Below are 56,985 nucleotides of genomic sequence, written 5' to 3' on the forward strand. Positions count from 1 at the left end.
GGCGTGGTATCGGGCGTCGACTCGGGCCAGGTCGCTGTGCCTCGGGTGGTAGGTGAGGGGCTGGTCGGGCACCTGTTCGCGCCAGATCTGGGCCAGGTCGTAGATGGTGTCGGGGTATTTCTCTTGGCTGACCTTCAGTGGCGGTATGCCGTGTTCGGCGAGTNTGGTCAGGATGTTTCCGATGTCGCGGTGGATGCTGGCGACGGGGATGGGTGATTCGCCGACATCTTCGTGGAGGATTCCGGGTTTGTCGTTGACGATCAGGAGTATTTCGGCTCCGGCGGCTGCTGCGGCGGCGGCTTGGTCGGCTGCGCTGATGTCGTCGTTGCGGGTGACGACGGCGATTGTGCCGTCGGCGTCGAGGTCGGTGTAGTCCTCGGGGGTGCCGGTGCCGGCGTGGACGGGGCGTAGCCATTGGGTGCCGGTGGTGATGGTGCTGCCGGGTTGGACGACGGCGTCGATGGGGAGTAGGCCGAGGGCGCGCAGGCTTAGGACCGGTGCTCCCCTGCGCCATTTCGCCGCCATGGCGAAGGAGGTTTCGGTGGTCTTCTCGGTCGGCAGGACGTACACGTCGTCGTATACCGGCGAGATGAAGTGAGCGTAGTAGATAGGCGCCGCTCCGGTGCCGTAGTCGATGGTGTATTGGAGCAGGCGCTGTCGGTTCTCGGTGCGTTGGGGGGTGGTGGTGTCGAGGAGTCGGGCCTGGCTGGCGTCCAGGTTCACCTCGGTTGGTTTGTCGAGCACGACTTCCGGGGCGGCCAGCAGGGCGAGGCCGAGGGAGTCCGCTCGTTCACCCGGGATTTCTGCCGTCGTTTCCAGCGTGTAGGTCCCCGGTGGCAGACGCAGCGTCCGGTCACCATCGACCGGAATGTACCGGGGGAACCATTCGCCGGCTGCTCGCACAATGACGAAATCTTCAGCGGGGTCGCCGTTGCGGTCGCGGAGTTTGATGGTCAGGCCGTAGCGTTCGTCTTCTTTGAGGAGGCCGAGGGCGGTGCGGGTGATGGTGTCGCCGGTAGTGGGGTCGGTGCCGACGAGGTAGCCGGTGTGTGAGCCGATGGCGATTCCACNGGGGTCGGCGGTTACCGGGACGTCCAGCTGGCCGCCCGCGGGGATGGTCACCGTGGAGTCGGTGAGGGTGAATGCGTCGCTGCCGGTGGTGGTGAGGTCGAGGGTGACCGGGGCGGTGCCGCTGTTGGTGAAGGTGACCGGTTCGGTGACGGGGGTGTCGGTGGGCTGGTGCGGCCATTCGAAGTAGCCGATGAATGCCGAGCCGGCGGCGCGTACGGTGCTGTTCACGGCTGCTGCCACGTCGAGTCGGCCGGTGCCGACCTGGAACGCGGTGTAGCTGTCGCTCAGCGCCTCGGCGCTGCTCATCAGGGCGTCCTTGAGCTGCTGGCCGGTCCAGTCGGGGTGTTGCTGGGCGAGGATGGCGGCCGCTCCGGCCACGTGTGGGGCCGCCATCGAGGTGCCGAGCTTTTCTACGTACATGCCGTCGCCGGTGCTTTGTTGGGAGCGGGCGGCGTTGATGGCGACGCCGGGGGCGGTGAGGTCGGGCTTGAGCCCGCCGCTTCCCGCCAGTGGTCCGACGCTGGAGAACCCGGCAAGTTGGTCCTGTTTGTCCACGGCGCCGACGGTCAGCGCGCTTTCGGCGTTGCCGGGGGTGCCGATGGTCATTCCGTTGTTGCCGGCGGCGATGACGAAGAGCGTGTCGTGCTGCGCGGAGAGGTTCTCCACCGCCAGGGTCATCGGGTCGAGGACATCGGTACGCGCCGCGTTGCCGAGGCTCATGTTGACCACGTCGGCGCCGGATTCGGCGGCCCACTGCATGCCGGCGATGATCCAGGAGTCGTAGCCGACGCCTCCGTTGTTGAGGACTTTGCCGATGATCAGGTCGGCTGCGGGGGCGACGCCGGTGTTGTCGCCGTCGGAGGCGGCACCGGTGCCGGCGATGATCGAGGCGACGTGGGTGCCGTGTCCCCGTGGGTCGGTGGTGTCCTGGTTGGGGACGAAGCTGACGCTGTCCTTGATCAGGTTGGTGAGGTCGGGGTGGGTGTGGTCGATGCCGGTGTCGAGGACGGCGACGGTGACGCCGTCGCCGTCGTAGCCGGCTTTCCAGGCTTCGGGGGCGCCGACCTGGGGGACGCTGTCGGCGAGGGTGGCGTGTACCTGGCCGTCGAGCCAGAGCTTCGCGCCGCCGCTGCTGCTTTCCGCGCGGGTCTGACTGGAGCCGGAATCGGCGGTGAGGGTGGTCCAGAGGGTGCGGGTGTCTTCTTTGTCGGTGGTGAGGGCGTGGCCGTTGATGGCGGGTAGGTCGTGGGTGAGGGTGGCGCCCTTGGGTGCGGTGGTGGTGGTGCGAGCTGTTGTGTCGGGGTAGGTGGCGATGAGGGGTATGTCGGTGGTGTGGGCGTCGTCGTAGCCCATCTCGATCAGGTCGGTGACGTTGAACAGTCGTTGGTCGAGTCGGTCGTTGGCGAGCAGGGGGATGGCTTCGTCGGGGATGACGTGGAGGTCGTCGCCGTGTTGTTGGACGCTGAAGCCGCCGGTGGCGTCGTCGGGTTGGTCGACCTCGGTGAGGGTTTTGCCGTCGGCGAGGGTGCGGACGGTGACGACGTCGCCGGTGACCAGGGTGACGGTGTGCGCCTNCGGGGCGGCGGCGGGTGTGGCGAGGGGAGCGGTTGTCGGGGACAGGCCGGCATTCGCGGCAGCCGGATCGATCGCGGCGGCTGAGGTCGCGATCATCGCGGCGGCCACGGCGGCGGCGATCAGCCGCCGCCGTGATCGGCCAGCAGCAAACGGGCTTGAATGGGAATGCATAGACGTAGTTCTACCCACCGCACCCCGAAAGGTAAACACTCTGTTAGTTGTTGACTACATAGCGGCGTGGTTTGTCAGAGTGGACGATCCCGGTGCCGCTCAGTCGTCGCCACGATCAGAGGTCAAGCAGGATGGTGCGCGGGCCGACGTTCACGCTCTCCACCAGCATCTGGGCCCGGAAGCGCCCGGTCTCCACCTTGGCCCCACGGGCACGCAGCTCCTCGACGACCGTGGTGACCAGGGGTTCGGCCACCTCCGCCGGGGCGGCGGCGGTCCAACTCGGGCGGCGGCCCTTGCGGGCGTCCCCGTAGAGGGTGAACTGGCTGACCACCAGGATCGGGGCACCGAGGTCGGCGGCCGACCGTTCCCCGTCGAGGATCCGCAACTCGTGCACCTTTCGAGCGAGGGTTCGGGCGGTCTGCGTTGTGTCGGAGTGGGTCACCCCGAGCAGCACCAGCAGGCCGTCGCTGATCGCCCCCACCACCACATCGTCAACCGTGACCTGGGCCCGGCCGACCGTCTGCACCACCGCGCGCATCAGACCACCACCCCCCGCATCACTCCACCACCGGCTCGACGAAACCGCGCTCGACCAGGTGGGCCACGATCGGGCCGGCCGCCTCCGCCAGCTCGCCCGGGGCCACGTCGTGCGCGGAGGCGAGCAGGGCGAGCTGATCGCGCAGCGGCAACCGTCCGTCCGCCCCGCCGACCAGGGCCAAAACGATCGGGTCGATCTCCTCGGTCCAGCGCAGGCCGCGCGGCATGGCGAGGATCTGTCGGTTCACCGACCACCCCTCGTCGCTCATGGTGGCCTCCTGCCGCAGCTGGAGGTCGTCGGCGGCCCGGTAACGCGCCGCGAGCAGCCCGTCGGTGTCACGGACCCGGAGCCACTCCTGGCGGTCGAACCACTCTGTGACGCGGTCGCCGAGCGGCGCCTCGACCAGCTGGCGCAGCTCCTCCACCCGGACAACCGGGTCGTCGTGGCCGGAGCGGCGCAGCGAGACGATGCCGAAGCCGATCGCCTCAACCTTGTGCGCGTCGAACCAGTCCAACCACTCGGCCATCCGTTCCGGGCTGGCCGTTTCGCCGACGTCGGAGAGCCACAGATTGACGTACGCCATCGGGTCGGCGACCTCGCGCTGGATCACCCAGGCATCCAGCCCGCTGCCGGTGAACCAGCCGGCGACCCGCTCGGCCCAGTCCTCACCGGCGACGTGCACCCAGTTCGCGAGGTACTGCATGGTGCCGCCCTCGGTGAGCAAGCTGGGGGCGGCGGCGGCCAACTCGGCGCCGATCGCGTCGCCCACCCGCCCGGAGTCGCGATAGACGTGCGTGGTGGTGCCCGGCCCGACAACGAACGGTGGGTTGCTGACCACCAGATCGAAGCGGCGCCCGGCGACCGGGGCGGTCAGGTCGCCGCGAAGCAGTTCCCAGTCCTGCCCGTTGAGGGCGGCGGTGGTCGCGGCGAAGCGCAGCGCCCGCTCGGAGAGGTCGGTGGCCGTGACCCGCCGGGCATGGGTGGAGAGGTGCAGGGCCTGGACGCCGGAGCCGGTGCCCAGGTCGAGTGCGGTCTCGACCGGCTGCCGGACCGTCGCCCCGATCAGGGTCTGGGTGGCGCCGCCGATGCCCAGTACATGCTCGGCCTGCAACGCCCGGCCGGGGTGGGTGCTGGCGGGCGCGTCGGCGAGCACCCACCAGTCATCCCCGTACGGCTCCAGGTCGAGGCCCATCCGTAGGCCGTCGCCGTGCCGCTCGACCAGGCCACCGGCGAGCGCCTCCTTGATCGGCAGCGGCGCGAGCGCGGTGGCGACCGCCTCGTACGGCTCGGTCTGTTCGCAGACGAAGAGCCGGATCAGGGTGGCGAGGGGATCGCGGTCCTCGGTGGCGCGCAGCGCGGCTCGGAAGTCGTTGCGGGCCATGCCGCCGGTCGCCTGCGACCCCAGCCGGCCGGCGATCCCGTTCGAGGTGAAGTTCGCCCGGGTCAGGGCGTTGCGCAGCGCCGCCACGCCGGCGGGGGAGAAGAGCATGTCATCTGGGTCCACGCCGCTATCCTGCCCGCCATCGACATCGTCGTGGGCGGCACCCGCCGGACTTCGGCCGCTGGTGTCAGGCCGAGCGGGGTCTGCGCCCTCACGGCGTCGCCGGGGCTGCTGCGCCTACACGCTGATCAGAGTCGAGGTGACGGTGGTGGGGAAGACGCGGGCGGTGCCCTCGACGGTGACTCCGACCTCGGCGCCTACCGGCACCGTCGGACTGCCGTCGAGGATCCGGGCGGTGACTCGGGTGCCGTCGGCCAGCCGGAGGCCGACCAGCGCGTCGTGCCCGTGGAAGTCGTGCCGCAGTACGGTGGCGGCGACCGTCCCCGGGCCGGTACCCAGGCGGACCTGCTCCGGTCGGACGAGGACGGTCACCGGGCCGGCCGGGGCGCTGTCGGCGATCGGCACGTCCCCCAGACAGGTGCGTGCGGTGCCGCCGTCCAGGACCACCGCCGGCAGCAACACCGCGTCGCCGACGAAACCGGCCACCCACTCGTCGGCTGGCTCCCGGTAGACGGCGGTCGGCGTCCCGGCCTGTACCACCCGACCGGCGCGTAGCACCACCACCCGGTCGGCCACGGACAGCGCCTCACCCTGATCGTGGGTGACCAACACGCCGGTCGCGCCGTCGGCGCGTAGGGCCTCCCGGACGTCGTGTCGCAGTCCGGCCCGGAGTCCGGCATCGAGGGCGCTGAAGGGTTCATCCAACAGCACCACCGACGGGCGGGGCGCGAGCGCCCGGGCCACCGCGACCCGCTGCTGCTGGCCGCCGGAGAGCTGGTGTGGCATCCGGTGGCCGAGCCCGGCAAGGCCCACCAGGGTCAGCACCTCCTCGATCCGGTCGCCTCGGCGGGCGGCGCGACCCAAGCCGTACCCGACGTTGTCGGCGACGCTGAGGTGCGGAAAGAGCGCGCCTTCCTGGGGCACCACGGCAATACGGCGGCGGTGGGCGGGCAGGTGCAGGCCGGAGCCGGCGATCGGGACACCATCGATGTGGATCTCGCCGTCGTCGAGGCGTTCGAACCCGGCGAGGCAGCGCAGCAATGTCGTCTTGCCGCAGCCGGAGGGCCCCAGCACGGCGGTGAGTAGCCCGGACGGCACCGTGAGGTCGACACCGGCGAGCGCGGTCACCGCGCCGTACCGCCGGACCACCCCGGTCAGCGCGACCTCACTCATCCCCGGTCCTCCTTGTCGAGCAGGCCGCTGCGGGAGACCAGCAGCCAGGTGGGCAGCGCCGAGATCGCCACCAGTAACGCCGCGTACGGGGCGGCGGCAGCGTACGCGCCGACCGACGTGGCGGTCCACAGCTCGGTGGCGAGGGTGTCTGTCCCCGTCGGCCGCAGCAGCAGGGTGGCGGGAAGCTCCTTCATGCCGGTCAGGAAGACCAGCGCCGCGCCCGCACCGATACCGGGCAGGACCAGCGGCAGGGTCACCGTACGCAGCACGGTCAGTGGGCCCCGGCCCAGCGAGCGGGCCACCTCCTCCAGCCCCGGTGGGGACTGGGTGGCAGCGCCGGCGACCGCGCCGACCGCGAGGGGGAGGAAGAGGGTCGCGTACGCCAGCGCCAGCAGCCAGCGGGTCTGGTAGAGCGGGTACGCCACGGTGATACCGAAGAAGATCAGCGAGAGCCCGATCACGACCCCGGGCAGCGCGTGGGCGAGGTACACGAGCCGGTCCAGCACCGTGGTCAGCGCGTTGGGCGCGCGGGCGACGAGCAGCCCCAACGGCAGCGCCAGCAGCATGGTCAGCGCGGCGCCACTCAACGAGACGGTCAGCGAGTTGCCGGCGGCGACGGCCACCTCGGCCAGGGCACCTGGGCGGGACACACCGTCGGCGAGCCGTCGGGCCAGGCTCAGCGCGGGCACCCCGAGGGCGAGTGTCGCCACGCCGAGCAGCGCGGCGAGCGCCGGCCAGCGGGCGGCGCCGAGTTGCAGCCGGGCCGGCGGGCGGCGGATGCCGCCGAGTCGTGCGTAGCGGGCGCCCCGCCGCCGGGTGGTGGTCTCGGCGGTGAGCAGCAGCACGGTCAGCGCCACCAGCACGCTGGCGAGTACCAACGCGCCGGTGCGGTCGAACCCCAGGTCGAACGCGACGAAGATGGCTCGGGTGAAGGTGTCGGTGCGCAGGATCGAGACGGCCCCGAAATCGGAGAGCACGTAGAGGGCGACCAGCAGCCCGCCCGCCGCCATGGCGGGACGGATCTGGCGTAGGGTCACCGCGGTGAACGTCTGCCATCCGCTGCGTCCCAGTGACCGGGACACCTCCTCCTGGGCCGGGTCCGCGCCGCGCAGTGCCGCCGCGACCGGCAGGAAGACGTACGGGTAGGAGCAGAGCGTCAGCACCAGCGCGGCCGGCCAGAAGCCTTCCAGCCCGCGTATCTCGGAGAGCCAGGCGAAGGCCGCGATGTACGTGGGGACGGCCAGCGGCAGCGCCGCCAGCACCGCGAAGAACCGCCGGCCGGGCAGCTGGGTGCGGGTGACCAGGAAGGCGGTGCCGACACCGAGCAGGACGCAGGCGGCGGTGACCACCGCTGCGAGGGCGAGGCTGCGGAGGGCGAGCAGCGCGACCCGCTCGGTCCACAACTCGTCGACGACCCGGTCCCAGCCGGCCTCCGCGGTGCGGAGCGCGAGGTAGGTCAGGGGCAGCAGGGCTACGACCACCGCCGCCGTCGACGCCGCCAGCAGCACCGGTCGGGGCGCCAGCCGTCGCACCCGGTTGGGTACGGCGAAGCGGGTCGGCCTGCTGGTGGCCGACCCCGCCGTGGCCGTCGGAGTGCTCAGGGCACCAGCCCGGAGTCGGTGATCATGGCGACGGTGGCCTCAAGGGTGTCCAGGTCGTTGAGGTCGATGGCGGGCACCTTCAGGTCGGCCAGTGGCGGCACGTACGTCGGACCGGGCACGCCCGTCACCACCGGGTACTCGAAGGTCTCCTCGGCGAAGTACCGCTGGGCCTCCGCGCCGAGTAGGAAGTCGACGAACGCCTGGGCGTCGGCGTCCTCGGCGGCCCGGTTGAGCACCCCGACACCGGCGATGTTCACCAGGGCGCCGGTGTCACCGTCGGGGAAGAAGTGCAGCTTGGCCTGCAACGCCTCCGGCGTGCTGCCCTGCTCTTCGGCGATCGCGCCGAGGTAGTAGTGATTGACCAGTCCCATGGGGACCTCGCCGGCGTCGACGGCCTCAACGATCCGGATGTTGTTGTCGAGGATCTGCGCCTCGTTGGCCTTGAGGTCGGAGAGGAATTCCTGCGCCCGCTGGTCGCCGTGCTGTACTCGGATCGCGGTGACGAACGCCTGGAAGGAGGCGTTGGTCGGAGCGAGCGCGACCTTGCCCTTCCACGCCGGACCGGTCAGGTCGAAGACGGAGGTCGGGAGTTGGTCGGCGGGGACCTGGTCGGCGTTGTAGACCAGCACCCGGGAGCGGGCGCTGATGCCGACCCACTGGCCGCTGCGCGCCCGGTAGGTCTCGGTGACCTGGTCGGTGCTGGTCTCCGGCAGCGTGGCGAACATGTCCTGTTTGGCCACGGTGCCGAGGGCGCCGGCGTCCTGGGCGAAGAAGATGTCGGCCGGGGACCGGTCGCCCTCCTCGACGAGCTGCGCCGCCAACTGGGCGGTGGTGGCGTATCGGGGCCGGATCTCGATGCCGGTCTGCTCGGTGAACTTCTCCAGCAGCGGCTTGACGAGCTTCTCGTTCCGTCCGCTGTAAACGGTGATGATCTTGTCGTTGGGCTCGCCGGGGTCGGTGTCATCCGCACCGGACCCGCAGGCGACCAGGCCAACGGAGAGTAGTCCGGTCGCGACGAAAGTCGCAGCGGACCGGCGGAAGAGTGCAGACACGACGAACCTCATTCACACGACAGGTCGGCGGAGACTAACCCGGTGAAGTTAGCACAGGCTAACCTCACAGTGATGTGGCGTGCGGGATGAATCACGGTGGTGGACCGGTCGTGGGCCGCTCGGGCCGGCGGCGGGGGTGATCGGCGAGGCAGGTCAGGGCTGGCAAAGGGCAGGTCAGCGCCCGGCGGCGGCTGACAAGCGGCGGGTCAGCGCCGCCGGGTGAAGCCGACGAAGGCCTGCCACGCCGCCGGCCCGAAGGCCAGCGTCGGCCCGAGCGGGTCCTTGCTGTCGCGGACGCCGACGACACCGGGGAGATTGTCGGCCACCTCTACACAGTCGCCGCCGTTACCGCCGCTCTTCGTGCTCTTGCGCCACTGGGCACCGGTCAGGTCCATGCTGCTGCCGCTTCTCTCAGGAGATCCAGGGAACGCCCACGGGGGAGGGCCTCCCCACGGATGAGTTCCCACCGTCGCTCCAGCGTAACAATGTCCGATGTCTTCTCCAGCAGCTGCGCCCGCGCGGGGCTGTCCACGTGGGCCACCCGCGACCCGTCCGGCATGTCGGCGATGGTGAATGGCCCGTCCAGCCCCGGGTAGCTGGGGGCGTCGAGCGGGACGACGTGCAGCTGCACCTTCGGCGACTCGGCGCAGGCCAGCAGGTGGGCGAGCTGCTCGGCCATGAGAGCCCGGCTGTCGCCGACCCGCCGCCGCAGGACCCCGGCGTCTAGCACGGCGATCAGCAGCGGCCCCTGCTCGCGCTGGAGGATCGCCTGGCGGTTGAGCCGCGCCTCGACCAGATCGTCGGTGTCGGTGGTGAGGATGCCGCCGGCGAGCGTCGCCTCCGCGTACGCCTCGGTCTGGAGCAGCCCCGGCACCCAGGCGAGCTGGAAGGCCCGTAACGCGATCGCCTCGCGTTCGACGTTGACCCAGGGGCGGAACCAGACCGGCTCCCGGCGGCGGCTCACGTCCGGCCAGAGGGTGTCGATGTCTCGGCCCAGCAGCTCCGCGACGGTGGCCCGGTGTCGGGCCTGCGGGATGTGGCCGGGGTTGGCCCACCTCGCGGCGGTCTTTGGATGGACGCCGACCTGACCCGCGAGACTTTCGGCGGTGTGCCCCGCCTCGGTGAGCGCTGCGACAAATGCATGGTTCATGCCGGCTCCTACCTGGAACGAAGGGACTGTCCAAAAAACTAAAGGCAACGCTGTGTGATTGTCCAGCTTCGGATTGGAGGGTGATGACAGGACGGTGCGGCCGGTGCGGACCCGAGCCCGCCGGAGGCACTGTCGGGCCGCCCCGCCGGGGGTGGTGGGGCGGCCCTTCCACGCACCGAGGAGGCAGTCATGCGAGTACGTTGGTTCCGTTGTCGGCGTCGTCGACAAGACACCCCGGCGCAGCTACCGCGGCGGGTTCCGGCCGCACCCCAGCCGGCCTGGATGACGGCACCGACCGAGGCGTTTCCCCGGCCCGGTCGGGTCGGCTGGCTGACCCCCGCCCAGTCCTGGCGGGCGAACGGGGGGCGGCGGTGAGGCCGCACTCGTTGCCGCAGCCGAGACTCGGCCCCCACCCCGAGCACCCCCGCCACCGCGCCGGGAACCGGCCGCCACACACGCCGCTGCGGCCGATGTGGGCATGCCGGGCGTGTGGCCAGCCGTGGCCCTGCGCGGAGGCCCGGCTGCTGTTGAAAGCCGAGTTTGCGACGCGCCCACCCAGTTTGTCGATCTACCTCGCCGGGCTGTTGTACGAGGCGATGCACGACCTGTATCACCTGAACCCGCACGACGGGCCCGGTCCGCGTGAGCTCTTTGACCGGTTCGTGGCCTGGGGCCCCTACCGCCGACCGGCCGGGCAGCCCGGGGAGTGATACCCCGGGCGCCGGACCCACCGATCCTCGCCGGGCCGGAAGGCGAGCCGGAAAGCGAGGTTGCCGGCGACCTCCCGTGGCCGGAGGGCGAGGTGACAGGATGAGGGGGATCCCCGAGGAGGTCCGTGGTGAAGCGTCCGGCGTACCAGCCGATCCTGATCACCGACGCCCCGCGCAGCCAGGACGATCAGCTCACCAGCCGCCAGAAGCGGTACGTGCTGATGATGGGCGTCCGAGTGGTGTGTCTGATCGTCGGCGCGATCTTGGTCGGCGTGGAGGCCCCCATGCTCTGGCTCTGGCTGCCCCTGGCCGGCCTGGGCATGATCCTGATTCCGTGGCTGGCCGTGCTGCTGGCCAACGACCGGCCGCCGAAGGAGAAGCACCGTCTCGGTGGCAAGTTCCGGCCCCGGTCCCGGTCCTTGGCGGACCCGGCGCCGACGAGCCTCACCGCCGAGGAACAGCCGCACAAGGTCATCGACGCCGAGCAGTGACACCGGGCGTCAGCTCGGTGGTCGGGCCCCCACCTGGCCGACCGCCGACGCGCCCAGGTCACCGGCGCGCTGCAGCACCGCCTCCGGGGTCGCCCCGGTCAGCCAGGTGGAGAGCAGGCCGGCAGCGAACGCGTCGCCGGCCCCGGTGGGATCGACCACCGTCATCCGGCGGGTCGGGGTCACCGCGACCATGGCATCCCGGTCCACCCAGACCGCGCCGGCCGCTCCCCGTTTCACCACCACCCGCCGGGCCGAGGCGGAGAGCACCCGCCCCTGCGCCGCCGGGTCGAGCCCGCCCGCCAGCACTCGGGCCTCCGCGGCGTTGACCAGGAGCAGGTCGATGCCGCGTACCCAGCTCAGGAAGCCCGCCGCGCCGACCCGCCGCAGCGGTGCCGCACTGGCCGCGTCCACGCTGATCGAGAGCCCCCGTTCGCGGGCCGCGGCCAGTGCGCGGAGCCCGGCCGGCCGGGACCCGGCATCCAGCAGGGTGTAACCGGACAGGTGTAGGTGGCCGGCGTCCGGCGTGGCGTCAAGAGCGGCGTCGACCGCCGCCGGCGAAAGCCACAGGTTCGCCCCCCGCTCGGTGACCATCGTGCGTTCGTCGCTGGTGGCCAGCACCAAAACCGTTCCGGTGGGGACCTCGGGTACCCGGGTGACCGCGCAGTCGACCCCGCCGCGCGCCAACTCGGCGACCCGGTCCCGGCCGGGACCGTCGTCGCCCACCGCCCCGACCAACGTCACCGGCATGCCCAACGCGCCCAGCCAGGCCGCGGTGTTCGCCGCCTGGCCGCCCCCGGTGAACCGGATCTCGGCCGGCGTGTCCGAACCGGTCATCAGCGGCCCGGCCAGCACCGCCACCACGTCGGTGATCAGGTCGCCGACGACGACCACCCGGGGTGGCGTCATGCCTGCCGGGCAGCCGACGCGACCGCGATCCGGGCGGCGAGGTCGGCGTTGCGCAGGATGATCCGGATGTTCACCGCGAGGCTGGCCCCCTCGGTCGCGGAGTGGAAGTGTGCCAGCAGGAACGGGGTCACCGCCTTGCCGGTGATCCCCTCCTGCCGCAACAGCGCCAGCCCTTCGGCCAGGGTGCGATCGTGTAGCGCCGGGTCGAGCTGCTCGTCGGTGGGCAGCGGGTTGGCCACGACCAGGCCGCCGGAGTGCAACCCGTGCTGCTCCTGGGCGGCGAGCGCCCCCGCCACCTGCTCCGGCGAGTCGACCGACCAGTCCAGGTCGAAGCCGCCGTCGGTGAGGTAGAAGCCGGGGAAGCGGCGGGTGCGGTAGCCGACCACCCCGACCCCGAGTGTCTCCAGGCGTTCCAACGTGGCGCCCGAGTCGAGCATCGACTTCACCCCGGCGCAGACCACGGCGATCGGCGTACGGGCCAGGGTCGTCAGGTCGGCGGACTCGTCGAAGCTCTGGGCCGCCTCGCGGTGCACGCCGCCGAGACCGCCGGTGGCGAACACCCGGATCCCCGCCGCCGCGGCCACCGCGCTGGTAGCGGCCACGGTCGTGGCGCCGTCCGCGCCGGTCGCGGCAGCCACGGCGAGATCGCGTACGGAGAGCTTGGCCACGTCGTCAACGGTGGCGAGACGGGTCAGCTCCGCGTCGTCGAGGCCGACCACGAGCTGGCCGGCGACCATGCCGATGGTGGCCGGTACCGCGCCGGCGTCCCGGACGGTCTGTTCGATCTCGCGGGCCACCCGGAGATTGTCCGGCTGGGGCAGGCCGTGCGAGACGATTGTGCTCTCGAGCGCTACCACGGGACGGCCGACGCGGAGCGCGTCGGCGACCTCGGCGCCGTGTCGGAGGTGAAAGGTGGTCACAGTGCCCAACCGTACGGCGTCGGTCAGTCGGGCTCGAAGTAGACCGGGTAAAGGGTGACCTGCCAGACTTGGTGGGTGGAGGTATGGAAGTGAGCACACAGGTTCTCGAGCGTCCCGAGGTCAAGGACGCCGACACCGGCCCCGAGATGTTCCATTACGTGCGCAAAGAGAAGATCGCCGAAAGTGCCGTGATGGGCACCTACGTCGTGGCGCTCTGCGGCGAGACCTTCCCGGTCACCAAGTCGGCCAAACCGGGCTCACCGGTCTGCCCCAAGTGCAAGGAGATCTACGAGTCGATGCGCGAGTGAGTCGACCGCAGGCTGGTCCGCCGCCCGCGCGAGCTGTGGCGGTACTCACCGCTCCGTCCCCCCTGCGTTGACCGTGGCGTCGAGTGGGGCGTACGGCGCTCGCTGGTTATGCTGGGCCGGCCCTCGCGGCACTGCGCGCGGGGGCGTTTTCATGGGCGGCGGCGGCGCCGATGCCGGTACGGCTCAGGGGCGTGCGTTCGTAACCCGCGATCCTCGGTCGGGGCCGTCCCGCCGGCGGTGAGAGGAGTTTCGCGTGGCAGCCCGGACGCCAACGCTCGAGACGTTCCCAGCCCTGCGCGCCTGGCAGCGCCGGGCGCTGGTGGAGTACCTACGTCGGCGGGAGCCGGATTTCACCGCGGTCGCCACCCCGGGGGCCGGTAAAACCACGTTCGCCCTTCGGGTCGCCGCCGAGCTGCTCGCCGATGGCAGCATCGAGGCGATCACCGTGGTCGCCCCGACCGAGCACCTCAAGACCCAGTGGGCGCAGGCTGCCGCCCGGGTCGGCATCCAGCTCGACGCGGCATTCCGGAACGCGGACCTGCACTCGTCGGCCGACTTCCACGGGGCGGTGGTCACCTACGCCCAGGTGGGGATGGCACCGCAGGTGCACCGGCGGCGCACCCTGACCCGGCGGACCCTGGTCATCCTTGACGAGATCCACCACGCCGGCGACTCCCGGACCTGGGGGGACGGGGTGCATGCGGCTTTCGAGGGCGCGGAGCGCCGGCTCATGCTCACCGGCACCCCGTTTCGCTCCGACGACAACCCGATCCCGTTCGTCAGCTACGAGCGGGGCGGGGACGGCCTCCTACGATCCCGCGCCGACTCCGTCTACGGCTACGCCGACGCGCTGCACGACGGCGTGGTACGCCCGGTGCTCTTCCTGGCCTACTCGGGGGAGACCCGGTGGCGGACGAACGCCGGTGAGGAGCTGGCCGCCCGGCTCGGGGAGCCGATGACCCAGGATCTGATCGCGCAGGCGTGGCGGACCGCGCTCGACCCGGCCGGCGACTGGATGCCGCAGGTGCTGCGGGCGGCGGATGCCCGGCTGACCGTGCTGCGTAACGCCGGGATGCCGGACGCCGCTGGGCTGGTGATCGCCAGTGACCAGCAGGCCGCCCGGTCGTACGCGAAGCTCATCGAGCAGGTGACCGGGGAGAAGGCCGCCGTGGTGCTCTCCGACGACGCGGGCGCCTCGGACCGGATCGCGACGTTCGCGACGGCTGAGCAGCGTTGGCTGGTGGCGGTCCGGATGGTCTCCGAAGGGGTGGACATCCCGCGGCTCGCCGTCGGCGTCTACGCCACCAGCGCCAGCACCCCGCTCTACTTCGCCCAGGCCATCGGGCGGTTCGTCCGGGCCCGCCGGCCGGGGGAGACGGCGTCGGTCTTCCTGCCCAGTGTCCCGCACCTGCTCGGCCTCGCCAGTGAGATGGAAGCCGAGCGGGATCACGTGCTGGGCAAGCCGAAGGACCGGGAGGGCTTCGACGACGACCTGCTGGAGCGCGCCCAGCGGGACGACCAGGCCAGCGGTGAACTGGAGAAGCGGTTCGCCGCGCTCTCGGCGACCGCCGAGCTGGATCAGGTGATCTTCGACGGCGCATCCTTCGGCACCGCCGCGCAGGCCGGTACGCCAGAGGAGGAGGAGTACCTCGGGCTGCCCGGTCTACTCACCGCCGATCAGGTGGCCATGCTGCTGTCCAAGCGGCAGGCCGAGCAGCTCGCCGCGTCGCGACGCCGGAGCACCACGCGGCCGGCGGAGCCGGCCGCGGCGACCGCTGCCGCCCCGCCGGCGCCGATGAGTGCGGCGCAGCGTCGGGTGGCGCTGCGCCGACAGTTGAACGCCCTGGTGGCTGCCCGGCATCACCACACCGGCCAGCCGCACGGCAAGATCCATGCGGAGCTTCGCCGTCGGTGCGGTGGTCCGCCCAGCGCCCAGGCGACTATTGAGCAGTTGGAGGAGCGGATCGCCACCGTCCAGACCCTCTGACCCGACCCGCAGCCGACCGGTAGGCCGAGACAGGACGGCGGCTACCGGACACGACGACGGTAGGCGCCGGGCAAGAAACGGTAGCCGCGGAGAAGCGGATGGCAGGCGCGGACAGGAGGACGGTCGGCGCCGGAGACGACAAAGCCGGCCGGGCCCAGCGGGCCCGGCCGGCTTTGTACGTTCGGTTGCGGATCCTCAGTTGGTCATCAGATCGGCGCCACGCCAGCTGAACTCCGGGTCCGCCGCGTACCGCACAGTGATCTTGACGAGATCCTCTGCGTATTTATTCGCGTGATGTCCGCAAAATACCAGTTCCCCGCCGCCAGCAAGGGTAATGCGGAGCTTGCCGGCAGCATTGCAGCGGTCGCACCGTTCATCGGCGGCCGGGGGGCTCACCGTCTCGGGCGGCGGCGTGAGGGTCGGGGTCATCGCCTTCCTCCTCTGGTCGTCACCGATGAACACTCTCTTCGGTCGTTGCTCACCTATCGTGCAACACCCTGATCAGGGCGCGCGTTCCCTGTGTGCCCGCGGGGGACCGAGGTCACACCTGACTCCGACAGCGTCCCTGCACCAAGGGTGCCACGTCAACGATCACGATCGGGCAACCATCCGACCAACGAAGGGGGTTGCGCGGAGAGTGCTCAAACTGACACGCTTGGTTGGTATCTGTCGTGGGGTCTGGTGCGGATTCGGCCCCGAGCAGGCCCCTAGTCCAGATAATCCCGGAGAACCTGCGACCGGGACGGGTGGCGCAGTTTGGACATCGTCTTGGACTCGATCTGCCGGATGCGCTCTCGGGTCACCCCGTAGACCTGGCCGATTTCGTCCAGCGTGCGCGGCTGACCATCGGTCAGACCGAACCGGAGGCGGACCACCCCGGCCTCGCGCTCGGACAGCGTCTGCAGCACCTGCTGGAGCTGATCCTGGAGGAGCGAGAACGACACCGCGTCAACGGCGACCACGGCCTCCGAGTCCTCAATGAAGTCCCCGAGCTGGCTGTCGCCCTCGTCGCCGATGGTCTGGTCGAGCGAGATCGGCTCCCGGGCGTACTGCTGGATCTCCAGCACCTTCTCCGGTGTGATATCCATCTCCTTCGCGAGCTCCTCCGGGGTGGGCTCGCGGCCCAGGTCCTGGAGTAGCTCGCGCTGGATCCGGCCGAGCTTGTTGATCACTTCGACCATGTGCACCGGGATGCGGATGGTGCGGGCCTGGTCGGCCATGGCGCGGGTGATGGCCTGGCGGATCCACCAGGTGGCGTAGGTGGAGAACTTGTAGCCCTTGGTGTAGTCGAACTTCTCGACGGCGCGGATCAGGCCGAGGTTGCCCTCCTGGATCAGGTCGAGGAAGGCCATCCCGCGACCGGTGTAGCGCTTGGCGAGCGACACCACCAGGCGGAGGTTCGCTTCCAGGAGATGGTTCTTTGCCCGCTCCCCGTCCCGCGAGATCCACATCATGTCGCGCTGCATGTCGCGGCTGAACTTCTCGTCGCTCTCATCCGCCGCGCGCAACTGCTCGGTGGCGTAGAGGCCGGCCTCGATCCGCTTGGCGAGCTCGACCTCCTGCTCGGCGTTGAGGAGCGGGACCTTGCCGATCTGCTTCAGGTACGCCCGGACGGAGTCGGCGGAGGCGGTCAGCTCCGCGTCTCGGCGGGCCTGCTTGAGGGCCTCGGACTCCTCGTCGTCCCACTCGAAGTCGGTGTCGGTGGCGGAGTTCGCCGCGTCGGTCTCGGCGGCCTGGGTCAGCTCCGCTGGCTCGTCGACCACCACGTCTTCGATCTCAGCGGCCAACTCCTCCGCGTTGACCTCGCCGGCAGCTCCGCCCTTCGTGGCCTTCGTGGCCTTCGCGGTCTTCGTCGTGGCCCTGGCCGGGCCGGTCGCTGCGGCCACGGTCGCCTTGGTGGCGCGGGTGGCCTTCTTCGCCGGCGTGGCCTTCGCGCCGTCGGCGGTGCCGCCAGCCGCCTTGCGGGCGGTGGCCTTTCGCGGCGCCGGGGCCGGTGCCTCAGCCCCGGTCGGTGCCGCCTTCGAAGCGGGCGTGGCGGCCTTCTTGGTGGTCTTGGCGGTGGTGGCCCGGGATGCTGGGGTGGTCGACCGGGCGGCAGCCACCCGGCGGCGTGGGGCGGTGCTGGCCGAACCGTCTACCACGACGGTCACCCCCGCCTCCGAGAGCGCCCGGAGGATTTTCTTGGCCTGGGCCGGAGTCACCTCGGCTGCCTCGACAGTACGCGCGAGCTGAGCCGACGTGAGCTGACCGCCGGCGCTCTGCGCATGGGCGATCAAGGTGTCGGTGAGCGAGCGAACGTCGGCGCCGGTCTGGCGGGGTTCTGTCACGAATGACCTTCCGGTGGCGAAGAGCGAGCACGGCAGGGTCGTCCGGCGTGGGGCGGAGCGCGGTGCCGGGCGAGTCGTTGAGGACCCCCGAGTCGCGGGCCAGCCGGTTGAGGCGGTCCGTGGCGCGTGGGCAGGGTGAATTGTAACGCTGTCCACGGCGATCATTCGGCGGCGCACGCCGGACCACCGCTCGGACCGCCGAATTGGCGCGGATGTGGACTTTGAAAGGATGATACCCGCATATGGTCGCGACCACCCCGGTCGTGCGGGAAGGGGACGAGAATGGTCCGCTCGGTACCGGAGCCGCGGGAACTGCTGGAGATCGCGGTCGAGGTGGCGCGGGAGGCGGCCACGACGGCGTACCGGATGCGCAGCCAGGGTGTCTCGGTGGCCGCGACCAAGACCACCGTCACCGACGTGGTGACCGCGGCCGATCGGGCAGTGGAGCGGCAGGTGCACGACACGCTGCGCCGGCTCCGGCCGGGGGACGCCGTGCTGGGTGAGGAGTACGGGGAAACGGGCGCCGGTGGCGCTGTCCGGTGGATCGTTGACCCCATCGACGGCACCGTCAACTACCTGTACGGCATCCCGCACAGCGCGGTCTCGCTCGCCGCCGAGGTCGATGGGGTGGTGGTCGCCGGGGTGGTGCGCAATGTCGGCACCGGCGAGGAGTGGACCGCGACCATCGGTAACGGCGCCTGGCGGGACGGCCAACGGTTGCGCTGCTCCACCGAGCCAGATCTGGGCCAGGCACTGGTGGCCACCGGCTTTGGCTACGACCCTCGCCGTCGGCAGCACCAAGCCGGCGTGCTGGTCGAGCTGATCCCGCACATCCGTGACATCCGTCGGTTCGGCGCGGCGGCCCTCGACCTCTGCCTCGCCGCCGAGGGGCGGGTGGACGCCTACTACGAGAAGGGGCTGGCCGCCTGGGACCTCGCCGCGGGAGGCCTGGTGGCCACCGAGGCCGGACTGCGGGTCGGCGGGCTGGCCGGGGCGGCGGCCGGGCCGGATCTGGTGATCGCCGCGCCCCCGGTGCTCTACGCGCCGCTGCACGACCGGCTGGCGGACCTCGACGCCGCCGGCGGCCCCTGAGCCGTTCTGCGGGCCGGTTCGGTCACTCCTCCTGGACCGGGCAGGTGTCGGGCGGCGCCACCGGTGCCCCGAGGTCACCGAGGGACTGGTTGACCTCGGTGGTGGTGGCAAGCTGCTGGAAGGCGCTGCCCAGGATGATGTCCACGGTGGCGTCGGCGCGCTCCGGGTCGTACTCGGCCGCGGCGTTGTTCAGGAAGTAGGCCCGCAGTAGGTGCGCCGCACCAACACCCTTCGGGCCGTACCGCAGGACCGCGATGCCGTCAGTCTTCGCCGCGTCGCCGGTCTCCTCGACCTGGAACTTCCGATTTCGGAAATCGTCGGAGATCTTGCTGGCGAGGCCCACCTGCTCGGTCCCATTGAGTACCTTGATCTTTACCTCGGCCGGTTCGCGGAGGGTGACGTCCGCCGCCGGCCAGCCCTTCTGGCAGCCGGCGCCGAGCCCCGCGTCGCTCTGCGTGTCCCGGACGAGGGCCACAACGGTGAAGATCAGCGCCAGGATCGTCAACAGGGCGACGACGACGAGTGCCCGCACTCGCGCAAAACTCATCAAGGTGCTCCCGGGACGGAGGAAGGCGACGGCCGTCAGCAGCGGGCGAAGCGCCCGACCCGAACGGCCGTCCGGTACGCCGCTGAGGTTAACGGTTGTCCGGCGGCGGCGTGGAAACAGCCGGACATGCCGGCGCGGCGGCATGGAACGGGGTAGTACTACCCCTATCTTCATGTCGCCTGAGTCACATTGGGAACAACTTCCCGTGCAGAGGCGTACATCTCTTCCACGAGGGCGGTATACATGCCACGCCCGCGGTGGAGGTAAGGTACCGCGCTCGCTGGGGGAGTTCCCTGGCGGCGCCGACCCGGCTCGTGCCGGGTCGGGTGAACGACACAAGTGGTGGCCGCCCAGCGGAACCGAAACAACGTCGTCCGGCGTTACAACCGGAAGCGACAACATCGATATGGGAGAGTGAACCGATGGCCACCGACTACGACGCCCCGCGTCGCGACGAGGTCGACCTCGGCGAGGACAGCCTGGAAGAGCTGAAGGCCCGGCGCGTCGACTCACAGTCGGGCGCCGTGGACGTGGACGAGGCCGAGGTGGCGGAGAGCTTCGAGCTGCCCGGCGCCGACTTGGCCGACGAGGAGCTGACGGTCAAGGTGTTGCCGATGCAGCAGGACGAGTTCCGTTGCGGGCGCTGCTTCCTGGTGCACCACCGCAGCCAGTTGGCGGCCCAGCGCAACGGCGACCTGATCTGCCGCGAGTGCGTCTGACCGGGACGCGAATCGCACTACTGGCGGCGGCTCTGCGTTGGGGCCGCCGCACCCCCCGGTCGTCGTGCGGCAGCCCGGCGGCCAGCGCCGCACCCGTCCCGGCCGGCCGCCAGCGCGGCCCAGCCCGGCGGGAGGTCCGGTGCCATGACCGAGCGGGACCCCACCGAGCCGGACCGCATCGTTGGCGAACCGGTTGGTGACGTCGACGGCCTCGGCGCCACCGTCGCGGAGCTGACCGCCGACGATGTCCCGCCGGCTCGGCGGGGACAGCTTCTCGGCCGCCTGGTCGGGCAGGCCCGGACCCGCGGGTTCGGCGACCTGTTCCAGCCGAGGGCGGCGCTCGGCTGGATGGTCGACACCATCGCTGAGATCGCCCCACACGTGCCGGTCCGGGACCGGGCCACGCTCCGCCGACACTTCCCCGACCTCGACGGTGAGGCGTTGGCCGACCGGCTGGTCCGGAACGCCGCCCGGGCGAGCGCCGGGGTGGGCGCTGCCGGCGGTGGCGTCGCCGCTGTCGAATGGACGGTGCCCCCGAGCCTGCTCACGGCTCCGGTGCTGCTGGCCGCCGAGACGGTCGCGGTGGTCGCGATCGAACTGAAGCTGGTCGGTGAGCTGCACGAGGTGTACGGGGTGCCGCTGCCCGCCGGTGGCGCCCAGCGGGCGGTGGCGCTCGTCGTCTCCTGGTCCGGGCGGCGCGGGATCAACCCGATCCGGCCGGGCGTTGGAGTGAGCGCGGTGCTGGGCGCCGCGGCCCGCCGTGAGCTGCGGGACCGGCTGGTCAGACGCTTCGGCCGTAACCTCACCACGCTGGGCCCGTTCCTCACCGGTGCGGCTGTCGCGAGCTACCTCAACCGCCGGGCTACCCGCGCGATGGCCGATCTCCTCCGCGTTGATCTCCGACGCCGGGCTGGGGCACCCCCCGACCCGCCGTGAGCCCCGGCCGTCGGGAGGTAGCCCCGTCCTGGGAGCCGCCGGCAGCCGGGTTGAGCCCGGGCTCTCAGTCTCGACCGGTGTCGGCCGGGTCTCGACCGGTGTCAGTGGCCTCCTGAGCGGTGTCGGCCGGGTCTCGGGCGGCGAGGATTGCCTCCGCCAACTGCACCGGCCGCCGGGTGCTGATCACCCAGAACGGGGTCGGGTCAGCCGGGTCGTCGAGCACCACCTGCACGGCACCGGGGATCCACGGCCGTTGGATCACGAACGCCAATGGGTCCGCGCCGACGCCGAGCACCTCGCGTCGCCCGGCGGCATCCAACGGGATGACATCGGCGACGAACCGGGCCGGCAGCCGCGCGTCGTCCACCCGCAGCTCGCCGTCGTCAACCGCCACCCGGATCCGGCCCAGCCAAAGCAGGCTCGCCAGGCACGCCGGGAGCAGCAGCGCGAACGGCAGCCACGCCCGGATGCCCGACGCGCCCAGCCAGATTTCCGTGGCGAGTAGCCCGGCCGCGGCGAATCCGCCCAGCCAGAGCCACCACGGCAGATCCAGCCGTTCGGTGTAGCGGGCAGCCGGGGACGAGGAGACGCGCACGAGATGAAGGGTACGGCGCGTGCCGCGGCGAGCACCGGGCAGGATGGGCAGGTCACTCAGGAACCGGAGGGAAGAGGGAACCGTGACCGATGTTGTACCCGTGCCTGTGCGGCAGCTCGACCCTGGGCTGCCACTCCCTGCGTACGCCCATCCCGGCGACGCGGGGGCGGACCTGGTGGCCGCCGCGGATGTGGAGCTGCCCCCCGGTGGCCGGGCCCTGGTGCCGACCGGGGTAGCCATCGCGCTGCCCGAGGGGTATGTGGGCCTGGTACACCCCCGTTCGGGTCTGGCCGCCCGGCTCGGCGTGACCGTGCTCAACGCGCCCGGTACGGTCGACGCCGGCTACCGGGGTGAGATCCTGGTCAACCTGATCAATCATGATCGGGAGGCGGTGGCTCGGATCGCGCGCGGTGACCGCATCGCACAGCTGGTCGTGCAGCGGGTGGCCCGGGCGCGGTTCCAACCGGCGGCGGAGCTGCCCGCGTCCCAGCGGGGTGCCGGCGGGCACGGCTCCACCGGCGGCCACGCCGGCCTGGGTTCGGCCCCGGTGCCGACCGACGGCCGGCAGCCCGTGCCGGAGGTGTCGTGACACCCGGAGCGGACGCGTCGCCGGTGGCGAAGGAAAGTGACAGGGTGGGCGTGAAGAGCGTGAACAGCGGAGGGTGTACGCAGTGATCTTCTCCCGAAAGCGAGCCGGTGCCGATCGGCGCCCGCGCGACGAGCGGCCCGAGGCCCAGGACGCGCACGAAGCGACGAATTCGGCAGCGCCGCCCCCCGGCCCCTACGACGTGACCGAGGCGCCGGCCGGGGTGCAGCGGCTCGACCTGGGGAGCCTGCAGATTCCCGCGGTCGGCGGGGTCGAGGTGCGGGTGCAGGCCGACCAGCAGGGTGCTGTCCAGCAGGTGGTGCTCGTGCACGGGCAGAGCGCGCTTCAACTCGGGGTCTTCGCCGCCCCGCGTAGCGCGGGCATCTGGGACGAGGTACGCGAGGAGATCCACCAGTCCCTGTCCAACGACGGCGCCACCACCGAGGAAATCACGGGTGGGTACGGCGTCGAGCTACGGGCCCAGGTCCCCACCCAGGACGGCCGTACCGACCTGCGGTTCGTCGGCATCGACGGGCCGCGCTGGATGGTCCGCGCCGTCTATCAGGGCGCGGCGGCGACCGAGCCGGATGCGGCCGGCCCGCTGACCGCCTGTCTGGAGGGCCTCGTCGTTGACCGGGGGCAGGAGGCCCGGCCGGTGCGGGAGCCGCTGCCCCTGCGCCTGCCCCGGGAGGCCGCCGAAGAGGCGGCCGCGGGCTCCGCCGCCGAGCCGGAGTCGACCTCGCAGGCCTGACGGCGCTCCACCGACCGCTGGGGCCCACTCCGTCGGCGTACGCTGGCGGGGCGGTCCCGGCGTGCGGTGGGCCGCTCCACCGCCGGCCCTGGTCGGCCCAGCCCGGAAAGGGTGACGCGGAGGTCATGTCGACCGACGAGCGACGGGGTTCGCTGCGGCGCGTGCTGCGTCGGCTCACCGCCAGCGAGGCGGAGATCGAGGCGCAGGAGCTGCTCCGGGAGAGCGCCGAACACGGCGGCATGCCGGCCCGCCAGTGCTGCCGAGGCCAGCTGGTCGCGGTCGCCGGCCGGCTCCGCACCGTGGTCTACACGCCGCGGACCAACCAGCCGACGTTGGAGGCGGACCTGTACGACGGCAGCGACGTGGTGACCCTGGTGTGGCTGGGCCGGCGGCACATCGCCGGTGTCGAACCGGGCCGACACCTGACCGCGCGGGGTCGGGTCGCCATCCGAGGTGACCGTAAGGTCATCTACAACCCGTACTACGAGTTGGAGCCGCCGAAGTGACGACGGGACAGCGCCCGACGGCGCAGCCGGGCACGGGAGAGGAGGAACCGCTCCCGACGATCGCCGAGCAGATGGCCGACCAGCTGGGTGGCTGGCGCGGGTTGCTGGAGTCCAGCATCCCGGTGGTGGTCTTCGTGGTCGCCAACATCCTCGGTGAGCTGCGCCCGGCGGTGGTCGCCGCGGTGGCGGTCGCGGTCTTCATCGCGGTGCTGCGGCTGGCCCAACGGCGGCCGGTGCGGCACGCGGTGAACGGGCTGTTCGGCATCGCGATCGGCGCGGCGATCGCCTGGCGCACCGGCGATGAGCGGGACTTCTACCTGCCCGGCATCCTCTACGGCATCGGCTACGGCGTGGCGCTGCTGGTCTCGGCGGCGATCCGGCAGCCCCTGGTCGGCTGGATCTGGTCGGTCCTGGTGGCCAAGGGCGCCTCCGACTGGCGTCAGGATCCAATCCTGGTGCGGACCTTCACCCGGCTGACCGTGCTCTGGGGGGTGGTCTGGCTGACGAAGGTCGGGGTGCAGGCTGGGCTCTACCTGGCGCACCAGGACACCGCGCTCGGCATCGCCCGGCTCGTGCTCGGCTACCCGCCGTACGTGCTGCTCCTGCTGATCACGGTCTGGACCGTACGCCGGGTGACCCGGCACAACCCGCACGCCCCCCAGACGCCCCCGGCCCCGGTCGAGTAACGGCCCGGCGCGGGGCTCAGCAGGCCTTGCGGGTCCGTTCGACGCTGTCCGGGCCGAGCACCACCGTCCGGACCGCGTCCTCCACCTCCGCCGTACAGACGAAGATCAGCTCGTCGCCGGCCTCGATCGGGTCGTCCGGGCTGGGCACCAGCACCCGCTTGCCACGCAGGATCGCCACCAGCGCCGCGTCGAGGGGGAGTGGCACCTCCCGCAGCGGATGACCGACGTACGGGGCGCTCGTCGGTAGCGTGATCTCGACCAGGTTCGCCTCCCCCTGCCGGAAGGTCATCAGCCGGACCAGGTCACCGACGGTCACCGCCTCCTCCACCAGGGCGGCCATCACCCGCGGCTTGCTGACCGCCACGTCCACCCCCCACTGCTCGGTGAAGAGCCACTCGTTCTCGGCCCGGTTGATCCGGGCGACCACCCGGGGCACCGCGAACTCGGTCTTGGCCAGCAGTGAGACCACCAGGTTGACCTTGTCGTCCCCGGTGGCGGCGACCACCACGTCACGGTTGGCCAGCTCAGCCTCCTCCAGGCTGGTCAGCTCGCAGGCGTCGGCCAGCACCCACTCCGCGTCCGGCACCCGTTCGGGTCGGAGCATCGTGGGCTGTCGCTCGATCAGCATCACCTGGTGGCCGTTCCCGATCAGCTCCTGGGCGATGGAGCGGCCCACGTTCCCGGCGCCGGCGATGGCAACCCGCATGGTCACTTACCCCCTTCCAGCGGCTGCGCCGCCACCGATGTGACCGTGTTGACGATGTCGTCGGTGACCAGCATGAAGATCTGGTCCCCCTCTTGTACGACGGTGCTCGGCGTCGGCAGCGTGCCGATGCCGAACCGGGTGAGGTACGCCACCCGGGCGCCGGTCGTCTTCTCCAGCGCCAGCACCGACCGGCCGACCCAGTCCTTGTGCACCGGCACCTCCACGATCGAGACGGTGCTCGTCGGGTCCCGGAACAACGCCTCGTTACCCTCCGGCACCAGGTGCCGCAGCATCCGGTCGGCGGTCCACCGGACGGTGGCCACCGTCGGGATGCCGAGGCGCTCGTAGACCTGGGCCCGTCGCGGGTCGTAGATGCGCGCCGCGACGCGGGTGACCCCGAAGGTCTCCCGCGCCAGCCGAGCGGAGATGATGTTGGAGTTGTCTCCGCTGGAGACGGCCGCGAACGCGTCCGCCCGCTGGATGCCGGCCTGCCGGAGTACCTCCCCGTCGAAGCCGGCACCGGTCACCGTGATTCCGGCGAAATCCGGGCCGAGTCGGCGGAAGGCGTCGGCATTCTTGTCGACGACCGCCACCGAGTGCCCGCGGGCCTCCAGACCGTGCGCGAGGGTCGCTCCGACCCGCCCACAGCCCATGATCACCACATGCACCGTGCCCCTCCTCAACATCCGCCACACCAGCCGTTGCGGCTGTTGGACGAGCCTGTCACGTCCCCGGGGGCGGACGCGGACCGACGGTACTCCGTGCGCACACCCCCCGGTCTCCGGCCACCCGGGCGTGGGCGTGGCCGAGGGTCGTACGCTTGGCGGTTGTGGCCCGCCCCGCCTCGCTGGTGAAGCGACTGCTCGTCGGTCGACCGTTCCGGTCCGACCGACTCCAGCACACCCTGCTGCCCAAGCGCATCGCCCTGCCCGTCTTCGCCTCCGACGCGCTCTCCAGCGTGGCGTACGCCCCCGACGAGATCCTGCTGATGCTCTCGTTCGCCGGGGCCTCGGCGTTCGTCTTCTCGCCGTGGATCGCCCTGGGGGTGGTCGTGGTGATGCTCGCCGTCGTGGCGAGCTACCGGCAGAACGTGTACGCCTACCCGTCCGGCGGCGGCGACTACGAGGTGGCCACGGTCAACCTGGGGCGCCGCGCCGGTGTCGGCGTGGCCAGCGCCCTCCTGGTCGACTACGTGTTGACCGTCGCCGTTTCGGTCGCGTCCGGGGTGGCGAACCTGGGCGCGGTGATTCCTTTCGTGGCCACCCACAAGGTGGCGGTGGCCGTCGCCGCGGTGGTGCTGCTCGCCGCCGTCAACCTGCGTGGGATCAAGGAGTCTGGCACCACCTTCGCCATCCCCACCTATGGCTTCATGATCGTTATCGTCGGCATGATCCTCACCGGGCTGGTCCGGGTGGTGCTGCTCGGCCACGACCTGCGTGCTCCCAGCGCGGACCTGGTCATCGCCGCCGAGTGGAGCGACACGACCGGGTGGGCGATGGCGTTCCTGCTGCTCCGGAGCTTCTCCTCCGGCTGCGCTGCGCTCACCGGTGTCGAGACGATCTCCAACGGGGTGCCCGCCTTCCGGGCGCCGAAGAGCCGCAACGCGGCGACCACCCTGCTCATGCTCGGCGCGGTGGCGGTGACCATGCTGGTCGGCATCGTCTGGCTGGCCCGACTGACCGGCCTGCAGTTCGTGGAGGACCCGGCCCGGCAGATCGTCGGCGCCCCCGACGGGTACGTGCAGAAGACCGTCACCGCGCAGCTCGGCGAGACCATCTTCGGCTCCGGCTCGCTGCTGCTGTTCGTGGTCGTCGGCGTCACCGCCCTGATCCTCTTCCTGGCCGCGAACACCGCGTTCACCGGCTTCCCGGTGCTCGGGTCGATCCTCGCCCAGGACCGCTACCTGCCCCGGCAGCTACACACCCGGGGGGACCGGCTCGCGTTCTCCAACGGCATCCTCTTCCTGGCCGGCTTCGCGATCGTGCTGATCATTGGTTTCCAGGCCGAGGTGACCAAGCTGATCCAGCTCTACATCGTCGGCGTCTTCGTCTCGTTCACCCTGTCCCAGGCCGGCATGATCCGGCACTGGAACCGCTACCTCCGGGTCGAACGCGACCAGCAGGTCCGCCGGCAGATGATCCGTTCCCGGGCGATCAACAGCTTCGGGATGGCGATGACCGCCACCGTGCTGGTGATCGTGGTGGTCACGAAGTTCCTGCTCGGCGCGTGGATCGCCATCGCCGCGATGGTCATGATCTACCTGGTGATGCTGGGGATCCGGCGGCACTACGACCGGGTCGCCGTCGAGCTCGTCCCCGACGAGGGGCGGCCGGTGAAACCGGCCCGCAACCATGCGGTCGTACTGGTCAGCAAGGTGCACCAGCCGACCCTGCGGGCGATCGCCTACGCGCAGGTCACCCGACCGGACAGCCTGACCGCGGTGACGGTGAACGTCGACGACAAGGACACCCGCCGGTTGCAGGCCGAGTGGGAACGGCGGGACGTACCGGTCGCACTGACCGTGATCGACTCGCCGTATCGAGAGATCACCCGACCGATCCTCGACTATGTGGCCGGTATCCGTCGGTCCTCGCCCCGCGACGTGGTCACCGTCTTCATCCCCGAATACGTGGTCGGCCACTGGTGGGAGAACCTCTTGCACAACCAGAGCGCACTGCGGCTCAAGGGTCGGCTGCTCTTCGAACCGGGAGTGATGGTCACCAGCGTGCCGTGGCAGCTCGTCTCGACCGAGGGCAAGGATCTGGACCGGCTGGACGAGACGCTCAGCCGCGGACCGGCCCGCGGCCCCCGGGGGACGCCGGGCGGCCCGGAGCCGGCGGACGGCCCGTCAACGGTCCCCGCTCCGCCGTCCAGGGGCGGCCCGGACCCGTCCGATGGAGGTGACCGGTGACCGGCGACGAGGGGCTGGCGGAGGCCGAGCGGGTCGAGTTGACCGTCGGGGCGGTGGCCCCGGGCGGGCACTGCGTCGCCCGGGTCGCCGGACAGGTGGTCTTCGTCCGGCACGCGCTGCCCGGCGAGCGGGTGGTGGCCGAGGTCACCGAGGTGCACCGCGGGTTCGTCCGGGCCGACGCGGTGACGGTGCTGGCGGCCGCGCCGGAGCGGGTCGAGCCCCCCTGCCCGTACGCGAAGCCCGGCCGTTGCGGCGGCTGCGACCTGCAGCACGTGTCCCCCGAGGCGCAGCTGACCTGGAAGGCGGGGGTGATCCGCGAGCAACTCACCCGACTGGGCGGGCTGACCGAGGGGGAGCTGGACGCGCTGGACATCCAGGTCGAGGCGCTGCCCGGTGGGTCGCTGGGCTGGCGTTCCCGGGTGCGCTACACCGTTGACGGCGCCGGTCGGGCCGGCCTGCTCAAACACCGCTCGTACGAGGTGGTGCCGATCGACCGGTGCCGGATCGCCCACCCGGCGATTCAACAACTGCCGGTGCTCGGCCCCGTACGGTGGCCGGACGCGGACGCCGTCGAGTCGGTCGCCTCGACCGGTGGGGACGTGACCGTGACCGCGGTCGCCGACGGGGCGGTACGGCCGGTGAGCGGGCCGGCACGGGTGCACGAAGAGGCGGTCGGCCGCCGGTGGACGCTGCCCCCATCGGCGTTCTGGCAGGTCCATCCGGCGGCGGCGGACACCCTGGTCGACGCCGTGCTGGCGCAGCTCGACCCGCAGCCGGGGGAGACCGCCTGGGACCTGTACGGCGGGGCCGGCCTCTTCGCCGCCGCGCTGGCGGAGCGGGTCGGTGCCACCGGTCGGGTCACCCTCGTCGAGGCCGCCGGGGCCGGTATCGCCGCCGCCCGGGAGAACCTGCGGGACCTGCCGCAGGTCGGCATCGTGTCGGGTCGGGTCGCCTCGGTGCTGGACCGGGGGCGTCGCACCGCGCCGGTGGACCTGGTGGTGCTCGATCCGCCCCGCGCCGGGGCCGGGGCCCGGGTGGTGCGGGCGGTGGCCGCCGCCGGAGCGCGCGCGGTGGCGTACGTCGCCTGCGACCCGGCCGCCTTTGCCCGGGATGTCCGTGGCTTCACCGAGTTGGGGTGGCGGCTGGCCGCGCTGCGCGGCTTCGACCTCTTTCCGATGACCCAGCACGTGGAGCTGGTGGGGTTGTTGCTGCCGCCCGCCTCGCCGCACCAGCGGCGGAGCGAACCCTGACCATTGGCTCAGCGTTGCTGGCGTCCGGCGGACGGTTCCGGGTGCTCCCGACCGGACTGCGGGGTGTCACCCGGCCGATAGACTCTCCGGTCATGAGTGTTGAACGGGACCCGGCAAACCAACCGGGGCTGCTGGCCGCCGTCAGCGGTCCGCAGGACATCAAGCGGATGTCCACCGAGCAGCTGGACATCCTCGCCGCCGAGATCCGTGACTTTCTGGTGGCCAAGGTCTCCCGCACCGGCGGGCACATCGGCCCCAACCTGGGGGTGGTGGAGCTGACCCTCGGGCTGCACCGGGTCTTCAACTCCCCTCGGGACCGGATCCTGTTCGACACCGGCCACCAGGCCTACGTACACAAGATTCTCACCGGCCGCCAGGGCGGCTTCGACAGGCTGCGCCAGCGCGGCGGGCTCGCCGGCTATCCGAGTCAGGCCGAGAGCGAGCACGACCTGATCGAGAACTCGCACGCCTCCACCGTCCTCTCCTACGCGGACGGGCTGGCCAAGGCGTACGCGCTGCGGGGCGAGCCGCGGGCGGTGGCGGCCGTGGTCGGCGACGGGGCGCTGACCGGCGGTATGTGCTGGGAGGCGTTGAACAACATCGCGACCGCCGGCAACCCGCTGGTGATCGTGGTCAACGACAACGGCCGCTCCTACTCGCCGACGATCGGCGGGCTCGCCGACCACCTCTCGACGCTGCGCCTGAACCCCGGCTACGAGCGGGTGCTGGACACGGTCCGGGAGGCGCTCGGCTCGACCCCGCTGGTCGGCCGGCCGATGTACGAGGTGCTGCACGCGGTCAAGCGGGGTATCAAGGACGCGGTCGCGCCGCAGGCGATGTTCGAGGACCTTGGCATCAAGTACGTCGGCCCGGTTGACGGGCACGACATCGTGGCCGTTGAGGGGGCGCTGCGCGCGGCGAAGAACTTCGGCGGCCCGGTGATCGTGCACGCGGTCACCCGCAAGGGCTACGGCTACCGCCCGGCCGAGGAGGACGAGGCGGACTGTTTCCACAGCCCCGGTGCCTTCGACACCGAGACCGGCAAGGCCACCGCCGCGCCGTCGGTGAAGTGGACGCACGTCTTCGCCGAGGAGCTGGTGGCGATCGCCGACGAGCGGCCGGACGTGGTGGGAATCACCGCTGCGATGGCCGAGCCGACCGGCATCGCCAAGCTGGCCCGGAAGTACCCGGAGCGCACCTACGACGTGGGCATCGCCGAGCAGCACGCCGCCACCTCGGCGGCGGGGCTGGCGCTGGGCGGTCTGCACCCGGTGGTCGCGATCTACGCGACCTTCCTCAACCGGGCATTCGACCAGGTCCTGCTGGACGTGGCGATGCACAAGCTACCGGTGACCTTCGTGCTGGACCGGGCCGGGATCACCGGCCCGGACGGGCCCAGCCACTACGGCATGTGGGACATGTCCGTCTTCGGGGTGGTGCCGGGCCTGCGGATCGCCGCCCCCCGGGACGCCGCCACCCTCCGCGAGGAGCTGCGCGAGGCGGTCGCCGTGGACGACGGTCCCACCATCGTTCGCTTCCCGACCGGTTCCGTCGCCGCCGACCTGCCGGCGCGGCGCCGGGTCGGGCCGGTTGACGTGCTCGCCGAGTCAGCCCGCGCCGATGTGCTGCTGGTCGCGGTCGGCTCCTTCGCCGGCCTCGGCGTGGAGGTCGCCGCCCGGGTCGGTGAGCAGGGTTACGGCGTGACCGTGGTTGACCCGCGCTGGGTCCGGCCGGTCCCGGCCGAACTGGTGGAGCTGGCCGCCGGGCATCGGCTCGTGGTCGTCGTCGAGGACGGGGTTCGGGCCGGCGGCGTCGGCGACGCCATCGCCCAGGCGATGCGGGACGCCGACGTCGAGGTGCCGGTGAAGGACCTGGGCGTACCGGTCGACTGGCACCCGTACGGCACCCGGGCCCAGATTCTCGCCGACCTCGGCCTGACCGCCCAGGATGTGGCCCGCGACGTCACCGGCTGGATCTCCCGGCTCGACAGTGGCGCCGCCGACAACGAGAAGGAGCTGGTCACCGACCAGGTGGAGCCGATCGTCACGCCGCGGGAGGCCCCCGCCCCGAAGTGAGGGTGCGGGTGGGCGACGCCGGACAACTCGCCGTCGCCCACCCGGCACCGCGGCATCGCGTCGGACGCCGCCGCCGGTGCCACCCCGCGGACGTCGCCACCCCGGCACCACCGGCGGACGTCGCCGCCCCGAGCGTTACTGGGGAGCGGGCAGGGAACGGTAGTGGGTCTCCTCGGTGGTCGCCAGACTCACCGTGACCTTCTCGTCCGCCAGGGGCAGGACCGTCAGGCCCGGGCGGTCCACGAGGCGGGACGTGCCGGCCGGGACCGACAACGAGTCCTCCGGCGTCGGCTGCCAGCTCAACACGCCCAGCCGCTGCCCATCCACCGGCAGGACGTACGCCTGCAGTGGCGCGGCCGGGTCGGCGGCTGACATCATCGCCGCACCGCCGGTTGCCGACCGGTACAGCATCGCCGTCATCTCGTCACCGGCCGCCTCCCAGCTGAGCTGCTGCACCTCACCCGACAGGCCGGCACCGAGCGTGCCTTCGCCAACAGTCCGGATGGTCAGCCCCGACATCGGCCAGGAGGCCGGCACCGAATTCGCCGACTTTCGGCTCCCGAATTGGCGCGGGACGCTGCCGAACGGCCCCTGGTCGCTGGCGAGCGCGCAGGTGTCCAACCCGGCCATGGCCTGCTGCCCGGAGCCGGACTCGTCGCGTACCAGCGGGTCTCGTGGCGCGTCCAGACCGGTGCCGAGGTCGAGGAAACGATCGGTGGCGCGCCCCTGTGGCAGCGACTCGGTGGCGCGCAGCGTGGCGGTGACCGAGACCGCGGAACAGGCCGGCACCGCCACGGGGGTGCTCAGACCCCCCTCGATGGGCACCGCCTCGCCATCCGGACCGGCCAGGTCGGTGACCCGGGCAGAGACCAGGTAGCGGCGACCCGCGTCGGTGTGCACCGGGAGGACATCGGAGTAGATGAGGTAGCCGGGGTCGGTGTGCTCGACGGCGTGGGTGACGGTGTGGCGCCCGTCCTCCCCGGCGACCTGGAGTAGCCAGGAGGAACCCGTACCGGGAACATCCGCGGCGACCAGGGCGAGCGGCGCCCCGTCAACCTCACCGACCCAGAGAATGCCGGAGGTCGGGAGGTACGCCCGGTCGTCGAGCGGTGACCGCCAGGCGCGGACCGCCTCGGTCACCGCCGTCGTCGTCGCGGCCTCGGCGGCGAGGGAGCCGCGGGCCGGCCAGACGATGAGCGAGCCGTCCTGGCTGTCATGCCCCACCGACAGGTCAGCCGGTGCCCGGTCGGTGACGACTCCGCAGCCGGCCAGGGACGCCATCAGGGCCAGCGCGGCGGCGGTCGTCCTGCCGGTCCGGCGGGCTGCAAGCACTTTTAGCTCCTCCGTTTACCCCAGCCGGTCGTGCGAACCGCAATGGTACGAGATGACGTGGTGCCGTCCGGCGCCGCCCACAAGGGATTGAGCGCTGGCTTTCGGGTGAATTCCGTTCGGGTAGACTCCGCCGATTGTGACGTCTGCTGACACCCGCGCCGACCCCGCCGCCGTGCCTCCGTCGGAGCCGGTCAAACTCAACAGCGCGGGTGCGTTCCCCCTGAACGGCGCTGCGGCGGGGGACCGGAAGCCGACGCCCGGCCCACCGGTGGCGGCCCCGGGTCGTCGTCGGCTCCGGCTGCCGTCGTTGACGGCCCGACGGCAGCACCTGGCGGTGGTCGGCGGGTTTCTGCTCACCGCGTTCTGGGTGACCAGTCAGATCTGGATCAACCCGGCCGGCCGGGTGGCCGCGCTCTACAGCAGCGACCCGGCGCAGGTGCAGTTCTTCTTGGCGCACTCGGTGCGGGTGGTGCTCCACGGGGAGTTCCCGTTCTTCACCGAACAGTTCAACTACCCGGACGGGGTCAATCTGATGGCCAACACGGCCATCCTCGCGCTGGGCATCCCGATGGTGCCGGTGACGCTCCTCTTCGGACCGGCGGTGACCTTTGTGCTGTTGGTCACCCTCGGGCTCGCCGGCACCGCGACCGCCTGGTACGTGGTGCTTCGCCGGCACCTCGTTCGCAGCCGACTGGCGGCGGCCGTCGGCGGATGGTTCTGTGGGTTCTCCCCGGCGATGCTGTCGCACGCCAACTGGCACCCCAACATCATCAGTCAGTTCCTGCTGCCGTTCATCGTGTGGCGGGTGCTCGTCATCACCCGATCCCAGCGTCCGTACCGCGACGGCCTGCTGCTCGCCCTGCTGGTGACCGTGCAGGCGTTCATCAACGAGGAGATCCTGCTCTTCACCGCGATGGCGTGCGGGGTCTTTCTCGCTGCCGTGCTGGCGCAGCGGCCCCGGCTGTGGTGGGCGGCGTGGCGGCCGCTGGCGAAGGCCCTCGCCACCTGCACGGCGGTGGCGGGCGCGCTGCTGGCGTACCCGCTCTACGTGCAGTTCGCCGGGCCGATGGCGTACCACGGGCTGAGCGACGCGGTCCGGGACTACGGCAACGACATCGCCGCGTTCGTCGCCCCGGGCTCGCCCACCCTGGGCGGGGATGACGTGGCCAACACCGGCCTGGCCCCGAACTACTCGGAGGAGAACGCCTTCTTCGGCTGGAGCCTGTCCCTGATCGCCGTCGGCATCGTCCTGTGGCTGCGCCACGAGGTGGTCGTGCGGGCCCTCGCGGCGACTGGGGTCTTCTTCGCGGTGCTCTCCCTCGGCGAGCGGATCTCGTGGTGGGACCAGGAGATCGGGGTCGGGCCGTGGGAGTGGTTGGTCCGGCTGCCGCTGCTGGACGCGGTGGTGCCGACCCGGTTCGGGCTGATTACCACCGTCACCGTCGGGCTGTTGCTGACGCTCGCGGTCGACCGGTCCCGGAAGCTGCCGCTGCCCCGGCGTACCCTGCGGCTGCGCACCGCCGCCGGGCTGGCGCTGGCGTTGTTGCCGATCGCGCCCATGCCGCTGGCGGTGACCTCCCGACCACCGGTGCCAGAATTCATCACCGCCGACCGGTGGCGCGGCTACGTCGCGGAGGACCAGACGCTGGTGCCCATTCCGGTGCCGAGCATGGGTAACACCCACGGCATGCGCTGGGCCGCCGCCGTCAACCTCGACTTCAAGATTCCCGGTGGCTACTTCCTGGCGCCGCGAAACGCCAACACCGGCGACCCAGGTCGGTTCGGTGGCCGCCCCAGCGGGCTCGGGGAGCTGCTCAGCGAGGTCGCCAGCACCGGACGTACGCTGCAACTTGACGACCGGCAGCAGCGGCGGGCCCTGGATGACCTGCGGCACTGGCGGGCCGCGATCCTGGTCCTACCGGTGGACCAGCACCACGCGGAGCCGTTGCGGCTGACCGTCGAGCAACTGGTCGGCCCGGGTACGCGTGAGTTGGACGTCTGGGTGTGGGACGTCCGCGCCCTGACGGACCCGACGCCGGCCGCCTGAGGTCACACCCACCGCGGCCGGGCCCCGGTCTACCTGCCCGGACCCGGCCGCCGCCTAGTCGACCAGGGGACGGACGTCCCAGAGCCAGACGTCGTCCACCCGCTGCGGCGTACCGAGCAGCGACGTCATCAGGTCGCGCAGCACCGCCTCCTGGGGGTGGGCGCCGAGCACCACCACCGAGGCCTGCCAGTACCGCAGGTCCTCGATCGCCTGCCGCCGCTCGACGTCGGTGATATCGGGCGCGGCGTTCCTGCCCATCGTGGAGTAGATGAGTCGGGTTGTCGGCCGGTTCGCCGCCCCGAAGATCCCCTCCCCCTGCTCGTTGGGGCCGATGAAGTACCCGCCGGGAACGGGGAACGCGTGCTGGGCCAGCGCACTCCAGCGCAGCGTGGAGAGGCCGTGCACGTTGCTCGGGATCGGCACCGGGACCAGGGTGCGCCCCTCGGGCACGTACGGCCGCCAGCCCTCGGCGGTGATGAAGCGCGGTGGGGGTGCCACCGACTCCACCGGCAGCGGTCGGGGGATCAGCGGCAACAGCGCCAGCGTGATGGCCGCGTAGCCGACCGGGCGTCGCCACCGCCGCGGGAATCGCAGCGGGAACCGCAGCGGGCGGCCCGAGCGCTGCGCCGGCACCGGTGGCCGGCCGGTCCGGGAGACGGCGTCCCACGCGACGGCGAGCAGGACCCCGATCGCGGCGGCCACGATCAGACTCAGCCGAGTCGGCATCATCATCTCGACCAGTGGCAACTCCTCCGACACGTACGCCCACGGGCCGTCGATGTCGGTCTCGGCGCCGTCGAAGCGGATCGTCGGGCCGAGGGAGGCCACCGTGAACACCACCGTCAGCACCGCCAGGATGCGTGCCACCAGGCTGCGGCGGACCAGTAGCAGGAGGGCCAGCACCGTCAGGACCACCAGCGGCCAGCCAAACCAGCTGTTCTGCTCGGTCAGGCCGAGCGTCTGCTCCACCGCCGCGTCCCCGGCCAGGGTGTCCCGGGGGAAGGTGACGTAGGCCTTTAGGTCCTCGCCCCAGCTGTGGAAGATGCCGCCCTGGAGGCCGCGGTAGGACTGCGGACCGTTGAACTGGAACCAGATCGGGTACGCGGTGAGCAGCAGCGCCAGGCCACCACCGGTGCCGAGGGCGGCGGCGAAGGTGCCGGCCTGCCGCCAGGCGGCCTTCGGCCGCAGCACCGCGTACGTGGCGACGACGACGAGGCAGGCCAGCGCCGTGAGCAGCAGCATCTCCTCGTTGATGAAGATCTGGTACGCCACCAGCAGGCCGAGCAGGATGCCGTTGCGCCGCCAGCGGCCGGGCTCGCCGAGTCGCAGCACGCGGAGCACGATCAGCGGAAGCAGGAAGTTGGAGACGAAGTTGGGCTGGCCGTTGGCGTGGTGCACGACGCCGGGTGCGAAGCCCAGGAACGCGCCACCGACGAACGCGCCGGCCCGGGAGCGCACCAGGTGCCGGGAGAGCACCCAGTAGGAGGTGCCGGCGGTGGCGGCCAGCGCGGCGCCGAGGTAGAGCACGTACGTCACCTGGGGGCCGACCAGCGCGGTCAGCGGCGCCAGCGGCAGGGTCACCCCGAGTAGTGAGGTGTTCGCCATCATGTTCACCCCGACCGGGGCGTTCTGCCGGGTGGTGAAGAGCGGGTTCTCCAGCTGGAACACCGAGTACGCCCCGTGCGCGAAGAGCCACTCGAACCAGCTGTGGTCGGTCGGCAGGTGGGCGGAGACCCGGTTGGGGATGTCGCCCCAGTGGTTGAGGCAGACCAGTGCGCCGAGGGCCAGGTAGACGCCGATCGCCAGGACGTCGGCGCGGGCCGGACGCCAGCGGGAACGCCGGGTCGGCGCTTCCGCCGCAGCGGATGCGGGGGTGCTGGTCTGTGGCACGGAGTCAACCATCGGCGCGGGCACGACGCGCCATCGTACAGGCGGCCGCGGGGTGGAGCTGCCGGCCCCGGTCACGCTCGGTTGCCCGCTGTCCCGTCCGCGGCCGTGGCCTGGCCCGAGCTTGGTGCCGGGCTGCTGCACCACCGGTCGCGCACCGGGTCGTCGCTGGCGGTGAAGCACTAGGTTGTCGGGGAGTTCAGGCGCGAGGAGGCTGGGATGCGGGTACTGGTTGTCGAGGACGAACGCAACCTCGCCGACGCGATCACGCGGGGGTTGCGCAAGCGCGGCATGGCGGTGGATGTCGCGTACGACGGGGACAGTGGGCACGAGATGGCCTTTGTCACCCGGTACGACGTGGTGGTGCTGGACCGGGACCTGCCCGGCGTACCCGGCGATCAGATCTGCGCGGAGTTGGCCGCCTCCGGCACCCTGACCCGGGTGCTGATGCTGACCGCCAGCGGCACGGTCGCCGACCGGGTCGAGGGGTTGCAGTTGGGCGCGGACGACTACCTGCCCAAGCCGTTCGCCTTCGACGAGTTGGTCGCCCGGGTGCAGGCGTTGGGCCGCCGCGCCACCCCGGCCGCTCCGCCGGTGCTGGCGGTGGCCGACCTGGTGCTTGACCCGGCTCGGCGGACGGCCACCCGGGCCGACGTGCCGGTGGACCTGACCAACAAGGAGTTCGGCGTGCTGCACGAACTGGTCAAGGCCGGCGGCGCGGTGGTCTCCAGTGAGGAGTTGCTGGAACGGGTCTGGGACGCGAACACCGACCCGTTCACGACCATCGTCCGGGTCACCGTGCGCACGCTGCGCCGTAAGCTTGGCGACCCACCGCTGATCGAGACCGTGGTCGGCGCCGGCTACCGCGTGACCGGGGCGCCGGCGTGACCGCCGGCCGTGGCATGCGGCCCACCCTGCGCCTGCGGTTGACCCTGCTCAACGGGCTACTGCTGGTGGGCGCCGGGGTGATCCTGGTGCTGCTGGCCTGGCTGCTGGTACGCGACGCGCTGCGCCCCACCGACGAGTTACTTCCCGGGACGACGGTGGTGCTGGCCGATGGGCGTTCCCTGGACGCCGCCGAGTGGCATCGGCAGTTGGGGGATACGGCGAGCCGGGAACTGCTGGCCAAGGGGCTGGCGGCGCTGCTGGCGATCAGCGTGGTCGGGGTGGTCGGTGGCTACCTGGTCGCGGGCCGGGCACTGCGCCCGCTCTACCAGGTCACCGCCACCGCCCGACGGCTCGGCGAGACCACCCTCGATCAGCGGATCGGCTACTCGGGTGCGGACGATGAGGTGGCCGAACTGGCGCAGACCTTCGACGCGATGCTGGACCGGATCGCGGTCGCCTTCGACGCGCAGAAGCGTTTCGTCGCCAACGCCTCACATGAGCTGCGTACCCCGCTCGCCGTGATGCGTACCGAGATTGACGTGACGCTCAGCGACGACGAGGCGGACACCGCCGAGTACCGCCGGATGTCCACTGTGGTTCGGGATGCCTCGGAGCGGGCCAACGGCCTGGTGGACGCGCTGTTGGTGCTGGCCCGCAGCGAGGCGCAGGCCGGCCATCGCCTCGCCCGGCGGACGGAGTGCGACCTGGCTGCCGGCACCGCCAACGCGTTGACGGCGGTACGCCGGGAGGTGGAGCGGATCGGTCTGCGGGTGGAGACCTCACTGGAGCCGGCGCCGGTGGTCGGCGACCCCGGGCTGCTCGACCGGCTCGCGGGGAACCTGATCGAGAACGCGGTGCGGTACAACCATCTGCACGGCCGGCTCTGGGTGCGGACCGGTTCGGATGGCCGGCGGTCCTGGCTGGTGGTGGGCAACACCGGCTTCGAGGTGGACCAGGCCGATGTGCCGGGGCTGTTCGAGCCGTTTCGGCGGGGCGGCCGGGAGCGGACCGGCGCCCGCGGCTCCGGTCTGGGGCTCTCTATCGTCCGGGCTGTCTGCGACGCGCATGGGGGCGTGGTGAAGACGATCGCGCAGCCGGGCGGCGGCTTGGAGGTGACGGTGACGCTGCCGGCAGCAGATGGGCCGGGTCCCGCCGTTACTCGATGAGGTGGCAGTGCACTTCGATTTGGGGGTGCGCTTCGAAATTTTGCAGCGCACTTCTCCCTGCCACTCTTAATGTATAGCACAAGGGGGGTCTTGCGGCAAGACCCCGTTAATGCCGCAGAATCGTCGGCCGAAGCCAGTACCTGTGGAATCAGGGATTCGCGACACATACGTGTGCCCGGGTTCGCGCCATCAATTCGGCGGCGGGCTGGCCGAGGTAGGTAACGACGAAAATGGGGGCAGATTCATGTTTGACGTGATCATTGTTGGGGGCGGGCCGACCGGCATGATGTTGGCCGCGGAGCTGCGGCTGCACGGAGTGCACGTGGTGGTGCTGGAGCGGGACACCGAGCCGCCGGTGATTGTCCGCTCGCTCGGGCTGCACGTGCGCAGTATCGAGGTGATGGACCAGCGCGGCCTGCTGGAGCGCTTCCTCGCGAACGGCCAGCAGTACCGGGTCGGTGGCTACTTCGCCGGCATCACCAAGCCGTGGCCCGACAACATGGACACCGCGCACGGGTACATCCTCGGTATCCCGCAGACCAGCACCGAAAGACTCCTCGCCGAGCACGCCGCCGAGGCCGGCGCGGACCTCCTGCGCGGCACCGAACTCGTCGGCCTGAGCCAGGACGAGGAAGCGGTGACCGCGGAACTCGCCGACGGCACCCAGCTCCGTTCCCGCTACCTCGTCGGTTGCGACGGCGGCCGCAGCACGGTCCGCAAGCTGCTCGGCGTGGACTTCCCCGGCGAGCCCACCCGGTTCGAGACGTTGCTGGGCGTCATGGAGCTGACCGCGGCACCGGAGGAGGTCGCCGCGGTGATGACCGAGGTCCGCAAGACGCAGCTCCGGTTCGGCGCCGGCCCGGTTGGCGACGGGGAGGGGCTGTACCGCGTCGTCGTACCCGCCGCCGGGGTGGCCGAGGATCGCACAACCCCGCCGACGTTCGAGGAATTCCAGCAGCAGCTGCGGGTGACCGCCGGCACCGACTTCGGGGTGCACTCACCGCGCTGGCTGTCCCGGTTCGGTGACGCCACCCGGCTCGCCGAGCGCTACCGGGTCGGCCGGGTGCTGCTGGCCGGCGACGCGGCGCACATCCACCCGCCGCTCGGTGGGCAGGGGCTCAACCTCGGCATCCAGGATGCCTTCAACCTCGGCTGGAAACTCGCCGCGGAGATCGGCGGCTGGGCGCCGATCGGGCTGCTGGACACCTACCACGCGGAGCGGCACCCGGTCGCCGCCGACGTGCTGGAGAACACCCGCGCGCAGACGGAGCTGATCACCCTCGCGCCGGGCCCCCAGGCCGTGCGCGGGGTGGTGGCGGAGCTGATGGACTTCGAGGAGGTGAACCGCTACCTGATCGAGAAGGTCACCGCGATCTCGGTGCGGTACGACTTCGGCGAGGGGCACCATCTGCTCGGCCGGCGGCTGCGCGATGTGGAGCTGAAGCAGGGACGCCTCTACGGCCTGATGCACCGCGGCCGGGGAATGGTGCTCGACCAGACCGGCCGGCTTTCGGCGGCCGGCTGGGCCGACCGGGTCGACCACGTCGTGGACGTCAGCCCGGAACTGGACATGCCCGCGCTGCTGCTGCGGCCAGACGGCCACGTGGCGTGGGTCGGCGACGATCAGGAGGAACTGCGCACCCAGCTGCGGCGATGGTTCGGTGAGCCGTCGGCGTAATTCGGTCGATCGACTGAGTGGGAACGGGTAGCAAACCTCCTATGTCGACATCGTTGCGCAACGTCTGTTTCGACGCCGCTGACCCGTACCAGCTGGCCACCTTCTGGAGTCAGGTCATGGATCAGCCGATCGCCGCCGAGTGTGCGCCGGGCATGGAAGAGGCGTACCTCGACGCGGTTGGCGGGTCGTGCCTGGTTTTCCAGCAGGTACCGGAGACTAAGGTCGGCAAGAACCGGGTCCATGTCTGCCTCACTCCCGAGCTCACGCGGGACGAGGAGGTCGAACGGGTCATTGCGTTGGGGGCGAGGTTCGTCAGCGACCACCGAAACCCGGACGGCACCGGATGGGTGGTGTTGGCCGACCCGGAGGGCAACGAGTTCTGCGTCCTACGCAGCGACGCCGAGCGGGCCGGCTGAGGAGCGGTGGTGAAGGTCGTCATTCCGGTGGGACTGGTCAGGTCGGCACCGTCTTCGGATGGGCGTTGACCGCTCAGGGGCATGAGATTGTGCTGCTCACCCGGTCTCCGGTGGGTGAGCGCCAGGTCTACGGGGATGGCGGCCCGCCTGGCGACCGGGCCAGGCGGATCGATGGCAGCGATGTGGTCATCAAACTGGCGGGGCGGAGGGTGAGCCGCCGCCACACCCCACCCGGCTCAGTCAGACGTTCAATCTAGAAACGATCGATAAGGGGCCAGGCGGCCGCGGCGCAGAGCGCGGCCGCGGGCAGCCAACCCCACCACAGCCCCGACCGGTGCCGGCGGAACCAGCCGACCACCAGGCACCCCACCGCCCCCGCCCACAACGTGAAGGTCACGAGCCACAGCGCCGGCCGGTCGCTATACGTCAGATACGGCAGGAACCAGAGGAGCAGGTAGGCGTACAGCGTCAGCAGCGGTAGCAGCACGAGCGCCACGACGATCACGGTCGCGGTGCGAACCCAGACCCAGCGCATGCCGGGCTTTCTATCGAAACGCGTTCACACCGTCAAGGGCCGGTAGCGGCTGCCCGGTGTGGTGGCGCCGCCGCGGATTTGCGGTCGCGGCGTCGCCGCCACCCACCTAGATTGGGCTGATGCCATCGGTCAAGCAGGTCCAGGTAACTTTCGACTGCGCGCAGCCGGAACGGGTGGCACGGTTCTGGTGCGAGGCGCTGGGATACGTCGTGCCACCACCGCCGACGGGCTTCGCCACCTGGGACGACTTCGACCGCACGTTGCCACCGGATCGGCAGGGCTCGGCGTTCGCCTGCGTCGATCCCTCCGGTGCGGGTCCGCGGCTGTTCTTCCAGCGCGTTCCCGAGGGGAAGGCGGTGAAGAATCGGCTGCACCTGGACGTGCGGGTCGGAACCGGGCTCGTCGGCGCCGAGCGGGTGGCCGCCCTCGAGGCCGAGTGCGCCCGGCTGGTCGCGCTCGGCGCGGTGCGGGTGCGACTCCTGACCGCCGACGGCTACGACGAGTCGTGCCTGGTGATGCAGGACGTCGAGGGCAACGAGTTCTGCCTCGACTGATGCCCCGCCCGGTCAGCGTCCGAGACCGGCTGGAATCGCCCTGGGTTAGGGCCGTGGTAGCCACGGCTCCTGCCGGTGGGGACGTGGCCTGGCTCCAACCGGCCGTGTCCCCACCGGGCCGAAGCGTGACAGTACCCTGACCGCATGCCGATAGCCGCTGCGCTGCGTGATCTGGTGCGGGCGGTCGCCACCGGCCATGATCCGAAACCGGGAACAACTGCCGCGTCGGGTCGAGCCCGTCGGTTGGCGCGGCTGCGGGTGTTGGCGCCGCTGGTCGCGTTCCTGCTGTGGCTCAGCGCGACGGCGAACCTCGCGCCGTACCAGTTTGGTCGGTTCGAGACGATCCTCATCGCCGCCCTGACCGCGGCGCCGGTGGCCCTGCTTCCGGGCCGCGCGCTGCTGGCGTGGCGGGTGGCAGCGGTGGCCACCCTGCTCAGTGGCGGCCTTGGACTACACGAAGCCGGTGCTCCCTGGCCCGGCAACCCGGTGCTGATCCTGGTCTACCTCGTTACGCTCGTCGTGGTCGGCCACCGCCACCCGCTGGGGGTGCTGCTCTGGGTCTGGGTGTTCAGCCTCGCGATGTCGCTGGCGTTTCTCGACCCGAGCGTCGGCTACGGCAGCATCTTTCTGGTCAGTGGCGTGCTGGGCATTGGCCACCTGTGGGGCCGGTGGGCGCAGGCGCGCGCCGGCCTGGTCGCCGAGCAGGAACGGGGTGCGGTGCTGACCGAGCGCGCCCGCATCGCCCGTGAGTTGCATGACGTCGTCGCCCACCACATGTCCCTGATCGCGGTGCGGTCGGAGACCGCCGCCTACCGGCTGCACGAGCTTCCACCGGCGGCGCGCGCGGAGTTCGGGGAGATATCCGAGGCATCCCGGGAGGCACTCACGGAGATGCGGCGGCTGCTGGGCGTCCTACGTGCCCCGGAGGAGCAGCCGTTGACCGCGCCGCAGCCGGCTCTCGCGGAGTTGGAGGTGCTCGTGGCGGACGCCCGGGCAGCCGGAACCCCGGTCACGCTGTCGGTGGACGGGACGGTCACCGACGTGCCGGACGCGGTGGGCTCCTCCGCCTACCGGATCGTGCAGGAGGCGCTTTCCAATGTGGCTCGGCACGCGTCGGGTGCCCGCACTGACGTCACCCTGCACCGGAGCCGGCACGAGTTGACCATCCGCGTCCGCAATGCGGTCAGGGTGGATTCCGCCGGCCGGCCGATGTCTTCTCAGGGTTCCGCGCCGGCCGGCGCGGGCGGCGGCCACGGCCTGCTTGGAATGCGCGAACGGGTGGCCATGCTCCACGGCAGCCTCCGCGCAGCCGAGACCGACGACGGTGGATTCGAGGTACGGGCGACGTTGCCCCTGGAGAGCCAGTCATGATCAAGGTGTTGCTCGTTGACGACCAGGCAATGGTCCGGGAGGGTTTCGGGGCATTGCTCACCGCCCAGGAGGACATGGTGGTGGTGGCGGACGCCGCCGACGGTGAGCAGGCGGTCGCCGCCGCGCGCCGGTACGACCCCGACGTCATCCTGATGGACATCCGGATGCCGACCATGGATGGGTTGACCGCAGCGCGTCAGATCCTGGCGGTGCCACCTGGTGGACACCGGCCGCGGGTGCTCGTGCTGACCACCTTCGACCTGGACGACTACGTGTTCGAGGCGCTGCGGGCCGGCGCGAGCGGATTCCTGTTGAAGGATGCGCCCGCCGCCGAACTCATGCACGCGGTACGCGTGGTGGCCGCCGGCGAGGCGCTGCTCGCTCCCTCGGTGACCCGGCGGCTCATCGCGGACTACGTGAGCCGCGCGCGGCCGCGGCGGGCCGACCCGGATTCGATCAACGCCCTGACCCGGCGCGAGGCGGAGGTGCTGCGGCTGATCGCGCGCGGACTGTCGAACCAGGAGATCGCCGCGGAGCTGGTGCTCGCCGAGCAGACCGTCAAGACTCACGTTGGCCGCGTGCTGATGAAGCTGAACCTACGAGACCGGGCGCAGGCGGTGGTCTACGCCTACGAGAGCGGCATGATCAATCCGGGGGAGTAGTACCGGGGTACCGGTCCGGGTTGGCGCTCACGAGTGACGCTGCCGGGCACGGCAGCCGAACAGCTGGATACCGAGGCGCGGCTCGGGCTCGGCGGCCCGTCGTGGCTCGGTTGGGCGAACGTGGCGAGCGCCTGGCTCGTACCCTTCTGCCTCGGGGTCGCCGGCGCCCGTGGGGCCCGGCTGCCGGCGGTCGGGCTGCTCCTCGGCGGGATCGTGGCCACCGCCGCGCTGGCGCACTGGTGCGACTATCCCGCCAGCCTGGTCGGTGTGCCAGGCCAGGGCCGGTCCAACCTCAACCCGCCCACCCTCGTCGCGGTGAGCTTCGGGCTGGCCCAGGTGGGGATGGCCCTGCTGCTACGTGGCCCGCTGACCCGGCTCGCCCGCCGGCGGCTGGTCTGGGCTGTCGTGGCCGGGACGAATCTGTGGGCCGTGCGGATCTTCTTGTGGCACCAGACCGCGCTGGTGGCGGTGACACTCTTCGCCCTGGGCTCCGCCCCACTGCCCGGACTGCACACCGCGCCCGGCTCGTGGTGGTGGATCCTCGCCCGCCTCCGCTGGCTGCCCGTCTTCATAGTTGTCCTGCTGGGCGGGCTGTGGCTGGGCGCCCGGATCGGCGCGGGGCGGCGTCCCCGAAAGGCCGCTCGGTCCCACCCCCAGGCTTCGGCGCGGTGGTCTATTCCGTTTCTGCATCGCTCCGGACGGCGATCGTGAGGACGTGGCCGCTGGCACCGAGCAAACTCGGCTCGTCCTCCACCGAGCGCATCATCTCCAGCAGCAGGCCGGTCAGGTCGGGGCTGGCCAGGATCTCGGCCAGTCGCGCCCCGGTCATCCCCAGCGGGCCCTCGACCGAAACCCGCCGCCGTACGACGAGGCCCGCCTCCGTCGCTTCACCGGCCAACTCGTCCGGATGGTGGAAGTAGGCGCTGGTAAACCATCGCTGCGTGTCGTCGATATTGCGGTGCACCCCATCGGCCAACGTGCGCTCCACCATGGGCCGGAACCGTGCGTCGGTGAAGTAGCCCTTCACGAAACCGTCGAACAGCGACGCGAACCGGCTGATCGTGGCGCCCACGACCACGCCACCAGCACGTACGACACGAGCCGCCTCCCGCCAGACAGCAACGCGATCCGCCCGCTCCGGCAGGTGATACAGCGGCCCGAGCAGCAAAACCGTGTCCATGCTGCGATCGGCGACGGGCAAGGCCCGGGCATCCCCGAGGACGGCGGTCACACCGGGGCGGGCTGCCGCCTCAGCCACATGCTCGGGCACCGGGTCGACAACCCGGACGTGGTAGCCGGCCTGCGCCAGCGGAGCGGCGTAGACCCCGGTCGCACCGCCCACATCCAGCACGGCCGCTGGCACACCCGGGAGCACCCGGGACAGGACATCCCACGTGCGCAGGAACTCCAATCGTCCCGGGCCGGCAGCGAGCCGATCCCGCTCGCCGCCCCGCTGGTAGTACTCCATGATTTCGGGCTTCAGCACACAGCAGATCGTGTTACGGCTGACCGCCGGCGGGCAACCGAATACCTGCGGTCGGTACCTGTGTTCATCCCAAACTCATGATCTTGAAAGGGTCATGCAGCTACACGCCGACGAACAGCGCAGCTCGGCGACTACCGTGAATCACCCGGACCAGCCGGTGCTGGTGTGTGACAGTGCGAGACGTGCCTACGTGCACCTCGGGCATCCGACCACTTCACAACGTGAGGAAAACCCGTGCTACTTCGCCTGCACCACTTTCGTCACCTGGCCGGAAGCGCTTCACCTCACGGAGCCGCAGCGCAGGCCAAGCTGACGTTGGTCGCGGCATCCTTCTGTATCTTCCTGGTTCAGCTCGACTTCTTCGCGCTCAACCTCGCGCTGCCGAAGATGGCTTCGGAGCTGCGCACGTCTCCAACCAACCTGCAGTGGGTGATCAGCGCCTACATGCTCTCCCTGGCGGCGTTCCTGATTCCTGGCGGCCGGCTCGGCGATATCCTTGGCCGCCGACGCATTCTCGTGGTTGGACTCGTGATTTTCGGCCTGAGTTCGCTGGGTGCCGCCCTGGCCCCCAACGCGGGGACCGTCATCGCCTTCCGGACCATCCAGGGAGTTGGCTCCGCCATCATCTTCCCGCTCGCCATCGCCATCGTCACGAATGCTTTTCCCGCGGAGCGGGTGAAACGGGCGATCGGCTACGCCTACGGCATCGGTGCCGTGTCGATGGCGCTCGGCCCTCCCTTCGGCGGTGGGATAACAGAGCTGGTCGTCTGGCGGGTCGTGCTGCTCGTGAATGTACCGTTGAGCATTATCGCCATCGCGATCGTCGCCGCTGGCGTGCGTGAATCGCGCGACCCTACCGTGCCCCGGTCGATCGACCTGCCGGGCCTGGCCCTGGTGGCGGCGGGGATCGCCCTGGTCACGCTCGCGGTAGATCTGGCGAGCACCTGGCAGCCCCTCGCCACGGCCGGGATCGCCGTGGTCGGGCTGCTGATTCTGGCGGCGTTCGTGCAGCGCGAGCGGTTGGCGAAGTATCCTCTGGTCAAACTCGACCTGTTTCGCAACCGTCCCTACGTCATCGTGACCCTGATGGGGACGGTCGCCAACGTCGCTCTCGTCATCGGAGTGTTCGGTAGCACGGTCTACCTCCAACAAGGGGAGGGTCGTTCACCCCTCGCCGCGGGTCTGATCCTTCTCGCCGCCTCGGTGGCCACCGGAATCGCCGGTCCGATCTCAGGGCACCTCGGCGAACACCTGAATATTCCGGTAGTAATGGGCATCAGTGCGGCAACCGGTGGGATTGGCCTATTCGTGGTCTCTCTCGGCGGTAGTTTCGGTTCCTACCTGCCCGGCCTCGCGTTGTTCGGATTCAGCTACGGCGTGGGGTACGCGATGTCCAACATCGGCACGCAGTCGGTTGTCGCCCGGGAGCTGGTGGGCGAAGCGTCCGGTGTCACCCTCGCGATCGTTATCGGGGTCTCCGGCCTCGCGGTGGCGGCCGCGGCGACGCTGATCGACATCCAGTCGAGAAGTGTGGGGCTCACGGAGGCCATCGAGGACATCATGCGGTGGACTGCGGCAGGAAGCATCGTGGCCTCCGGGCTTCTCCTCGTGGTAGCTCGCCGCCGACCGTGACCGGCACGAGACGGCCGGAGGACCGTGCGCCATCCCCTCCCCGCTCGTAGACTGCCTTCCGGATCAGCTCGTGGGATTCGGAGCGCTGGCCGCCGTGGTGACCAGGTGCCCGAAGACTGGGCTAGACCCGGCTGGCCAGGGCTGATCCCTCCGCCAAAAGGTCGTCCAACTCCTCGTCCGAAATGGCGCCAGCGCCGAGCGCGTGCAGGATGGTCAGGCCCTGGACCCGCCCGGCCACCTTCGGGTCGATGTCCGAGTCCATGCTTGGATCGAGAGCGGCGTTGATCAACGTCTCCGCGCTTGCCGTATCGGTTTCGGGTCCACCTGTCGTCGTGCTTCGCATCTCGCTGACGAACCGGATCACCTCGTCCTGGCTGGCGCCGTGCGGGAAGCGACGGTTCACCGCGAAGTAGAAGACCGCGCCGAGTAGCGTGCCGAAGCCTTCCCAGCCCTGGGAATCGAGGTGGGCTTCGATGCGGTCGTTCTCGGCGCGCTCGCCTTTCACCAACGTGCGAATGTAGGCGACCATGTCAGGACTAATCGTCACGACGCTTCCTCTCCCGACGCTTCTTGGTCATGTTCCACAGCCCCTTGAGGCCGACGGCCACCGCTCCGGCCGCCATGATTACCGAGGCGACTGGGTGCTCCAGATGTGGTCGGTCTGCCGGTGTAGCGGGCTTTTGGCGAGGTGGTGGACGTTGAGGTGCCGCCGGGGCCGCCCTTCGTCTGCTGGACGAATTCACGGAACCCGGCTGTCGCTGCCTTCTCGGTGTTCTGAAGGTTACCTTCTGTCTGATCTGCCTTCTTGACGTGGCGTGGCAGGAAGGCCTCCGCCCGGCTGCCTCGATTCTCTGCCTCAGCGGCCAGACGCTCGCCCGAGGGCCATGCTTCACCAGGGCGGTTGGGGACGGCTCCGGGAGCGATGGCGTTCCCGTACGCGGCGAGGTGTCCGGCTGCCTTGCTGGTCAGGCGACCGAGCCGGCCCGCCTTGTCCGCAGCGGTACGGCTCTGCGTCATCGCCGGGGCCCGGTGCGTCGAGTACCTCGACAGCCACCTGCTCGCCGCCGTTCCCCGGGAGCCGGAGCAGCCGGTGCCCGCGCCGCAGGCGGCGCCGTCGCCTCCGGTCGCGGACCCGACCGCGCTGCTGCGTCGGATCGGTCAGCACTACGCCGGGCAACCGGTGCTGGTGTCGTTCGACCGAGCGGGCTGCCGGCTCTGGCTGGCCGAGGGGGACCACGTGCAGCCGCTTGCCCGAGCCGCGACCCTCGACGACGCGGTATCCGCCCTGCGGCTCACCGGTCGGGAATAGCGCAAAGAGCCGACGAGGAGTTCACCGGTTGTCGAGCTGCATCCACAGGTCCGGCCGCGCGAGCGGATCGAAGCCGAGCTTGGCGTACACGTCATGGGCGTCCCTGGTGGCCAGCAGGATGCGGCGTACGCCGAACTCCGCGAGATGGTCGCGGACCGCACCGGTGAGCCAGGTGCCCAGCCCACGCCCGCGCGCGGCAGGCTCGATGTAGACATCGCAGAGCCAGGCGAAGGTGGCTCGGTCGGTCACCGCCCGGGCCACCGCTACCTGGCGCCCGTCCTCCGGCCGGTAGACGCCGAAGCCGATCGAGCCCGCGAAGGCGCGCTCCACGGTCGCCCGGTCCCGCCCCCGGGCCCAGTACGCGTCGGTGGAGAGCCAGTGGTGGACCAGGTCAAGGTCGAGCCGCTCGGGGGCGGTGCTGAGCAGGTAGCCATCGGCTCGGGTCAGGGTGTGCATCGGCCCGATGCTAGACGCTGCCTTCTACTGCTTCAGCAGCCAGTTCTTTCGTCCTGGTCTGCTGGGTCGACCACCCGCACCGTTGGCCACGGCTGGTTCGCTCGTACCGTCCACAAGGACGCGCCGATCCTCATCCTGGATGAGGCGACCAGCGCCCTCGACTCTGAGATCGAAGCGGTGATCCAGGAATCCATGGACAAGCTCATGGCTGGCCGCACGGTGAACGCCGTCGCGCACCGACTCTCCACGATCGCCCGCATGGAAGATCGTCGTACTCGATAGGGGCGAATCGTCGAGGACGTTACGCACGCCGAGCTACTCGGCCGCAACGGCCGCTACGCCGCCCTGTGGGCGAGGCAGGTTGGTGGCTTTCTCGGAGAGTGACCGCACGAGCGGACGTGCCTCAGCCATTCCCATGCGGGGTGGACGCGGTCACGCCCCCGTCAAGTTGTGAGACGGTCTGTGCAGGCCTCGCGCGGTGGTGATCATGCCTTGGGCGCCGCCAGGGTTGATGAACACGATTTTGCCGAGTTGAGGATGTTCCGCAGGGTGTTCGGTGTGGTCTGGCTGAGCCGCCGAGGTGTGGGCCTGGCGGTCCGGGGTTACCACCAGGCCCACCCGTTAGATCGCATGGGCCGTTGCCCGGTATGGGCTGCAGGGGCGCGCAGGACTGTGGGACAGGCTCACCGCCAGTATCTGCCAGCAGAGAGACCGGCCCCGGCCGCCAACTTCTTGACCACGGCTCTGACCGACCTGTTTGAACGGGCGGTGCGGCGCTGGTATCGCTTCAGCACCTCGGGAACCTGTTCGCGGAAGGCGTGCCGGCAGCCGTCTGTGGGGCACACCAGGCGCCGTACCCGCGGGCGGACCACCACCCACCGCCACGAATTTTACTCACTGCATGTATGCCACTACCTAGCGTCTTGTTCTGGGTCGGTAAGTCTACTATCCTCCGACAGGTGCGAAGCGGACGGTTAACCCGGCTTCCCGCCTTTTCATTACCATTCGCTGCCCTTTTCGCATCATTGTGTATATTGCTCTGCCTTGCCCACGGCTATACCGGGCATCATCGAAGTAGTGCGAGCCAAGCGCATCTTGCCGCTCAGGCCGCCGTGCACCAGCATTCGAAGCATCATCATCACCCCTCGATCCAATGCCGACCTGTCGCGCCCACGAAGCGCTGGAATACGTCGGGTTCGCATGTCAAGCTCGTGGCCACGCAAGCCGTCCCATTGCCGAGCGATCAGGCAGTACTCACGCGCGTGCCGGAATACCGTGCACCTCAGCGGGCCGAGGCGGGCCGGCAGCGTCTCTTGTTGAAGTGCGTAGCGCGGAACTGACGGTCAAGGGCATCTCCATGTCATTGACCAGTCATTCACGCGAAAGGTCACACATACCATGCAAGCCGCTATCCCTGCACGCCCGCTTCCCGGTCCGGCGCAGATCCTGGGGCACCCGACCGGTGTCCATCACACACCTACAGATTTGATAGGGAACACGCCGATCGTGTGGGTCGGCCGACCACTCACCTCTGCTGCCCACGGTTTCTGGGCGAAGCTTGAGGCGTTCAGTCCCGGAGGTATCAAGGACCGCAGCGCACTACACCTTGTGGCGCAGGCGCGCAAGCGAGGTGACCTCAGCCCGGGAGCCATGATTGTCGAATCGACCAGTGGAACCTTCGGGTTGGGACTCGCGCTGGCAGCCAACGCGTACCAGCATTCACTCACGCTGGTGACCGATCCCGGCCTTGAGCCGATTATGCAACGGCTACTGACCGCCTCGGGGGCTGCGATCAGCGTCGTCGACCGCCCACATCTACAGGGCGGGTGGCAGCAGGCCCGGCGGGAGCGCGTGGGCGAGATTCTGGCCGCTACCCCTGGTTCTTGGTGCCCGGACCAGTACAACAACCCGGACACGTTGCCCGCCTACGAGGGTCTCGGTCTGGAGCTTATCGCACAGCTGGGACGCATCGATGTCCTGGTGTGCAGCGTCGGTACGGGTGGCCACTCCGCCGGCACGTTCGCGCCTATACGCCGGTACTTCCCACACGCACGGCTTGTCGGGGTTGACACCATCGGCTCAACGATCTTTGGTCAGCCAGCACGGCACCGGCTGATGAGGGGGCTGGGTAGCAGCATCTATCCCCGCAACGTCCAGTACGGCTGGTTCAGCGAGGTCCACTGGGTGGCACCTGCCGAAGCCGTGTGGGCGTGCCGGCAGCTCGCCGCGCACGGCTATGTCAGCGGCGGGTGGAGCGTTGGCGCCGTCGCCCTCGTCGCCGCCTGGCTGGCGCGGACGTTGCCTGGTGACACCCGTATCGTGGCCGTCTTCCCAGACGGACCACAACGCTACTGGGACACCGTTTTCAATGACGACTACTGCCAACGGCACGACCTGCTTGGCATCGAACCGGCCGCTGAACCCGACAGCATCGGTGCCCCGACCAGCCACGAGGTCCATCGGTGGACCCGCTGCACCCAGATCGTTGACCTTGGGCAGGGTGATCGGCAGTGAGGGATGTTCTCGGGCAATTCGGCTCTTTCGGCCGGCCGGTACGCCTGCTCCTGATCAACCAGTTCGGCATCAATCTCGGCTTCTACATGCTGATGCCGTACCTCGCGAACTACCTGTCGGCGCAGCTGCTGCTCGCCGGCTGGATCGTGGGGCTCGTCCTGGGCGTACGCAACTTCAGCCAGCAGGGCATGTTCGCCGTCGGCGGGAGCCTCGCCGACCGGTTCGGGTACAAGCCGTTGATCGTCGCTGGCTGCACGCTGCGTACTGTCGGCTTTGCCCTTCTCGGGCTGGTCGATTCCGTGGCTGTCCTCGTCATCGCAGCGGCAGCCACTGGTCTGGCCGGGGCGCTGTTCAACCCAGCGGTACGCGCCTACCTGGCTGAGGACGCCGGCGAACGGCGGGTGGAGGCGTTCGCCATGTTCAACGTCTTCTACCAGGCCGGCATCCTGGTCGGCCCGTTGGTCGGGCTCGTGCTGACCGCGGCTGACTTCCGCCTGACATGTCTCGTCGCGGCCGCCGTGTTCGCCATCCTGACCGTCGCACAGGCTCGCGCACTACCGGCGCGCGGTGGGCGAAGGGGCGAGCCAGGCGGGGTTGGGTTGCTCAGCGAGATGTTGTCTTCCTGGCGGCAGGTGCTGCGCAACCGACCGTTCATGCTGTTCACCGTGGCGATGGCCGGTTCCTACGTGCTGTCGTTTCAGGTCTATCTCACGCTGCCCCTCACCATCGAAGCAAACGCTCCCAGCCCGGCAGTGGAGAAGCTTGCCGTCGCGGCCATGTTCGCGGCCTCAGGTCTGCTTGCCGTCCTCGCGCAGATCCGCGTCACCGCCTGGTGCAGGCGACGCTGGTCACCACACCGCTCACTCACCTGGGGAGTCGCGCTGCTGGGTACGGCGTTCCTACCTGTAGCCGCGGCGAGTACCGGGCCACCCATGCTCGTCGTCGCGTCGGCCGTTCTCGCCGGAGCGATCATCGCCGTGGCGACGATGGTGGCTTACCCATTCGAAATGGACATGGTGGTCACGTTGGCCGGTGCGGGCCGGATCGCCACACACTACGGGGTCTACAGCACCGTCTCCGGTATCGCTGTCGCCATCGGTAACATGCTCGCTGGCGGCGCAGTCGACTGGGCGCGATCCACACAGATGCCCATCGTGCTCTGGCTAGCGCTCGCGGCACTCGGCGTGGCCTGCGGCACGGCGATTCTGTGGTTGGGCAGGCGCGGCTTGCTCGGGCCTGCGATTCCCACGAAACAAGCGGCCACTGTCACCGCCTGAGTCCCGGGTACCGGTTCGCGGCAGTCCATTGCCGCGAACCGGTACTGACGGTAACGGTCGTCCCGTCTGCAGGATGGTTCGGAACGCGGCCTGGTCAGCCGGCTGAGTGCGAACGCTCGACCGCCAGTGAGATGTGACTGCGCAGTGTCGCTGAGCGTTTCCAGCACGACTGATCGGCCTCGCGACTCGCTCGTTGGGGCCGCCGAGGTTGGTGGCATTCGTCACCGTCGAGGCGGCCCCACCCCACGGTCCAGGGAGGGTGACACCCGGCCTCAGGAGCGTTTCTCGATCTCGGCACGGATGTCGGTGAAGTTGGCGCGGGCCGTGCTGGCCGACGCGGAGTACATCACGATCATGCCGACGCTACCCTTGTCCGCCCAGGCGCAGACTCCGAGCGGGATGTCCGAGGCGCTCCCGTCACCACATTTCGCGACGCCGCCGAGGGGGTCGGTGGAGACCGTGGACATCTTGCGAACGTTCAGGTCCGACGCGAGCTTCTCGACGGTGGCATCCAACTCCTGGGCCGGGTTGAGGACGAAGCCAGAGGCGCCAGCGATCATGATGATGTTCTCATCCTCGAAGCTGCCGTAGAAGGCCCCGACCGTGCTGTTCCCGCTGCTGACCTTGGCCTCCAGCTCCTTCACCAACTCGTCGGCGAGCGCCTTCAGCTCCGAGTCGGTGCTCCTGGCCCGACCGTCGAGTGTCTTCGGTGCGACGAGGCGTATCTGTGGTTCAGGACTGGGCTCGGGGCTGGGCTCGGTCGACGGGGTTGGTTCCGCGCTGTCGGCGGCTTGCGACGCTTCCGCCGCGGGCGGGGCGGCGGCCGGGGACGGCGCCGAGTTGTCGCCGCCGGAACGGGTGAGGTATGCCAGGCCACCCAGCGTGAGCAGGAGTAGGCCGGCCAGGCCAAACGAGAGCAGCAGGGTGAACCGTGCCGGTCGGCGGGACGCCGGCGCCGCCGAATCGGACGGGGCCGCGGGGCTACCTGTCTCCGCTGGTCGCCGATCCTGGTCAGCCAGGTCGGGCTCGACCGGAGGGATCGGCGGGATAGCGCGGTGCACCTGGGTCGGCTCATCCATTGTGGCCGACCAGTGGGGAGGGGCCGGCGGGGCGGGAGGGGCCGACCAGGAGCGCGGGGCCGGTGTGGGGTCGAGCGGGGGAGGGGGCCGCCAGCCGTCCGGTCGCGGTTCGGGGTGCTCCGGACGCGCGTGCCGGGCTGCGCGCGGCGGTGCGGACGGCGGCGGGTAGCTGGGCTGCGCACCGGGCTCCGGCGGGCTAGACCAGGGATCGACCGGTGAGGACATGACAACGCCTCCAGGCGAGGGTGCTGGCGGCTGATGCTAGCCGGTCCGGGCCCCGGTCCACCGGACCGACCCCCGCCGGCCAGAAACGCATCGTGGTGGCCACCCGAGGGCGGCCACCACGATCACGGGGAGGGGGCAGGTCAGGCCGGGAGGCTGGCGACCCCGGCCGGCAGGAACCGCTTGCCGGTGACCCGTTCGGTGGTGCCGGTGCGGTCCAGGTACGGCGTGACGCCGCCCAGGTGGAACGGCCAGCCGGCGCCCAGGATCAGGCACAGGTCGATGTCCTGCGCCTCGGCGACCACGCCCTCGTCGAGCATCAGCTGGATCTCCTGCGCCAGCGCGTCGAGTGCGTTCTGCCGGACCTGCTCGGCGGTGAGCGGCTGGTCGCCGACCACCAGCAGGTTGGCCACCTCGGCGTTGATCTCGTCGTTCACGACGATCGGTTTGCCGGCCTCGGCGATCCGCTTGAGGTTCTCGCTGACACCGAAGCGGTCCGGGAAGGCCGCGTGCAGGATGCCACCGACGTGGTGCGCCACCGCCGGCCCGACCAGCTGCAGCAACGCCAGTGGGCGCATCGGCAGGCCCAGCGGATCGAGCGCGTTGTTCGCCACCTCCAGCGGGGTGCCGGCGTCCACAGCGGCGAACACCGTGCCCAGGAAGCGGGTCAGCAGCCGGTTGACCACGAACGCGGGGGCGTCCTTCACCAGCACGCTCGACTTCTTCAGCTGCTTTCCGACGGCGAACGCGGTGGCCAGGGTGGCGTCGTCGGTCCGTTCACCGCGGACGATCTCCAGCAGCGGGAGCACGGCGACCGGGTTGAAGAAGTGGAAGCCGACCACCCGTTCCGGGTGCTCGAGGTCCGCGGCCATCGCCGTCACCGACAGCGACGACGTGTTGGTGGCCAGCACCGCCTCGGGCTTGACGATCTTCTCCAGCTCGGCCCAGACCTGCTTCTTGACGTTGAGGTCCTCGAAGACGGCCTCGATGACGAAGTCCGCGTCGGCGAAGACGGACTTGTCGACCGACCCGCTCACCAGGCCGTACAGCTTGGCGGCGGTGCCTTTGTCCATCCGGCCCTTGCTGACCGACTTCTCGATCTGCTCGTGCACGTAGGCCACGCCCTTGTCGACCCGGGCCTGGTCCAGGTCGGTCAGGACGACCGGTACCTGGAGACGGCGGGCGAACAGGAGCGCGAGCTGGCTGGCCATCAGGCCGGCGCCGACGATGCCAACCTTGGTCACCGGCCGGGCCAGGTCCCGGTCGGGCGCCCCGGCCGGACGCTTGGCCCGCCGCTGCACCAGGTCGAACGCGTAGAGGCCGCTGCGCAGCTCCGGCGAGAAGACCAGGTCGGCCAGCGCCTCGTCCTCGGCGGTGGTGCCGGTGGCGAAGTCCGCCTCCTTGGCCATGCCGAGCAGTTCGAGGGCCTGGTTCGCGGAGGGGACGGCGCCGTGCAGGCGGGCGTCCAGGGTCTGCTTGGCGAAGAAGAGGACGCCGTCCCACATCTCCCGGTCAACCTCGGGCCGGGTCACGGTGTGCTCGCCGCGGACCACGCCGGCGGCCCACTCCAGGGACCGTTCGAGGAAGTCCGCCGGCTCCAGCAGGACGTCCGCGAGGCCCATCTCCGCCGCCTGCTTCGGCTTGAGCATCTTGTTCTGCATCAGCGGGTTCTGGATGATCACCTGGGTCGCCGCCGGGATGCCGACCAGGTTCGGCAGCAGCTGAGTGCCGCCCCAGCCGGGGACGATACCGAGCGAGACCTCGGGTAGGGCGAGGGCCGCGGCGCCCGCGGACAGCGTCCGGTAGTGGCAGTGTAGGGCCAGCTCCAGGCCGCCGCCCATGGCCGCGCCGTTGACGAAGGCGAAGGTCGGAACGTCGCTGTCCTTGAGCCGGGCGAAAACCCGGTGGCCCAGCCGCCCGACCTCCAGCGCCTGCGCCCGGTCGGTGAGCAACGGCAGGCCGGTGAGGTCCGCTCCGACGCAGAAGATGTAGGGCTTACCGGTCACCGCGACGAACGCCGGCTTCGCCGCCTGGGCTGCCGTGATCGCCTCGTCCAGGCTGGTCAGGCCACCAGGCCCGAGGGTGTTCGGCTTCTTGTGGTCGAAGCCGTTGTCCAGTGTGATCAGGGCGGCGGGGCGGTCCAGGCCCGGTACGTCCACCAAGCGCAGCAAGGCCTTGGTAACGACCTCGTTCGGTGCCGCGATGCTCACTGTGCCTCCTCCATTTGGGACTGCGGGACGCACTGGCCCGACCCGTTGCTCGCGCTCACTTGGCTCCACCCTCCCAGTGCGGGTTCTCCCAGATCACGGTGCCGCCCATGCCGATGCCGATGCACATGGCGGTGAGGCCGTAGCGGACCTCCGGGTGCTCGGCGAAGTGCCGGGCGAGTTGGGTCATCAGCCGGACACCGGACGAGGCGAGCGGGTGGCCGATGGCGATCGCGCCGCCCCACGGGTTGACCCGCGGGTCGTCGTCGGCGATGCCGAAGTGGTCGAGGAAGGCGAGTACCTGGACCGCGAAGGCCTCGTTCAGCTCGAACAGGCCGATGTCGTCGATGGTCAGGCCGGCGATGCGCAGCGCCTTCTCGGTCGACGGGATCGGACCGATCCCCATCACCTCGGGCTCGACGCCGACGAACCCGTAGGAAACCAGCCGCATCGCGACCGGCAGACCCAGCTCCCGTGCGGTCTCCTCGGCGACGAGCAGGCTCGCCGTGGCGCCGTCGTTCAGCCCCGCCGCGTTACCGGCGGTGACCTTGCCGTGCGGGCGGAACGGAGTCTTCAGGGTGGCGAGCTTCTCCATCGAGGTGTCCCGCGGCGCCTCGTCCACGGTGGCCAGACCCCAGCCGGCCTCCGGGTCCCGGATCGCCACCGGCACCAGGTCGTCCTGGAGCTTGCCGTTGGCGTACGCCTTGGCGGTCTTCTGCTGGGAGGCGAGCGCGAACGCGTCGGTGCGCTCCTTGGTGATGTGGGGTACCCGGTCGTGCAGGTTCTCCGCGGTAGCCCCCATGACCAGGGCGGACTGGTCAACCAGTCGCTCCGCGACGATCCGCGGGTTCGGGTCGACTCCCTCGCCCATCGGGTGGCGGCCCATGTGCTCGACCCCACCGGCGATGGCGACGTCGTACGCGCCCATGGCGATGCCGCCGGCGACCGTGGTCACCGCGGTCATCGCGCCCGCGCACATCCGGTCGATGGCGAAGCCGGGCACGGTCTTGGGGAGGCCGGCCAGGAGCGCGGCGGTGCGGCCGATGGTCAGGCCCTGGTCGCCGATCTGGGTGGTGGCGGCGACGGCGACCTCCTCGACCCGCTCCGGCGGCAGCTGCGGGTTACGGCGCAGCAGCTCGCGGATGCAGCGGATCACCAGGTCATCTGCGCGGGTGTTGGCGTACATGCCCCCCGCTTTGCCGAACGGGGTGCGGACGCCGTCAACAAAGACGACATCCCGAACTTCACGGGGCACTTGAGCCTCCTAGCCGGATAGCCGGACTGGCGTTTTCTCGGATGCTACTTGTCAGTAACCAACTGGAGTACCACCCCCTGTGTGGCCCACCCCACATCGATGGCTCAGGTGTCGGCTGGCGGTGGGCCGACCAGGGCCCGGGTCAGGTCTGGCTGCAGCAGCGCGATCTGC

General features: G+C 70.6%; 52 protein-coding genes and 5 pseudogenes (1 of these 57 only partly in view). 29 read left to right on the plus strand and 28 right to left on the minus strand.

All coding sequences use genetic code 11. The annotated features are described in order from the left end of the window. The 8 genes from B118_RS0114570 to B118_RS0114605 all read right to left on the minus strand — a co-directional run. A partial coding sequence (locus B118_RS0114570; RefSeq protein ID WP_043541387.1) for a S8 family serine peptidase occupies positions 1-2,817 on the minus strand: 2,817 nt, incomplete at its 3' end. A 115-nt stretch (positions 2,818-2,932) separates the two neighbouring features. Next, positions 2,933-3,355, minus strand: a complete 423-nt coding sequence (gene dtd / locus B118_RS0114575; RefSeq protein WP_018220557.1) for a D-aminoacyl-tRNA deacylase — start codon at positions 3,353-3,355, stop codon at positions 2,933-2,935. 19 nt (positions 3,356-3,374) lie between these two features. Further along, entirely contained in the window at positions 3,375-4,859 is a 1,485-nt protein-coding gene (locus tag B118_RS0114580) for a DUF7782 domain-containing protein (RefSeq protein WP_018220556.1), read from the minus strand. A gap of 114 nt (positions 4,860-4,973) precedes the next feature. Then, positions 4,974-6,029, minus strand: a complete 1,056-nt coding sequence (locus tag B118_RS0114585; RefSeq protein WP_018818045.1) for an ABC transporter ATP-binding protein — start codon at positions 6,027-6,029, stop codon at positions 4,974-4,976. Next, positions 6,026-7,561 carry an ABC transporter permease gene (locus B118_RS0114590; protein ID WP_028192961.1) on the minus strand — a complete coding sequence of 512 codons (1,536 nt, stop codon included), beginning with the start codon at positions 7,559-7,561 and terminating at the stop codon, positions 6,026-6,028. The genes B118_RS0114585 and B118_RS0114590 overlap by 4 nt, the downstream gene beginning before the upstream one ends. Positions 7,562-7,626: 65 nt before the next feature. Next, positions 7,627-8,694 carry an iron ABC transporter substrate-binding protein gene (locus tag B118_RS0114595; protein ID WP_026185307.1) on the minus strand — a complete coding sequence of 356 codons (1,068 nt, stop codon included), beginning with the start codon at positions 8,692-8,694 and terminating at the stop codon, positions 7,627-7,629. 194 nt (positions 8,695-8,888) lie between these two features. Next, positions 8,889-9,077, minus strand: coding sequence for a DUF397 domain-containing protein (locus tag B118_RS0114600; protein WP_028192962.1), 189 nt, complete (start codon positions 9,075-9,077; stop codon positions 8,889-8,891). Continuing rightward, positions 9,068-9,832 carry a DUF5753 domain-containing protein gene (locus B118_RS0114605; protein ID WP_018220551.1) on the minus strand — a complete coding sequence of 255 codons (765 nt, stop codon included), beginning with the start codon at positions 9,830-9,832 and terminating at the stop codon, positions 9,068-9,070. Before B118_RS0114605 ends, B118_RS0114600 begins: the two co-directional genes overlap by 10 nt. A gap of 189 nt (positions 9,833-10,021) precedes the next feature. Between B118_RS0114605 and B118_RS30485 the strand changes: the two genes are divergently transcribed. The 3 genes from B118_RS30485 to B118_RS0114615 all read left to right on the plus strand — a co-directional run bounded on the left by B118_RS30485 (position 10,022) and on the right by B118_RS0114615 (position 11,033). Then, complete coding sequence (locus tag B118_RS30485; protein ID WP_080635131.1) at positions 10,022-10,207, plus strand: hypothetical protein; 186 nt, start codon at positions 10,022-10,024, stop codon at positions 10,205-10,207. Beyond that, positions 10,204-10,542, plus strand: a complete 339-nt coding sequence (locus tag B118_RS0114610) for a hypothetical protein (protein ID WP_026185306.1) — start codon at positions 10,204-10,206, stop codon at positions 10,540-10,542. Before B118_RS30485 ends, B118_RS0114610 begins: the two co-directional genes overlap by 4 nt. Before the next feature lie 128 nt (positions 10,543-10,670). Continuing rightward, positions 10,671-11,033, plus strand: a complete 363-nt coding sequence (locus B118_RS0114615; RefSeq protein ID WP_026185305.1) for a DUF3099 domain-containing protein — start codon at positions 10,671-10,673, stop codon at positions 11,031-11,033. A gap of 9 nt (positions 11,034-11,042) precedes the next feature. On the opposite strand, the gene B118_RS0114620 is transcribed toward B118_RS0114615, so the two are convergent. Further along, entirely contained in the window at positions 11,043-11,939 is an 897-nt protein-coding gene (locus B118_RS0114620; RefSeq protein WP_018220548.1) for a carbohydrate kinase family protein, read from the minus strand. Then, a complete protein-coding gene (locus tag B118_RS0114625) occupies positions 11,936-12,859 on the minus strand; it encodes a pseudouridine-5'-phosphate glycosidase (RefSeq protein ID WP_028192963.1) in 924 nt (307 codons plus the stop codon). The genes B118_RS0114620 and B118_RS0114625 overlap by 4 nt, the downstream gene beginning before the upstream one ends. Before the next feature lie 83 nt (positions 12,860-12,942). Between B118_RS0114625 and B118_RS0114630 the strand changes: the two genes are divergently transcribed. Continuing rightward, on the plus strand, positions 12,943-13,167 hold the full coding sequence (locus B118_RS0114630; RefSeq protein WP_018220546.1) for a DUF3039 domain-containing protein: 225 nt from the start codon (positions 12,943-12,945) through the stop codon (positions 13,165-13,167). Positions 13,168-13,420: 253 nt separating this feature from the next. Further along, a complete protein-coding gene (locus tag B118_RS0114635) occupies positions 13,421-15,154 on the plus strand; it encodes a DEAD/DEAH box helicase (RefSeq protein WP_018220545.1) in 1,734 nt (577 codons plus the stop codon). A gap of 195 nt (positions 15,155-15,349) precedes the next feature. Here B118_RS0114635 and B118_RS0114640 read toward each other — a convergent pair whose 3' ends face one another. Both B118_RS0114640 and B118_RS0114645 read right to left on the minus strand, forming a co-directional pair. After that, positions 15,350-15,583, minus strand: a complete 234-nt coding sequence (locus tag B118_RS0114640) for a DUF7455 domain-containing protein (RefSeq protein WP_012181646.1) — start codon at positions 15,581-15,583, stop codon at positions 15,350-15,352. A 278-nt stretch (positions 15,584-15,861) separates the two neighbouring features. Beyond that, positions 15,862-17,481 carry an RNA polymerase sigma factor gene (locus tag B118_RS0114645; RefSeq protein ID WP_027648839.1) on the minus strand — a complete coding sequence of 540 codons (1,620 nt, stop codon included), beginning with the start codon at positions 17,479-17,481 and terminating at the stop codon, positions 15,862-15,864. Positions 17,482-17,763: 282 nt separating this feature from the next. Between B118_RS0114645 and B118_RS0114650 the strand changes: the two genes are divergently transcribed. Further along, positions 17,764-18,573 (plus strand): inositol monophosphatase family protein, encoded by an 810-nt coding sequence (locus B118_RS0114650; RefSeq protein WP_018828459.1) that lies wholly within the window; start codon positions 17,764-17,766, stop codon positions 18,571-18,573. Positions 18,574-18,595: 22 nt separating this feature from the next. On the opposite strand, the gene B118_RS0114655 is transcribed toward B118_RS0114650, so the two are convergent. Further along, positions 18,596-19,105: a LytR C-terminal domain-containing protein gene (locus tag B118_RS0114655; protein WP_018220542.1), complete on the minus strand. Its 510-nt coding sequence runs from the start codon at positions 19,103-19,105 to the stop codon at positions 18,596-18,598. Positions 19,106-19,542: 437 nt separating this feature from the next. On the opposite strand from B118_RS0114655, the gene B118_RS0114660 reads away from it, so the two are divergent. Beyond that, positions 19,543-19,839: a DUF4193 domain-containing protein gene (locus B118_RS0114660; protein ID WP_018214600.1), complete on the plus strand. Its 297-nt coding sequence runs from the start codon at positions 19,543-19,545 to the stop codon at positions 19,837-19,839. A gap of 144 nt (positions 19,840-19,983) precedes the next feature. Continuing rightward, the gene (locus tag B118_RS0114665) at positions 19,984-20,775 is read left to right on the plus strand and encodes a hypothetical protein (protein ID WP_028192964.1); all 792 of its coding nucleotides are present in this window, start codon (positions 19,984-19,986) and stop codon (positions 20,773-20,775) included. A 64-nt stretch (positions 20,776-20,839) separates the two neighbouring features. Here the strand turns inward: B118_RS0114665 and B118_RS0114670 are convergent, their stop codons facing one another. Further along, a complete protein-coding gene (locus tag B118_RS0114670) occupies positions 20,840-21,370 on the minus strand; it encodes a DUF3093 domain-containing protein (RefSeq protein ID WP_018220540.1) in 531 nt (176 codons plus the stop codon). A gap of 82 nt (positions 21,371-21,452) precedes the next feature. Between B118_RS0114670 and dut the strand changes: the two genes are divergently transcribed. The 4 genes from dut (at position 21,453) to B118_RS0114690 (ending at position 23,899) form a co-directional block, all read left to right on the plus strand. Next, positions 21,453-21,959: a dUTP diphosphatase gene (dut, locus tag B118_RS0114675; RefSeq protein WP_026270749.1), complete on the plus strand. Its 507-nt coding sequence runs from the start codon at positions 21,453-21,455 to the stop codon at positions 21,957-21,959. Between the two features lie 73 nt (positions 21,960-22,032). Next, positions 22,033-22,707, plus strand: coding sequence for a DUF3710 domain-containing protein (locus tag B118_RS0114680; RefSeq protein ID WP_018811682.1), 675 nt, complete (start codon positions 22,033-22,035; stop codon positions 22,705-22,707). 125 nt (positions 22,708-22,832) lie between these two features. Beyond that, the gene (locus B118_RS0114685; protein ID WP_018220537.1) at positions 22,833-23,213 is read left to right on the plus strand and encodes an OB-fold nucleic acid binding domain-containing protein; all 381 of its coding nucleotides are present in this window, start codon (positions 22,833-22,835) and stop codon (positions 23,211-23,213) included. Beyond that, positions 23,210-23,899 (plus strand): DUF3159 domain-containing protein, encoded by a 690-nt coding sequence (locus B118_RS0114690; RefSeq protein ID WP_018811681.1) that lies wholly within the window; start codon positions 23,210-23,212, stop codon positions 23,897-23,899. Before B118_RS0114685 ends, B118_RS0114690 begins: the two co-directional genes overlap by 4 nt. Positions 23,900-23,915: 16 nt before the next feature. Here B118_RS0114690 and B118_RS0114695 read toward each other — a convergent pair whose 3' ends face one another. Further along, positions 23,916-24,605, minus strand: coding sequence for a potassium channel family protein (locus tag B118_RS0114695; protein WP_196230338.1), 690 nt, complete (start codon positions 24,603-24,605; stop codon positions 23,916-23,918). Positions 24,606-24,607: 2 nt separating this feature from the next. Further along, on the minus strand, positions 24,608-25,273 hold the full coding sequence (locus B118_RS0114700; protein WP_026185303.1) for a potassium channel family protein: 666 nt from the start codon (positions 25,271-25,273) through the stop codon (positions 24,608-24,610). A 161-nt stretch (positions 25,274-25,434) separates the two neighbouring features. On the opposite strand from B118_RS0114700, the gene B118_RS0114705 reads away from it, so the two are divergent. From B118_RS0114705 to dxs, 3 genes are all read left to right on the plus strand, one after another. Continuing rightward, complete coding sequence (locus tag B118_RS0114705) at positions 25,435-27,516, plus strand: APC family permease (RefSeq protein ID WP_028192965.1); 2,082 nt, start codon at positions 25,435-25,437, stop codon at positions 27,514-27,516. Further along, entirely contained in the window at positions 27,513-28,766 is a 1,254-nt protein-coding gene (locus B118_RS0114710; protein WP_018811679.1) for a class I SAM-dependent RNA methyltransferase, read from the plus strand. The genes B118_RS0114705 and B118_RS0114710 overlap by 4 nt, the downstream gene beginning before the upstream one ends. 92 nt (positions 28,767-28,858) lie before the next feature. Next, positions 28,859-30,841 (plus strand): 1-deoxy-D-xylulose-5-phosphate synthase, encoded by a 1,983-nt coding sequence (dxs, locus tag B118_RS0114715; RefSeq protein WP_018828462.1) that lies wholly within the window; start codon positions 28,859-28,861, stop codon positions 30,839-30,841. A gap of 135 nt (positions 30,842-30,976) precedes the next feature. Here the strand turns inward: dxs and B118_RS0114720 are convergent, their stop codons facing one another. Further along, positions 30,977-32,173 (minus strand): hypothetical protein, encoded by a 1,197-nt coding sequence (locus B118_RS0114720; protein WP_018811677.1) that lies wholly within the window; start codon positions 32,171-32,173, stop codon positions 30,977-30,979. Positions 32,174-32,309: 136 nt separating this feature from the next. On the opposite strand from B118_RS0114720, the gene B118_RS0114725 reads away from it, so the two are divergent. Further along, positions 32,310-34,220, plus strand: coding sequence for a DUF6311 domain-containing protein (locus B118_RS0114725; protein ID WP_018220529.1), 1,911 nt, complete (start codon positions 32,310-32,312; stop codon positions 34,218-34,220). A 54-nt stretch (positions 34,221-34,274) separates the two neighbouring features. Here B118_RS0114725 and B118_RS0114730 read toward each other — a convergent pair whose 3' ends face one another. Beyond that, positions 34,275-36,122: a DUF6311 domain-containing protein gene (locus B118_RS0114730; RefSeq protein ID WP_027648838.1), complete on the minus strand. Its 1,848-nt coding sequence runs from the start codon at positions 36,120-36,122 to the stop codon at positions 34,275-34,277. 204 nt (positions 36,123-36,326) lie between these two features. Between B118_RS0114730 and B118_RS0114735 the strand changes: the two genes are divergently transcribed. The 4 genes from B118_RS0114735 (at position 36,327) to B118_RS0114750 (ending at position 40,255) form a co-directional block, all read left to right on the plus strand. Further along, the gene (locus B118_RS0114735) at positions 36,327-36,995 is read left to right on the plus strand and encodes a response regulator transcription factor (protein ID WP_018220527.1); all 669 of its coding nucleotides are present in this window, start codon (positions 36,327-36,329) and stop codon (positions 36,993-36,995) included. Then, positions 36,992-38,161: a sensor histidine kinase gene (locus B118_RS0114740; RefSeq protein WP_018220526.1), complete on the plus strand. Its 1,170-nt coding sequence runs from the start codon at positions 36,992-36,994 to the stop codon at positions 38,159-38,161. The genes B118_RS0114735 and B118_RS0114740 overlap by 4 nt, the downstream gene beginning before the upstream one ends. A 244-nt stretch (positions 38,162-38,405) precedes the next feature. Next, complete coding sequence (rox, locus tag B118_RS0114745; protein WP_028192966.1) at positions 38,406-39,839, plus strand: rifampin monooxygenase; 1,434 nt, start codon at positions 38,406-38,408, stop codon at positions 39,837-39,839. 41 nt (positions 39,840-39,880) lie between these two features. Beyond that, the gene (locus B118_RS0114750) at positions 39,881-40,255 is read left to right on the plus strand and encodes a VOC family protein (RefSeq protein ID WP_028192967.1); all 375 of its coding nucleotides are present in this window, start codon (positions 39,881-39,883) and stop codon (positions 40,253-40,255) included. 253 nt (positions 40,256-40,508) lie between these two features. Here the strand turns inward: B118_RS0114750 and B118_RS0114755 are convergent, their stop codons facing one another. Next, positions 40,509-40,790 carry a hypothetical protein gene (locus tag B118_RS0114755; protein ID WP_028192968.1) on the minus strand — a complete coding sequence of 94 codons (282 nt, stop codon included), beginning with the start codon at positions 40,788-40,790 and terminating at the stop codon, positions 40,509-40,511. Between the two features lie 119 nt (positions 40,791-40,909). On the opposite strand from B118_RS0114755, the gene B118_RS0114760 reads away from it, so the two are divergent. From B118_RS0114760 to B118_RS28340, 4 genes and pseudogenes are all read left to right on the plus strand, one after another. After that, on the plus strand, positions 40,910-41,344 hold the full coding sequence (locus tag B118_RS0114760; RefSeq protein WP_018220522.1) for a VOC family protein: 435 nt from the start codon (positions 40,910-40,912) through the stop codon (positions 41,342-41,344). Positions 41,345-41,488: 144 nt separating this feature from the next. Further along, the gene (locus B118_RS0114765) at positions 41,489-42,715 is read left to right on the plus strand and encodes a sensor histidine kinase (protein ID WP_028185115.1); all 1,227 of its coding nucleotides are present in this window, start codon (positions 41,489-41,491) and stop codon (positions 42,713-42,715) included. Then, positions 42,712-43,377, plus strand: a complete 666-nt coding sequence (locus B118_RS0114770) for a response regulator (RefSeq protein WP_028185114.1) — start codon at positions 42,712-42,714, stop codon at positions 43,375-43,377. The genes B118_RS0114765 and B118_RS0114770 overlap by 4 nt, the downstream gene beginning before the upstream one ends. 72 nt (positions 43,378-43,449) lie before the next feature. Beyond that, positions 43,450-44,088, plus strand: a pseudogene (locus B118_RS28340) (acyltransferase family protein); the annotation flags it as partial. On the opposite strand, the gene B118_RS0114780 reads toward B118_RS28340, so the two are convergent. Then, positions 44,051-44,863 (minus strand): class I SAM-dependent methyltransferase, encoded by an 813-nt coding sequence (locus B118_RS0114780; RefSeq protein WP_018811670.1) that lies wholly within the window; start codon positions 44,861-44,863, stop codon positions 44,051-44,053. The pseudogene B118_RS28340 and the gene B118_RS0114780 overlap by 38 nt on opposite strands. 234 nt (positions 44,864-45,097) lie before the next feature. On the opposite strand from B118_RS0114780, the gene B118_RS0114785 reads away from it, so the two are divergent. Continuing rightward, positions 45,098-46,495 carry an MFS transporter gene (locus B118_RS0114785; RefSeq protein WP_028185113.1) on the plus strand — a complete coding sequence of 466 codons (1,398 nt, stop codon included), beginning with the start codon at positions 45,098-45,100 and terminating at the stop codon, positions 46,493-46,495. Positions 46,496-46,616: 121 nt separating this feature from the next. Here B118_RS0114785 and B118_RS0114790 read toward each other — a convergent pair whose 3' ends face one another. Together B118_RS0114790 and B118_RS33885 are read right to left on the minus strand one after the other, a co-directional pair. Beyond that, a complete protein-coding gene (locus tag B118_RS0114790) occupies positions 46,617-47,024 on the minus strand; it encodes a hypothetical protein (protein ID WP_028185112.1) in 408 nt (135 codons plus the stop codon). A 7-nt stretch (positions 47,025-47,031) separates the two neighbouring features. Next, a pseudogene (locus B118_RS33885) lies at positions 47,032-47,515 on the minus strand (hypothetical protein); the annotation flags it as partial. On the opposite strand from B118_RS33885, the pseudogene B118_RS0114795 reads away from it, so the two are divergent. Next, positions 47,511-47,804: pseudogene (locus B118_RS0114795) on the plus strand (hypothetical protein); the annotation flags it as partial. The pseudogenes B118_RS33885 and B118_RS0114795 sit on opposite strands and share 5 nt — an antisense overlap. 21 nt (positions 47,805-47,825) lie before the next feature. Here B118_RS0114795 and B118_RS0114800 read toward each other — a convergent pair. Continuing rightward, positions 47,826-48,260 carry a GNAT family N-acetyltransferase gene (locus tag B118_RS0114800; protein ID WP_018220517.1) on the minus strand — a complete coding sequence of 145 codons (435 nt, stop codon included), beginning with the start codon at positions 48,258-48,260 and terminating at the stop codon, positions 47,826-47,828. A gap of 99 nt (positions 48,261-48,359) precedes the next feature. Between B118_RS0114800 and B118_RS33660 the strand changes: the two are divergent. Beyond that, a pseudogene (locus tag B118_RS33660) lies at positions 48,360-48,644 on the plus strand (ABC transporter ATP-binding protein); the annotation flags it as partial. A 326-nt stretch (positions 48,645-48,970) separates the two neighbouring features. Here B118_RS33660 and B118_RS32910 read toward each other — a convergent pair. Continuing rightward, positions 48,971-49,141 (minus strand): annotated as a pseudogene (locus B118_RS32910) (ISL3 family transposase); the annotation flags it as partial. A 625-nt stretch (positions 49,142-49,766) separates the two neighbouring features. Here B118_RS32910 and B118_RS0114815 point away from each other — a divergent pair. Both B118_RS0114815 and B118_RS0114820 read left to right on the plus strand, forming a co-directional pair. After that, a complete protein-coding gene (locus B118_RS0114815; protein WP_018220516.1) occupies positions 49,767-50,774 on the plus strand; it encodes a PLP-dependent cysteine synthase family protein in 1,008 nt (335 codons plus the stop codon). Next, entirely contained in the window at positions 50,771-52,051 is a 1,281-nt protein-coding gene (locus B118_RS0114820; RefSeq protein WP_018811655.1) for an MFS transporter, read from the plus strand. The genes B118_RS0114815 and B118_RS0114820 overlap by 4 nt, the downstream gene beginning before the upstream one ends. Before the next feature lie 272 nt (positions 52,052-52,323). Here B118_RS0114820 and B118_RS0114825 read toward each other — a convergent pair whose 3' ends face one another. From B118_RS0114825 to B118_RS0114840, 4 genes are all read right to left on the minus strand, one after another. Then, positions 52,324-53,130 carry a hypothetical protein gene (locus tag B118_RS0114825; protein WP_028192969.1) on the minus strand — a complete coding sequence of 269 codons (807 nt, stop codon included), beginning with the start codon at positions 53,128-53,130 and terminating at the stop codon, positions 52,324-52,326. A 365-nt stretch (positions 53,131-53,495) separates the two neighbouring features. Continuing rightward, positions 53,496-55,562, minus strand: coding sequence for a 3-hydroxyacyl-CoA dehydrogenase NAD-binding domain-containing protein (locus tag B118_RS0114830; protein ID WP_028188775.1), 2,067 nt, complete (start codon positions 55,560-55,562; stop codon positions 53,496-53,498). A 55-nt stretch (positions 55,563-55,617) separates the two neighbouring features. Then, entirely contained in the window at positions 55,618-56,814 is a 1,197-nt protein-coding gene (locus B118_RS0114835; RefSeq protein WP_028185107.1) for a thiolase family protein, read from the minus strand. A 104-nt stretch (positions 56,815-56,918) separates the two neighbouring features. After that, on the minus strand, positions 56,919-56,985 hold the 3' portion of the coding sequence (locus B118_RS0114840) for an HRDC domain-containing protein (protein WP_018220511.1). 1,289 nt of this gene lie beyond the right edge of the window; the window shows 67 of its 1,356 coding nt (coding positions 1,290-1,356); the start codon falls outside the window, past its right edge — the gene reads right to left on this strand; the stop codon is at positions 56,919-56,921.

Source organism: Salinispora pacifica CNR114 (assembly GCF_000514775.1).
GTDB classification, from domain to species: Bacteria; Actinomycetota; Actinomycetes; order Mycobacteriales; family Micromonosporaceae; genus Micromonospora; species Micromonospora pacifica.

Bases quoted from the DNA above. Each gene is read 5' to 3' on its own strand.
- B118_RS0114765 (WP_028185115.1), top strand. From the start codon at position 41,489: ATGCCGATAGCCGCTGCGCTGCGTGATCTGGTGCGGGCGGTCGCCACC.
- B118_RS0114585 (WP_018818045.1), bottom strand. From the start codon at position 6,029: ATGAGTGAGGTCGCGCTGACCGGGGTGGTCCGGCGGTACGGCGCGGTG.
- B118_RS0114825 (WP_028192969.1), bottom strand. From the start codon at position 53,130: ATGGATGAGCCGACCCAGGTGCACCGCGCTATCCCGCCGATCCCTCCG.
- B118_RS0114605 (WP_018220551.1), bottom strand. From the start codon at position 9,832: ATGAACCATGCATTTGTCGCAGCGCTCACCGAGGCGGGGCACACCGCC.
- B118_RS0114755 (WP_028192968.1), bottom strand. From the start codon at position 40,790: ATGCGCTGGGTCTGGGTTCGCACCGCGACCGTGATCGTCGTGGCGCTC.
- B118_RS0114735 (WP_018220527.1), top strand. From the start codon at position 36,327: ATGCGGGTACTGGTTGTCGAGGACGAACGCAACCTCGCCGACGCGATC.
- B118_RS0114685 (WP_018220537.1), top strand. From the start codon at position 22,833: ATGTCGACCGACGAGCGACGGGGTTCGCTGCGGCGCGTGCTGCGTCGG.
- B118_RS0114630 (WP_018220546.1), top strand. From the start codon at position 12,943: ATGGAAGTGAGCACACAGGTTCTCGAGCGTCCCGAGGTCAAGGACGCC.
- B118_RS0114695 (WP_196230338.1), bottom strand. From the start codon at position 24,605: ATGCGGGTTGCCATCGCCGGCGCCGGGAACGTGGGCCGCTCCATCGCC.
- B118_RS0114665 (WP_028192964.1), top strand. From the start codon at position 19,984: ATGACCGAGCGGGACCCCACCGAGCCGGACCGCATCGTTGGCGAACCG.
- B118_RS0114760 (WP_018220522.1), top strand. From the start codon at position 40,910: ATGCCATCGGTCAAGCAGGTCCAGGTAACTTTCGACTGCGCGCAGCCG.
- rox (WP_028192966.1), top strand. From the start codon at position 38,406: ATGTTTGACGTGATCATTGTTGGGGGCGGGCCGACCGGCATGATGTTG.
- B118_RS0114730 (WP_027648838.1), bottom strand. From the start codon at position 36,122: ATGGTTGACTCCGTGCCACAGACCAGCACCCCCGCATCCGCTGCGGCG.
- B118_RS0114650 (WP_018828459.1), top strand. From the start codon at position 17,764: ATGGTCCGCTCGGTACCGGAGCCGCGGGAACTGCTGGAGATCGCGGTC.
- B118_RS0114620 (WP_018220548.1), bottom strand. From the start codon at position 11,939: ATGACGCCACCCCGGGTGGTCGTCGTCGGCGACCTGATCACCGACGTG.
- B118_RS0114660 (WP_018214600.1), top strand. From the start codon at position 19,543: ATGGCCACCGACTACGACGCCCCGCGTCGCGACGAGGTCGACCTCGGC.
- B118_RS0114750 (WP_028192967.1), top strand. From the start codon at position 39,881: ATGTCGACATCGTTGCGCAACGTCTGTTTCGACGCCGCTGACCCGTAC.
- B118_RS0114600 (WP_028192962.1), bottom strand. From the start codon at position 9,077: ATGGACCTGACCGGTGCCCAGTGGCGCAAGAGCACGAAGAGCGGCGGT.
- B118_RS0114790 (WP_028185112.1), bottom strand. From the start codon at position 47,024: ATGGTCGCCTACATTCGCACGTTGGTGAAAGGCGAGCGCGCCGAGAAC.
- B118_RS30485 (WP_080635131.1), top strand. From the start codon at position 10,022: ATGCGAGTACGTTGGTTCCGTTGTCGGCGTCGTCGACAAGACACCCCG.
- B118_RS0114595 (WP_026185307.1), bottom strand. From the start codon at position 8,694: ATGAGGTTCGTCGTGTCTGCACTCTTCCGCCGGTCCGCTGCGACTTTC.
- B118_RS0114640 (WP_012181646.1), bottom strand. From the start codon at position 15,583: ATGACCCCGACCCTCACGCCGCCGCCCGAGACGGTGAGCCCCCCGGCC.
- B118_RS0114800 (WP_018220517.1), bottom strand. From the start codon at position 48,260: ATGCACACCCTGACCCGAGCCGATGGCTACCTGCTCAGCACCGCCCCC.
- dxs (WP_018828462.1), top strand. From the start codon at position 28,859: ATGAGTGTTGAACGGGACCCGGCAAACCAACCGGGGCTGCTGGCCGCC.
- dtd (WP_018220557.1), bottom strand. From the start codon at position 3,355: ATGCGCGCGGTGGTGCAGACGGTCGGCCGGGCCCAGGTCACGGTTGAC.
- B118_RS0114770 (WP_028185114.1), top strand. From the start codon at position 42,712: ATGATCAAGGTGTTGCTCGTTGACGACCAGGCAATGGTCCGGGAGGGT.